This window comes from Streptomyces sp. NPDC006643, assembly GCF_042870175.1.
Classification (GTDB): Bacteria; Actinomycetota; Actinomycetes; order Streptomycetales; family Streptomycetaceae; genus Streptomyces.
Genome location: NZ_JBIAHA010000013.1, coordinates 173,015 through 230,685 on the forward strand (window position 1 = coordinate 173,015; position 57,671 = coordinate 230,685).

The 57,671-nt window shown below is 68.7% G+C and carries 34 protein-coding genes and 1 pseudogene (2 of these 35 running past the window's edge); 18 read left to right on the plus strand and 17 right to left on the minus strand.

From position 1 onward, the window contains the following. Nucleotides 1–4,829, plus strand: partial view of a polymorphic toxin-type HINT domain-containing protein gene (locus tag ACFYNU_RS19320; RefSeq protein ID WP_356590733.1) — the 3' portion only. The gene continues 2,161 nt to the left of window position 1, outside the view; the window shows 4,829 of its 6,990 coding nt (coding positions 2,162–6,990); its start codon lies off the left edge, out of view; it ends in the stop codon at nt 4,827–4,829. A 552-nt stretch (nt 4,830–5,381) separates the two neighbouring features. Here the strand turns inward: ACFYNU_RS19320 and ACFYNU_RS19325 are convergent. Continuing rightward, nucleotides 5,382–5,747 (minus strand): annotated as a pseudogene (locus ACFYNU_RS19325) (tyrosine-type recombinase/integrase); the annotation flags it as partial. Nucleotides 5,748–5,854: 107 nt separating this feature from the next. Here ACFYNU_RS19325 and ACFYNU_RS19330 point away from each other — a divergent pair. After that, nucleotides 5,855–6,352, plus strand: a complete 498-nt coding sequence (locus ACFYNU_RS19330; RefSeq protein WP_388766824.1) for a DUF2399 domain-containing protein — start codon at nt 5,855–5,857, stop codon at nt 6,350–6,352. Nucleotides 6,353–6,541: 189 nt separating this feature from the next. Beyond that, the gene (locus ACFYNU_RS19335) at nt 6,542–9,829 is read left to right on the plus strand and encodes an AAA domain-containing protein (RefSeq protein WP_356590735.1); all 3,288 of its coding nucleotides are present in this window, start codon (nt 6,542–6,544) and stop codon (nt 9,827–9,829) included. A 63-nt stretch (nt 9,830–9,892) separates the two neighbouring features. Here ACFYNU_RS19335 and ACFYNU_RS19340 read toward each other — a convergent pair whose 3' ends face one another. Further along, nucleotides 9,893–12,034 (minus strand): UvrD-helicase domain-containing protein, encoded by a 2,142-nt coding sequence (locus tag ACFYNU_RS19340; protein ID WP_356590737.1) that lies wholly within the window; start codon nt 12,032–12,034, stop codon nt 9,893–9,895. A 32-nt stretch (nt 12,035–12,066) separates the two neighbouring features. Then, a complete protein-coding gene (locus ACFYNU_RS19345) occupies nt 12,067–13,527 on the minus strand; it encodes a sigma-70 family RNA polymerase sigma factor (RefSeq protein WP_356590739.1) in 1,461 nt (486 codons plus the stop codon). A gap of 543 nt (nt 13,528–14,070) precedes the next feature. Here ACFYNU_RS19345 and ACFYNU_RS19350 point away from each other — a divergent pair. Genes ACFYNU_RS19350 through ACFYNU_RS19380 form a run of 7 tightly spaced genes read left to right on the plus strand, consistent with a single transcriptional unit; the run spans nt 14,071 to nt 19,071 of the window. Continuing rightward, nucleotides 14,071–14,310: a hypothetical protein gene (locus tag ACFYNU_RS19350; protein WP_356590741.1), complete on the plus strand. Its 240-nt coding sequence runs from the start codon at nt 14,071–14,073 to the stop codon at nt 14,308–14,310. 6 nt (nt 14,311–14,316) lie between these two features. Beyond that, nucleotides 14,317–14,709 carry a hypothetical protein gene (locus tag ACFYNU_RS19355; RefSeq protein ID WP_356590743.1) on the plus strand — a complete coding sequence of 131 codons (393 nt, stop codon included), beginning with the start codon at nt 14,317–14,319 and terminating at the stop codon, nt 14,707–14,709. Further along, on the plus strand, nt 14,706–15,356 hold the full coding sequence (locus ACFYNU_RS19360) for a hypothetical protein (protein WP_356590745.1): 651 nt from the start codon (nt 14,706–14,708) through the stop codon (nt 15,354–15,356). Before ACFYNU_RS19355 ends, ACFYNU_RS19360 begins: the two co-directional genes overlap by 4 nt. 54 nt (nt 15,357–15,410) lie before the next feature. Next, a complete protein-coding gene (locus ACFYNU_RS19365) occupies nt 15,411–15,812 on the plus strand; it encodes a hypothetical protein (protein ID WP_356590747.1) in 402 nt (133 codons plus the stop codon). A 40-nt stretch (nt 15,813–15,852) separates the two neighbouring features. Next, a complete protein-coding gene (locus ACFYNU_RS19370; RefSeq protein WP_356590749.1) occupies nt 15,853–17,022 on the plus strand; it encodes a DUF262 domain-containing protein in 1,170 nt (389 codons plus the stop codon). Continuing rightward, on the plus strand, nt 17,019–18,131 hold the full coding sequence (locus ACFYNU_RS19375; protein ID WP_356590751.1) for a DUF3696 domain-containing protein: 1,113 nt from the start codon (nt 17,019–17,021) through the stop codon (nt 18,129–18,131). The genes ACFYNU_RS19370 and ACFYNU_RS19375 overlap by 4 nt, the downstream gene beginning before the upstream one ends. Next, nucleotides 18,109–19,071: a hypothetical protein gene (locus ACFYNU_RS19380; RefSeq protein WP_356590753.1), complete on the plus strand. Its 963-nt coding sequence runs from the start codon at nt 18,109–18,111 to the stop codon at nt 19,069–19,071. Before ACFYNU_RS19375 ends, ACFYNU_RS19380 begins: the two co-directional genes overlap by 23 nt. An 81-nt stretch (nt 19,072–19,152) precedes the next feature. On the opposite strand, the gene ACFYNU_RS19385 is transcribed toward ACFYNU_RS19380, so the two are convergent. Continuing rightward, nucleotides 19,153–19,491 carry a hypothetical protein gene (locus ACFYNU_RS19385; protein ID WP_356590755.1) on the minus strand — a complete coding sequence of 113 codons (339 nt, stop codon included), beginning with the start codon at nt 19,489–19,491 and terminating at the stop codon, nt 19,153–19,155. Next, nucleotides 19,481–19,918: an ATP-binding protein gene (locus ACFYNU_RS19390; RefSeq protein ID WP_356590757.1), complete on the minus strand. Its 438-nt coding sequence runs from the start codon at nt 19,916–19,918 to the stop codon at nt 19,481–19,483. The genes ACFYNU_RS19385 and ACFYNU_RS19390 overlap by 11 nt, the downstream gene beginning before the upstream one ends. 338 nt (nt 19,919–20,256) lie before the next feature. Here ACFYNU_RS19390 and ACFYNU_RS19395 point away from each other — a divergent pair, with 338 nt between their 5' ends. Genes ACFYNU_RS19395 through ACFYNU_RS19410 form a run of 4 tightly spaced genes read left to right on the plus strand, consistent with a single transcriptional unit; the run spans nt 20,257 to nt 21,256 of the window. Continuing rightward, entirely contained in the window at nt 20,257–20,472 is a 216-nt protein-coding gene (locus tag ACFYNU_RS19395) for a helix-turn-helix domain-containing protein (RefSeq protein WP_356590963.1), read from the plus strand. After that, on the plus strand, nt 20,397–20,873 hold the full coding sequence (locus ACFYNU_RS19400; protein WP_356590759.1) for a DUF5753 domain-containing protein: 477 nt from the start codon (nt 20,397–20,399) through the stop codon (nt 20,871–20,873). Before ACFYNU_RS19395 ends, ACFYNU_RS19400 begins: the two co-directional genes overlap by 76 nt. Before the next feature lie 13 nt (nt 20,874–20,886). Then, nucleotides 20,887–21,057, plus strand: coding sequence for a hypothetical protein (locus ACFYNU_RS19405; protein WP_356590761.1), 171 nt, complete (start codon nt 20,887–20,889; stop codon nt 21,055–21,057). After that, nucleotides 21,041–21,256, plus strand: a complete 216-nt coding sequence (locus tag ACFYNU_RS19410) for a DUF397 domain-containing protein (RefSeq protein ID WP_356590763.1) — start codon at nt 21,041–21,043, stop codon at nt 21,254–21,256. Before ACFYNU_RS19405 ends, ACFYNU_RS19410 begins: the two co-directional genes overlap by 17 nt. Before the next feature lie 10 nt (nt 21,257–21,266). On the opposite strand, the gene ACFYNU_RS19415 is transcribed toward ACFYNU_RS19410, so the two are convergent. The 5 genes from ACFYNU_RS19415 to ACFYNU_RS19435 form a co-directional block, all read right to left on the minus strand. Further along, the gene (locus ACFYNU_RS19415) at nt 21,267–21,476 is read right to left on the minus strand and encodes a hypothetical protein (RefSeq protein ID WP_356590765.1); all 210 of its coding nucleotides are present in this window, start codon (nt 21,474–21,476) and stop codon (nt 21,267–21,269) included. Nucleotides 21,477–21,587: 111 nt separating this feature from the next. After that, nucleotides 21,588–22,910, minus strand: coding sequence for a hypothetical protein (locus ACFYNU_RS19420; RefSeq protein WP_356590767.1), 1,323 nt, complete (start codon nt 22,908–22,910; stop codon nt 21,588–21,590). 7 nt (nt 22,911–22,917) lie between these two features. After that, on the minus strand, nt 22,918–27,096 hold the full coding sequence (locus ACFYNU_RS19425) for an Eco57I restriction-modification methylase domain-containing protein (RefSeq protein ID WP_356590769.1): 4,179 nt from the start codon (nt 27,094–27,096) through the stop codon (nt 22,918–22,920). Beyond that, nucleotides 27,093–30,149: a helicase-related protein gene (locus tag ACFYNU_RS19430; RefSeq protein WP_356590771.1), complete on the minus strand. Its 3,057-nt coding sequence runs from the start codon at nt 30,147–30,149 to the stop codon at nt 27,093–27,095. Before ACFYNU_RS19430 ends, ACFYNU_RS19425 begins: the two co-directional genes overlap by 4 nt. Nucleotides 30,150–30,205: 56 nt before the next feature. Next, nucleotides 30,206–35,437 (minus strand): DEAD/DEAH box helicase, encoded by a 5,232-nt coding sequence (locus ACFYNU_RS19435; protein WP_356590773.1) that lies wholly within the window; start codon nt 35,435–35,437, stop codon nt 30,206–30,208. A 245-nt stretch (nt 35,438–35,682) separates the two neighbouring features. On the opposite strand from ACFYNU_RS19435, the gene ACFYNU_RS19440 reads away from it, so the two are divergent. Next, complete coding sequence (locus tag ACFYNU_RS19440) at nt 35,683–36,648, plus strand: serine/threonine-protein kinase (RefSeq protein ID WP_356590775.1); 966 nt, start codon at nt 35,683–35,685, stop codon at nt 36,646–36,648. A 6-nt stretch (nt 36,649–36,654) separates the two neighbouring features. Here the strand turns inward: ACFYNU_RS19440 and ACFYNU_RS19445 are convergent, their stop codons facing one another. The 4 genes from ACFYNU_RS19445 to ACFYNU_RS19460 are packed head-to-tail and all read right to left on the minus strand — an operon-like array spanning nt 36,655 to nt 46,043. Further along, nucleotides 36,655–39,612, minus strand: a complete 2,958-nt coding sequence (locus ACFYNU_RS19445; protein ID WP_356590777.1) for a pPIWI_RE module domain-containing protein — start codon at nt 39,610–39,612, stop codon at nt 36,655–36,657. Between the two features lie 35 nt (nt 39,613–39,647). Further along, complete coding sequence (locus tag ACFYNU_RS19450) at nt 39,648–43,268, minus strand: hypothetical protein (protein ID WP_356590779.1); 3,621 nt, start codon at nt 43,266–43,268, stop codon at nt 39,648–39,650. Then, nucleotides 43,261–44,418, minus strand: a complete 1,158-nt coding sequence (locus tag ACFYNU_RS19455) for a hypothetical protein (RefSeq protein ID WP_356590781.1) — start codon at nt 44,416–44,418, stop codon at nt 43,261–43,263. Before ACFYNU_RS19455 ends, ACFYNU_RS19450 begins: the two co-directional genes overlap by 8 nt. After that, nucleotides 44,415–46,043, minus strand: a complete 1,629-nt coding sequence (locus ACFYNU_RS19460) for a PD-(D/E)XK nuclease family protein (RefSeq protein WP_356590783.1) — start codon at nt 46,041–46,043, stop codon at nt 44,415–44,417. The genes ACFYNU_RS19455 and ACFYNU_RS19460 overlap by 4 nt, the downstream gene beginning before the upstream one ends. 192 nt (nt 46,044–46,235) lie before the next feature. Between ACFYNU_RS19460 and ACFYNU_RS19465 the strand changes: the two genes are divergently transcribed. Continuing rightward, nucleotides 46,236–47,693 (plus strand): serine/threonine-protein kinase, encoded by a 1,458-nt coding sequence (locus ACFYNU_RS19465; RefSeq protein ID WP_356590785.1) that lies wholly within the window; start codon nt 46,236–46,238, stop codon nt 47,691–47,693. A gap of 21 nt (nt 47,694–47,714) precedes the next feature. On the opposite strand, the gene ACFYNU_RS19470 is transcribed toward ACFYNU_RS19465, so the two are convergent. Next, nucleotides 47,715–49,721: an N-6 DNA methylase gene (locus ACFYNU_RS19470; protein WP_356590787.1), complete on the minus strand. Its 2,007-nt coding sequence runs from the start codon at nt 49,719–49,721 to the stop codon at nt 47,715–47,717. Between the two features lie 1,898 nt (nt 49,722–51,619). On the opposite strand from ACFYNU_RS19470, the gene ACFYNU_RS19475 reads away from it, so the two are divergent. Next, the gene (locus tag ACFYNU_RS19475; RefSeq protein ID WP_388766828.1) at nt 51,620–55,321 is read left to right on the plus strand and encodes a DNRLRE domain-containing protein; all 3,702 of its coding nucleotides are present in this window, start codon (nt 51,620–51,622) and stop codon (nt 55,319–55,321) included. Nucleotides 55,322–55,385: 64 nt separating this feature from the next. Here the strand turns inward: ACFYNU_RS19475 and ACFYNU_RS19480 are convergent, their stop codons facing one another. After that, on the minus strand, nt 55,386–56,015 hold the full coding sequence (locus tag ACFYNU_RS19480) for a hypothetical protein (RefSeq protein WP_356590791.1): 630 nt from the start codon (nt 56,013–56,015) through the stop codon (nt 55,386–55,388). Between the two features lie 312 nt (nt 56,016–56,327). On the opposite strand from ACFYNU_RS19480, the gene ACFYNU_RS19485 reads away from it, so the two are divergent. Then, nucleotides 56,328–57,584: a flavin-dependent oxidoreductase gene (locus ACFYNU_RS19485; RefSeq protein ID WP_356590793.1), complete on the plus strand. Its 1,257-nt coding sequence runs from the start codon at nt 56,328–56,330 to the stop codon at nt 57,582–57,584. A 34-nt stretch (nt 57,585–57,618) separates the two neighbouring features. Here ACFYNU_RS19485 and ACFYNU_RS19490 read toward each other — a convergent pair whose 3' ends face one another. Then, a protein-coding gene (locus tag ACFYNU_RS19490; RefSeq protein ID WP_356590795.1) for a hypothetical protein crosses the window boundary here: on the minus strand, nt 57,619–57,671 show its final stretch. Its footprint extends 712 nt past the window's final position; the window shows 53 of its 765 coding nt (coding positions 713–765); its start codon lies off the right edge, out of view; the stop codon is at nt 57,619–57,621.

Below are 57,671 nucleotides of genomic sequence, written 5' to 3' on the forward strand. Positions count from 1 at the left end.
GCTACCCGGTGTACTGGTCCCCGAACGGTGAGAAGACACCGATCCTCGACTGGTTCCAGAAGTACCCGGTCCAAGCCGTGTCCACCACCGACCCGCACGGCGGATCCGAGGCCGTCGAGCACACCTACACCTACACCGGTGGCGGGGCCTGGCACTATAACGACGACCCGATGATCAAGGAGAAGGAACGCACCTGGTCATCCTGGCGTGGCTACGGCCAGGTCACCCACGTCACCGGCCGCCCCGGCAAAACGCAGTCCAAGACCGCGACCGTGTACCTGCGCGGGATGAACGGCGACCGCGTCCTTGGATCCGACGGGAAGACCCCGCACGCGACCGACCGCAAGAGCGTCACGGTCACCGGTATCAAGGCGCCAGGGATCACCGACTCCGACCAGTACGCGGGGTTCACCCGAGAGTCGGTCACCTACAACGGGGCCCAGGAGGTGAGCGGCAAGATCAGCGATCCTTGGTCGAAGAAGACCGCCACCCAGCACAAGTCGTACGCCGACACTGAGGCGTACTTCGTCCGCGTCGCCGCGACCCACGACCGGACCAACATCACCACCACCGGCACCCCGCGCGACCGGATCCGTACCGCCACGACGACCTACGACGACTACGGCATGCCCGAAACCGTCGATGACAAGGGCGACAACGCCGTCACCGGCGACGAGAAGTGCACACGCACCTGGTACGCCCGCAACGACACCGTCGGAATCAACAACCTCGTCGCCCGCACGCGCACCGTCGCCCAGCCCTGCGCCACCACCGACACGGCACTCGACCTGCCCGTCGACTCCACCCGCCCCGGCGACGTCGTCTCCGACACCGCCATCGCCTACGACACCACCACCTGGACGCAGGAGCATAAACCCACCAAGGGTGAGCGCCGCTGGACCGGCAGGGCCACGTCGTACGGCGCAGACAACCAGCCGGCCTGGCAGAAGATCACGACGGTCACCTACGACGCGCTCGGCCGCCAGCTCACGGTCAAGGACACCAACGACACCACGACCTCCACCAACGCCTACACCCCGGCGGAGACCGGCCCGCTCACTGCCACCACGGTCACCAACGCCAAATCCCACCGCACCATCAGCCTGCTCGACTACGCGACCGCCGCCCCCCTGAAGGTCACCGACCCCAACAACAAGGTCAGCGAGTCCACGTACGACGCGCTCGGGCGCATCAAACAGGCATGGCTCCCCAACAGCCCCAGATCCGGCGGCAAAAGCCCCAACTACGTCTACGACTACGGCATCACGGCCACCGACCCGCCCTGGGTGTCCACCGGCACCTTGCAAGGCGACGCAGCCGGCTACAACACCACCTACGAGATCTACGACTCCCAGCTGCGCCCGCGGCAGACTCAGTCGCCCTCGCCGCTCGGCGGCCGGGTGATCGGCCTGACGATGTACGACGACCGCGGTCTCGCGGTGTCCTCCCAATCAGACATCTGGGACGACGAGACCGCGCCGACCTCCGTTATCGCCCAGACCGAAGGCGGTCAGGCACCCGTACAGAACGACACCACCTACGACGGGGCGGGCCGCGCGGTCAAAGCGGTCACGATGCACTTCGGCCGCGTGCGGTGGACCACCGAAACCGCCCACACCGGTGACACCGTCACCAACACCGCGCCCATCGGCGGCCAAGCCACCGCTGTCGTCACCGACGCCCTCGGCCAGACCACTCAGCGCCGCGAATACGCGGGCACCCAGCCGACCGGCGCCGATTTCACCACGACGGACTTCACCTACACCGGCGCCGGCAGGCAGCACACGGTCACCGGTCCCGACCGGGCCAAGTGGATTCACACCTATGACCTGTTCGGCCGTAAGGCCAGCTCTACCGATCCTGACTCGGGCACCGTCAGAACTCAATACGACGAACTCGACCGGGCCATCTCCACCACCAACGCTCTCAGCAAGACGGTGCTCTCCGAATACGACGCCCTTGGACGCCAGACCGGGCTCTGGGACAACACCAAGACAGATGCCACGAAGCTCGCCGCCTGGACCTTCGACACCCTCGCCAAGGGGCAGGTCGACACCTCCGTACGCTACGAAGGCGGCCTGAACGGCAAGTCGTACACCACCAAGGTCACCGCCTACGACCCCGTGTACAACGTCACCGGCACCCAGTTGACACTGCCCGCCACAGACCCGCTGGTCACGGCGGGAGTGCCCGCCACCCTCAACTTCTCCACCGTCTACAACGTCGACGGGACCGTCCGCAGCAACACCCATCCGGCCGCAGGCGGCTTGCCCGCCGAGGCAGTGTCCAACAAGTACAACGACCTGGGCCTCCAGACCAGCGCGAGTGGCACCGGCGCCTACCTCAAGGACGCGACCTACTCCGAACTGGGCGATCTGCGCCAACTCACGCCCTACACCAGCCAGAACCTCGCCTTCACATTCGGGTACGAACCCGGCACACGCCGTCTGAAGAGTTCCATCGTCAGCGACACAGCACACCCCGGCCGCTTGCAGGACCTCAACTTCACGCAGGACGACGCCGGAAACATCACTTCGATCTTCGACGCCGCCACCCAGGGCACCAGCGGCACGACGAAGACCGACAACCAGTGCTTCACCTACGACGGCCACCGCCGCCTCATCGAAGCCTGGACCCCCAGAACACCCGACTGCGCCACCACCGGCCGCACCACAGCCAACCTCGACGGTGAAGCCCCTTACTGGTCCAGCTACACCTACACCACGGGCGGCCAGCGCAAAACCGAGACCAAACACACCACCACCGGCAACAACACCACGACGTACGCCTACGGCACCCCGACCGGCCAACCGCACCCCCTCGCCAGCACCACCGGGGTGAAGACCGGCACCTACACGTACGACAAGTCCGGCAGCACCACCAGCCGCCCCGGCGTCCAGGCCCAGCAGACCCTCACCTGGAACACAGAAGGCAAACTCGCAACCACCACCGAACCCGCCGCCGGAACCAAACCCGCCACCGGCACCAGCTACCTCTACGACGCCGACGGCGAACTCCTCATCAGCCGCAACACCACTGGCGACGGCGACACCGTCCTCTACCTAGGCGGCGGCAGTGAAGTCCGGCTCACCACCAAAGGCACTGCCAAAACCCTGACCGGCACCCGCTACTACACCGCCGCCGGGAAGACAATCGCCCTTCGTACTGCGACCCTCGGGACGACCGGCAGCAAACTCGCCTTCCTCGCCGGCGACCACCACGGCACCTCCAGCCTCGCCATCGACGCCGCCACCCTCGCGGTCACCAAGCGCTACACCACACCCTTCGGGGCCCCCCGCGGCAGCGCCGCCACCACCTGGCCCGATGACAAAGGCTTCCTCGGCAAACCCGCCGACAGCGCCACCGGCCTCACACACATCGGCGCCCGCGAATACGATCCCGGCGTCGGTCAGTTCATCAGCATCGACCCCGTCCTTGCCGTGGACCAGCACCAGTCCATGAACGGCTACGCGTACGCCAACCAGAACCCGGCCACGTACGCCGACCCCACGGGCCTGTGGATCGACAACGGGAACGGCCAGTCGGAGATCCGCGACGACGGCCACGGGGACCACAACACCCTCATCCCCGCCACCGGTAAGCACGGAGAGGATCAGTGGCCTGTCCCCGGCGGCAGCGGTGGCGGTGGCAAGGGCGGCGGAGGCGGTACCGCCTCCGCACCCAGCAGCGGTGGCGGTGGCAAGGGCGGCGGAAGTGACTGTGGCTTCTGGTCCAAGTGCGGATGGGTCAACGCGTTCGATGACGCAGGGAACTGGATCGGCGACAACAAGGGCATGATCGCCTCCGTTGTGACTGAAGTAGTAGTGGGCGGAGCGTGCTTCGGGGCTGCGGCGGGCGCAGGACTGGCCACGGGAGGCGTCGGATTCGGCGCCGCCGCTGGCTGCGGCGCCGTTGCGGGAGCAGCAGGCAGCGCCATAGGAAACGCGTTCGACGACAACGCGGATCACAGCGTGTCCGGGCAGCTCTCAGCCCAGGCCGATGGAGCTATATGGGGTGCAGCAGGCGCCGGCGCCTTCTACGGAGTAGGTCAGGCAGCCAAGTTCCTTGGCAAATGCCACAGTTTCCTCCCCGGCACCGGAGTTCTACTGGCTGACGGCACACGCCGAGCCATTGAGGAAATTGATGTCGGGGACACGGTTGTCACCACCGACACGAAGACGGGGAAGACCACAAAGAAAAAGGTCGTCGCCACCATCACCACGGAGGACGACGAGGACTTCACCGAGATCACCATTTCTCTAGACGATGATTACTCAAGCATCGTGGCAACCGATACCCACCCCTTCTGGGTGCCCGAACTCAGAAAGTGGGTGAAAGCCGGAGACCTCTACCCGGGTCAGCGGCTGCGCACTAGCGCCGGGACGCACGTCCAGATCACCGCGACAACTCACTACACCAAGCAACAGCGTACCCACGACCTCACGATCCAGGACATCCACGCGTACTATGTACTGGCGGGCGAGACTCCGGTCCTCGTTCACAATGCAACGCCAGGCCAGAAGTGCGATCTGACGCTGGGTGCTGGTCCGAATGCCCGAGAGGGAGTAGGCCTGGAGAACGGCGACATTGAAGCAGATGGCGTTCGAGATTTGATCAATGAATCCGGAAATAAGTACGGCTGTCACACTTGCGATGCCAGGACCCCCGGTACCAAGGACGGGGACTGGATTCCAGATCACCAGCCGCCGTCCAGTCTCGTCCCTCCCGGATCTCCTCAGACTGCGTATCCTCACTGTCTGCCCTGTGCTAGGCGGCAGGGTGGAGTCGCCTCGCAACTTTCACAAGGAAAGAGTAAGAAGGAATGGTAGCTAATAGCCCCGTGGTTGCATTCCTGGCAAAAATCGAGCACGGATGCCTGATCTTGCGGGATGCAGGAAGTGACGATGATGTCAGCGACTGGGACCCGACGTCGAGCAGTTGGTATCAAGACGGCAGCTCGCTCATCTTCGGCGTTCAGGCCAGTGTCGATGGGCCTGTCGAATGCGAGGTGTGGAAGTCGACCCCACCCGTGGCGCTCACTGCGAACCTCTTTGAGGTGTCACTCCCATGTCCGTCTGGGTGGCTCGTATTGCACGACCCGAACGAATATGCCCGAATGCAATTCACGGGATTCCGTGGCTCTGTGGCCTGTTCGGCAATGGTCGATGATCCGCAATTTCCGTCAAAGGTTCAAATCTTGCTGAGGGCGGAAGGCGAGTAGCTCCTCGACGCTCACAGGGACGGGCGGCAACGCCGGCTCAGTCTGCGGCGGGGTGTGGCGTGCCGCCTCGTACGGGGTGTCGATGATCTGGTTGATCCGCCGAGTGGAAGCGGTCGAGATACGGGCCTCCCGAGTCCCTGCTCAGAACGGGCGGCGGTCTTTACCCCGCGTTCGGTGGAAACCCCTTCCGTCGGACTACGGCGGTGCAGAATGGCGGTTCGTCGCCGACGGCGCTGACCGTCTCGGTGCTCGCCGGACCGTCGGTCGCGGTGCCGAGCGTATCGATGGCCTGGCGTTGGAGTCGGAGGCGTACGTGGGCGTAGACAGTAGCGGTGACGCCGATGTAGGCGTGGGCGAGCAGTTCCTTGATGACGAGTTCGACGCCCTGTTCCAGGAGCAGGGGCGCGGTTGTGTGGAGGAGGTCGTGAAAGCGGATACGGCGGAGTCGGGCTTGGTCGAGGAGTCGGCGGAAGCGGCGGGTCATGTTAGCGGGGTCGAGTGGTCTGCCGGTCGCGGTGGTGAAATGATGACGCAACCCCGTGCCCTTCGTAATCGACCCGAGCGAACTCGTAGCACTGTGGTGCGCAGTCCCGTGTCGCCCGTGTCTGTGCCGCGGCTGGTCAGGCCGCGAGCCTGACCCTCGCCCAACTGCGGGCCCCGGGCGGGTTTTCCCTAGCCTCCGATCCGGCACCCGTCGTTCACGCCGTGGAGAACCCCAGCATCCTGGCTCTGGCCGTACGTCGCTTCGGTCCCGACTGTCCGCCGCTTGTGTGTACATCCGGCTGGCCCAACAGTGCGGCCATCCACCTCCTCCGCCTTCTCGCGAATCAGGGCGCAATCCTCCGTTATCACGGCGACTTCGATGGCGAAGGCATCCGCAGCGCCGCCTATCTTCTTGACAAGGCGCCGGCCCGCCCCTGGCGCATGACGGCGGTGGACTACCGCGCCGCGGCAGCCGGCACATCGCACGGGCCCGAGCCCGGCCGACTCACCGAGGCTCCCTGGGACCCCGAGCTGTCCCGTGCCATGTCCGAACACGGCACCGCCGTAGTCGAGGAGCTGGTGGCTGACGTCCTGTTGGCAGACCTGGTCGAAGCGACTGAGTGGGGGAGCTCCTCCGACCAGTCGTGACGCTCGAAGGACGTCTACGGGGAAGCTTGACCGGGCGGGTGACCGAGTGCGCGCCCGACCTGCCGGTCGGCCTTCTGAGCCCTTGCGTTCTCGGGTTCATTCCTCTCCGTTACACAGTCCTGCTGTATGTCACCGCGTCGACGTAGATAGATTTGTCGCCCGGCACGCAGGGTCGACAAACAGGGGGACGTGCAGGTGGGCTGGCGCGAGGAGATTGTCACGGCGCTTGGCGAGTGGATCAAGCTGGAAGGTGGTGCCGGCAAGCAGCCTCGCTGGCAGCGCGTCGGGCGGGCGTCCCGTACCGGGAACGCCGGCCAGTACGTCGTGGACCTTAGGGGTTCCGACATCGGGCCCGATCAGCTCGACAGCCTGCGACTGGCCGGACCCGAGCCCGACGGGATCGAGACGGACGGTTTCGTGGTCTCCGACCTGGTCCAGGACGGTTCCCTGCTGACCTTGCACGTGGCCGAGTTCGCGGACGTGGCCGACCCGCACCTGTGGATGCTGAAGCAGCCGCCCACCTTCCTTGTCGAGGCCCTGCGTGACGGCATTTCCGGCCTCGGGGAGCACCCTCTGGCGGCCGCCCTGGCGGCCGGCCGTATTGGCGGGGTGCCGGCGCACGAACCGGACCCGCCGGGATTCCACCCGGGGCAGAGTGACGCGTACCGGGCTTGTCTCGGTGAGGGTGTGCACCTGGTGTGGGGGCCTCCGGGCACCGGGAAGACGACCGTTCTGAAGCGCGCCATCGGCGACCTCCTGGCCAGGGGCGATCGGGTGTTGCTGGTGTCGGCCACGAATGTCGCCGTCGACAACGCGCTGCTGGGGGTGGTGCGGGCGAAGCGGCACGGCCCCGGGGACATCGTCCGGGTGGGGCCACCGCATCTGAGGGAGGTGGCGGAGGACGCTTCCGTATCGCTGCCCCTGATGGTCAAGGCACGCCTGGCGGATACGGCTCGCCGGCGTCGCGTCGTCGAAGCCGAACTCGTCGCGATCAAACACCGAGCCGTGCAACTCGCCTCAATGGATGGCGGTTTGACTGGATTTGACTCAGCTGCCTACTTCGCGGCGCTGAAGCTGCTCCGTACCCCCGGCGGGGATCTCGCGTCGGCGCGGTCACGGGAAGAGGCAGCTCGCCGGAGTCTGGCTGTCGCAAGGACGGCGCTGCAGGACGCCACGGCCGCGGCCCGGAGGGCTGTGGCGCTTGACAAGGCCGCCGAGTCGTCGCGGGAGCGGTGGCATCAGGTTGACCGTCTGTCCGAGCAGGTGGACCAGACGCGGAGAGCAGTTGAGCACCGCGAGGCCGCTGCGCTCCTGGCACAGGGCGCCTGCGATTCCCTGCGTCAGGAGTTGGCGGGTCTCGGGAGCCTGGGCGCGGTGAAGAAGTGGCGTCTGCGGGCGAAGCAGGGCGAGTTGGAGACGCTGCTGACCGACGCAGACAAGGCCGCCGCGCATGCGGCGCGGTCCGCGGCCGAGGCCCGCGCCACCGCCGATACCCACACCGCGGCCCTCGGTGTCCAGATCAACGCCCTGATCGCCGGCATCGCGCTCAGCCGGGAACAGACCGCTCACCTGGCGGTGGACGTCAACGTGCGGCGGGTGGAGCAGCAGCGGGCCGAGCAGCATTCTCATCTGTGTGAAGCGGACACGACGCGGGCAGAGAGGGCTGTGGAGTGCGCGGAGCGGGCTCACGATCTCACCGAGCATTGCGAACAGCGCGGCTGGCCCGCTCGGTTCGACCAGGCCCGTCGGCTACGCCCGACCGTGGCGGCCGACGCGTCCCGGAAGTCCGCGTTGGAGAAGGAGCACCAGCGAGTCCAAGAGGAGTACGAGCGTCTGGCGCGCGACGCCCAGAGTGAAATCGTCAAGGGTTCCAAGCTGGTTGCCACGACTCTGGCTCGATTCCGCACCAACCGGGCGGTCTTCGAGGGACCGTACGACATCGTCCTCGTGGACGAGGCGGGCGCGGCCACCCTGCCCGAAGTCCTGCTCGCCACAGGCAAGGCGGATCGGGCCGCGGTCCTTCTCGGGGACTTCATGCAGCTGGGCGCGGTCATCCCGGCGGAGTTGAAAAATCACGACCGCGCGGACATCACCCGCTGGCTGCTTCCCGACGTCTTCCAGCACTGCGGGATCACGGAGCCGTTGGAAGCCGGGGCCCATCCGGCTTGCGTCACGCTCACCCAGCAACACCGTTTCGGTCCTGCCGTGATGCGACTGGCCAACAGTCTCGCGTACGGCGGAGTGCTCGGCGGCAGCCGGACGCCGGTTCGCCCGGCGGACGACCCGGAGATCGTGCTGATCGACACGGACGGTCTGCACGAACTCGCCAGGGCCCATCTGACGGGAAGCCGCAGCGGCTGGTGGCCGGCGGGCTCGTTGATCGCGCGGGCCCTGGCCGAACTGCACAGCGAGCTGGGTGAGAAGACCGGCATCGTCACGCCCTACCGCGTTCAGGCCGAGGCCACTCTGGAGGCGCTGAGAGACGTTGAGGGCCCAGACGGGGGAGCCTTGGCGGAGGTCGGCACCACGCACAAGTTCCAGGGCCGGGAGTTCGACATCGTCGTCTTCGACACCGTGGAGGGCGGGGCGGGCTCCCGCGAGCTGTGGATGGCCGGCGCCCACCTCCGGCCCGCGGCGAGCAGTTGGCCCCGCGACGGTGTCCGCCTCTTCAATGTGGCTGTCACCCGAGTCAAGACGCGTCTGTATGTCATCGCCAGTGGCGAACGGGTCAAGAGCGCGAAGCCGGGAACCGCCCTGGCACAGCTCGCGGAGCTCATAGGTACGCAGCACGGCGTACGGGTCGTCCAGGCCAAGACCTTGATCACCCCGCCGACGGCACCGCCCACGTTCCGTGGGCCGTTCGGCACCGCGCTCGCCGACGTGCTGAGCCGGCATGTCGAGGTGACGGAGATCGACGACGAACGTGACTTCTACCGCACGTTCACCGAGGAGATCCGCCATGCACAGCGTTCGTTGTGGCTGTGGGCACCGTGGGTGGCGAAACGGGTCGGCTCCCTGCTGCCCGAGCTCCGTGCGGCAGCCGACCGAGGAGTACGGATCAATGTCTTCATCCGCGACGACACGGACCAACTCCAGAAGAAGCCGGCCAACCAGAAACTCATCGCCGACCTGCGAGCCGTCGCGCATGTGGTCGTACCGATGAATGTCATGCACCAGAAGATCGCCGTCATCGACGAGCGGACGGTCATGCTCGGCAGCCTCAATGTGCTTTCCCAGAGCTGGACCCGCGAGGTCATGCTGACAATGCGAGGCGCGTACTTCGCCCGGAAACTGTTGGCGCACGAACACGCGACGGTCTTCGCGGCTCCGCCCCGCTGCGGGCGCTGCGGCGGCGACGAGATCGAGATCCGCCGATGGAAGAGCGGATGGGTCTGGCGCTGTTACGCCTTCGCCTGCAAGACCACACCCAAGGGTGGTACGAACGCTTGGACCCAGAGTATCCGCGTGGGCCGCTGAGAGTGGGTCTGTCTTCCCGCTGTCGGGCCGGGTGTCGTTGTGCGGGAGCCGGTCGGGCAGGTGTCACGGTATCGAGGAGATGAAGTGGCTGGCTCGTCCGCTGTACGAGACATACAGGTCCTCGCGAGCGCGGGTGCACGCCACGAAGAGGAGACAGCGTTCGGTCAGCATGTCGGTCTGGTGCTGCAGATGGTCGATATCCTCGGCGGTGACGGCGGGGGCGAAGGGGAAGGTGCTGTGCGTCACCCCAACCACCGCGACGCAGCGGAATTCGAGTCCCTTCATGGCGTGCATGGTGGCAAGCCGTATGCCCTCGGAGTGAGAGCTGGGGGCGTTCTTAAGAAGGACTGCGGCCAGGCCGACGTGTTGCAGTCGGCTCTTGATCTTGTCGAGCGAGGCGTGGAAGCGCGCGGCGACCGCGATCTCGGACGGAGCCACTCCGCTCTTCACCCAGTCGCCGATCTTCCCCACCAGAGCCGTGAGCTCGGCGTCCTCTTGGTGGAATCGCCGGAGATCCGGTCGACGCCCGTGCAGGAGCGAGCGGTATCCGGCGAGTGAATCCGTGTCGTCGCCCGACAGCCCTGGGACGGCTTCCGCCTCCAGTACGCGAGCCGACCACCGGAGGATCTCCTCCGTGCTGCGGTAGTTGATGCGCAGTCGGCTGGAGCGGCCGCTCACCACGATGCCCAGTGAGCCCAGGGACACCCGGGAGTCGTAGATCCGCTGATGGGGATCGCCGGTGATGAAGAGGTCGTCCGGACCGGGCACGGCGGCTCCCCTCAGTACGCGCCATTGGACGGGGTGGAGATCCTGGGCCTCGTCGATCACGACATGCTGGTGACTCGCGGCGCCGGGGTCGAGCCGGAGGAGGCGCGCCGCTTCCGCGCACACCTGGAGGTAGGTCCGCCTGCCGTCCTCGTGGAGCCGGCGTTCGAACTCCTTGATCGCGTCCCATACGACGGATCGCTTGGCCGAACCGAGTGCGGTGCCGCGGCCTCGGCGTGACGCGGCCAGATACTGGTCGAGCGTGTTGATCGATTGAGCGAGGACCACGTGCCGGTACTCCTGCGAGAGGAACTGTTCGTTCCAATCCAGCCCGAGCTTTGTGACGACGGCCTGCCAGCGTGCGCGCTCCTCCGTGTCGTCGGCGAGTCTCGGTGCCTCGCCCGTGAGCCGTTGGACGGTCTGCCGCGCGTACGCGTCCACCGTTGTCACGTCCACCCGGCTCAGCAGTTCCTTGTCGTCCAGCAGTAGAGCCAGATTCTCCCGCAGGGAGCGGGCCAGCGCGGTGGTGTAGGTGGTGAGCAGCACCCTGCCGACGGAGCCCGGACGGTTTAGCAGATGCTTCACTCGATGGAGGGCGACCACGGTCTTTCCCGTACCGGGCCCGCCGGTCACCTGGGATGGCCCGCCGAAGGACGTACGGTAGGCGACTCTGCGCTGGGCGGGATGCAGGTAGACGCGCCACGCGGCGAACGGCTTGGACAGGATGTCCTGCAGTTCGGCCGCGCCCGTGACCAGCGTGATCCGGCTGGCCGTGTGCGAGATGGCAGTGGCGATGTCCTGCGGGTCGTACGGTCCCGGGTCTGCGGGACGCCGCAGGGCCACGACTTCCCGCCACACGGTTTCCTCGTCGAAACCCTCCGCGAGGAACTGGAGCACTTCGAACTGGTCCTCGGGGAAGAGCGACGCGAACGCTTCCAACTGTGGTTTGTCGATGACCGTACGAACAGCGGTGAGCGTGGTCGTGTCGATTCCCAGGTGTCCGAGGGCGCCGTCCGAGAAGCGATCGAAGAGACGCGTGGACGCGGTGGCAGCCGCCTCCTCCAGCACCGGGGTCAACTGCTCTATCGCGACCACGTTGCGAATCTCCAGGCCTCGGGTCGCCGTGTTCACCGTGAAGAGCCGCTTCGCCGCCCAGGAGTACGCCTTGTCGTGCGGGACGACGTTGACGAGGAGAAAGGTGTCACCTCCGTCGTCGGGGGCGAGCACGACGCCACGCCAGAAGTCGTTAATGCGGATCGTGCGCATTCGGGGGTCCCGCGCGTTCTCCACCGATTCGAGGTGAAGTCCTTTGTCGGCGTGGAGTTCCGCGGCCGAGAGCTGCTGGAATTTCGCCATCGCTTTGCGGACCCCGGCTCTCACCGGCTTCTCCAACTGCTCGTACCTGTCCCAGAAGGTGTTGGCGAAGGCGAGTTGCGGCACCGGCGGTCCCTTTCACGGCGTTCCGAAAGCGTTCAGCCTACGGGAGGAGCGAGCATGGCCTCACGCAGTCGTCTGGACGCGGCGTACTCCGGAAGTCGGCCCTCCGCGATGGCGGAGACGATCAGGGCACCGTCGGCACCGTCGGCACCGATCGCGCTCTGGAGGCCCCGGCGGCCGAGCCGTGTGCGAAGTCTGCCGGTGGCGAGGGCGAGATCACCGGGTGGAAGTTCGCTCCCGCCGTCCTCGGGATGAGCGGGTGAAGGGGGCGCTTCGGCCAACTCCGGTCGTCCTGCCGGTTGGTCCGCGAGCGACTTCCGCTGCCGCGCCAGCTCCCCTCGCAGTCGGCGCCTCGCCTTCGTCTCGACCTGCCGAATGCGCTCGCGCGTGACTCCGTAGGAGACACCGATCTCCTCCAGTGTCTGCTTCTCGCCGTCCACCAAACCGGCCCTGCGGCGCATGATGTCGGCCGACTTGGCGTCGAGGGTGCTGAGCAGCCGCTGTTCGATGTCCGCCCGTGACCACTGGCGGAGCAGCACCTCCTCAGGCCCCGATACCGGTCGGTCGTACGAGAGGGCGTCACCCAGGTTCGCTCCCTCGAAGAGCTGGCGGTCGAGTGAGTCGGTGACTCGACTGACCCGCAGAATTTCCTCCGCCCGTGTCACCGTCAGGCCGGCGGCCGCCGCCAGATCGCCCGCCGTGACCCTCCCGCCCTGCGACCGCAGCCTCGCTGTCGCGCCGGCGACCTTGCGCATCTCTTCGTGGAAGTAGACAGGAACGCGGATGGCGCTGCCGAAGTCGGCCAAGGCGCGCGACAGTGCCTGTCGTACCCAGGCGTACGCGTAGCTCGAGAATCTGAGGCGGCGACTGATGTCGAACTTGCAGACCGCGTGTATCAGTCCCAGCACTTCATGTTGGAACAGGTCGTGGTACTCAAGGCCCTGATCCGCGTACTTCTTGCACAATTCATGCACCAGGCGGGTGTTGTGCTCGACCAGAGCCTCGTACGCGCGCCGCCGCACGCAACCCGGTTCCAGCGCTGCCAGCTCCGCTTCCGCGACAGATTCTCCCGCCCTGTCGGGCCCGCCCCGCATCAGTACGGCCAGGCCGGTCGCCTCGTCATCGGAGAGCAGCCGCGTTTCACCGGGGCGTGCGGAGTGCCGCCGTTCGGCGAGCAGCCGCTGGGCGGCCGCCACCGCGAGGGACAACTCCGCCGCCGTGTGCGGTCGGCGCTCCGTCTCCGGCGAGGCTGTGGCCGATACGGTCTCCGGATCGAGGTCCGTTCCGGAGTCTTCCGGCGCCGAGACACCTTCGCCGTACGCGTCGTCGTCAGACGTCGGGTCGGGTACAGGCCCGGTGGCCAGCCGCCCGGAGAGCCGGTCCCGCTCCTCGTCGGTCAGCCCGCAGAGCCGGGCCACTCCCGCCACCACCCGGACGAGGGCCGGACCCACCGCCCGTACCGCCGGGCGAGATCCGCCGCTGTTTCGACGCGCCATCCGACGACGGACACCGCGTCCGGCGCCGGAGAGGTGGGCGGTACGGGATCGACCTCGTCTGGTATCGGAGCGGCGACAGCGGGTCGAGGGACCTGCCTCGGCGGCACCACAGGCCCTACAGGCACAGACGGCACCACTGCGACCACACGCCTTGCGGGCGCTGGCGGCACCACCGGTGCCGCCACGCGTAACCCGAGCCCACGCAGGGCCTGTTCAACAGAACGAGCCCGCCGTCCGGCACCGGTCTGCCGGCATCCGCGGGGATCTGGACCGCAGCTTCCAGAAGGACCGGCTGCACGTACGTACCGGCCCTGTCATGGCTCCGCGCTTCATCCTCCTGCACGACCTCGCCCATCTGCTGATCCGTCAGCTCTCGTTCGACTCGGGCTACACCACCGCCAGGCTGCGTGAGCGCGTGTACGCACGGGAGGATCAGGCGCAGCCGGACTTCTCGTCTACACGGCGGCGGGTGACGCGGCGGGGACGCTGGGCGGTCTGGTCCAGCAGCGGGAGCCGCCGCTCCTCGCGGAGACTCTCCTGCGCATGGTCGAGGCCCCCGCCTGGTGTTCCGCCGACCCCCTCTTCGCCGAGCACGCGGGTCAGGGTTACGGCAACCTCAACCGGGGTGCGTGCCACGCCTGCGCGCTGCTGCCCGAAACGAGCTGTGAGACCGGCAACACACTGCTGGACAGGGTGCTGGTGATCGGCGGGGACGGGGTGCCCGGCTACTTCCAGGACGTGGTCACGGAAGCCCGCGCGGCGGCGGCAGGCCTGGAGGAGTAAACACTTATGGCGCTCGACCATCTGACCCTGGCCCCGGACCAGCGGTCCCTTCTCGCCGGGATGCCGTTCGACGGCCACCACCTGGTCAACGGCCCGCCCGGCTCCGGGAAGAGTGCCCTCGCCGTGCAGCGCGCGGTGATGCTCGCACTCACCGGTGAGCCGGTCGCCCTCCTCACCCGCTCGAACCTGCTGCGCCAGTCCCTCGAACCGGAGGCCGTGGCCCTCGGTCCGGACGAGGGCCTGACGGTGTCGACGGTCCACCGCTGGCTGCACACCTGGCACCGCTCGGTCGCCGGTGACCCCGCCCCCCCCCAGACCGAGGACGGCTGGTTCGACTGGCCCGCGGTCCTCCAACAGGCCACCCTCGGACCACAGACGGGGCGGGCCTCCTCCTCGTGATCGACGAAGGCCAGGACCTGCCGGGCGACTTCTACCGGCTGTGTCGTCTGCTCGGTGCCCGCATTGCCGTCTTCGCCGACGAGTGCCAGCGCATCACAGACACGCAGTCCACTCTCGCCGAGAACGCCTCGCGCCTGACGGCTCCCCGCCGTTATGACCTGGGGGGCAACCACCGCAACTCCCGCCCGGTAGCGGCTCTGGCGGCCCACTTCCATGTCGGGACGGCACCGCCACCGCTGCCCGAACGGGACGGTCCGGCATCCTCGTTGCACCGGTGCGGCCGGGCGGCCGAGGTCGCCGACCACATCGTGGAGCACACCCGTCATCACCCCGAGCACCGGACCGGCGTCGTTCTCCGTTACACAGCGCACCAGTTGGACCTGCTCGCGCGACTGGAGCGCCGGCTCCCCACCGGACGCGTCAGGACGTACGTCGGAAAGGCGGCGGCAGGCCGTTACCGCACACTCGATCTCGTACGCCCCGGAGTCGCCCTGCTCACTCGCGCGAGCGCCAAGGGCCTGGACTTCGACACGATCTTCGTACCCGACACCCGCCAGGAGCTGTACCTCGGTTACGCGGGCGAGGGCGAGCTGCCGCTGTTGAAGGCGGTCGACCCAGACGTCCTCACGCGTGTTGACTCCCCATGAATTCACTGTTACGCTTTTCACTGTCACAAATTGGCTAGTGAAAGTGGGTAGAGAGTGAGTCGTACGATCCGTATCGACGACGAGGTTTTCGCGGCTCTTCAGGGATACGCGGAACCGCTCGTCGACACACCCAACAGCATCCTTCGGAAGGTGTTGGGAGTAGGCGGCCCGGCGGCCACAGTCGAGGACGACCAGGGCGAGGAGGGGTTCCCGCAGTCCGGTCTGGCCCCCCAGCTGGCGGCCGGCAAGCTGCACGTCGGTCAACGGCTCGTCTGGAAGCGCCGCAACCTTCAGCGGGAGCACGTGGCCGAGGTGCTGGCCAACGGCAACCTGAGAGTCGAGGGTTGGCGGGTCTTCGGTACACCCTCGCGCGCGGCCACCGTGCTGGCGGGCAACCAGCAGAACGGACTTCACGTGTGGTGCACCGAGGACGGGACCAGGCTCGAAGATCTCTGACCGGGTCCGGCTCGTCGGGCACCCCGATACGATCGGGCGCATGACGACCCCGGAGGGCCAAGAGCCGCCCAAGATTACGGAGGAGTACTTCCTCGACACCCCCACCGGTGTGGAATCGGAGGCGGGGACCGATGACGAGCTCCCTGACATCGCCCGTCCCTGGAACCCCGAGCAGATCAGGGTCAACACCCGGCAGTTCTCGCTGCGCAACGCCCTGGACATGATCGACGACGACTCTCTGGAGCTCGCGCCCGACTTCCAGCGCGGGCGGGTCTGGAAGCTGGTGCAGAAGTCCCGTCTGATCGAGTCGGTCCTCCTTCAGATTCCGCTGCCCGCCTTCTACTTCGCCGAGGACACGGACGGGTACATGCGGGTGGTCGACGGCCTTCAGCGTCTGTCGACCATCCATGACTTCGTCAGAGGAGGAGCGGAGTCCGGCTTCGCCCTGAAGGGGGTCGAATACCTGCAGACCGCGGTGGAGGGAAAACGGTTCGAAGACCTTCCCGCGCCGTGGAAGCGCCGGATCAACAACGCCCAGATCGTCGCGCACGTCATCGACCCCACCACGCCGCCCGATGTCATGTACGACATCTTCAAGCGCATCAACACCGGTGGCACCCCCCTCAACGCGCAGGAGATCCGGCACTGCATGAGCCGGGACCGCAGCCGCGAGATCCTCAAGACGATGACGGCCACCGAGGCTTTCAACAGGGCGACGAACGGCATGGGCGGGCATATCCGCATGAACGACCGGGAGATGGCCCTGCGCTTCGCCGGCTTTTGGCTGCTCGGTGCGCAGGCGTACGCGAGGTACGCGGCCATGGACCCGTTCCTGCAGCGCACCACGTCCCTGCTGGACACGCCTGACGAGGTGCCCGTCGAGAAGGTCGACGAGCTGGTGGCAGCCTTCGAGAAGGCCATGGAGAACGCCTGGCTGCTCTTTGACGACCAGGCTTTCCGTAAGTGGCCGTGGGGAAGCACGGGCAAGAACCCTATCAATCGGGCCCTGTTCGAGGCGTGGTCCATCACTCTCGCCGACTACGACCGGGACGACCTCGCCGCACGCAGTGGAGCCATCGTGGCGGCGGCGCGCGAGAACATGAGCCATGACCGGGGCTTCATGGAGGCGATCACCTCGTCCACGGGTGACGCCGGCCGTGTCCGCTACCGGTTCGAGGCCGTCAGGCGTTTCACCGAGGCCGGCAAATGATCACTTCGCTGGGCATTCGCCACTTCAAGCGCTTTGCCGAGGCGTCGTTCGAATTCAGACGGCTCACCGTCCTGACCGGCCTCAACGGCACCGGCAAGAGCACCACCATCCAGGCCCTGTTGCTCGCCCGGCAACTGGCAGACGGAAGCAGCAGCCCGGTGGCGCGTCTGAACGGCCCGTACGGGCTCGCGCTGGGCGAGGCGCAGGAGGTCCAGCACCCCGACGCGCCCGACTCCCGCATCGAGGTCCGGCTCGAAAGTGACGAGCTGAACGTCCCGAGCATCCTGACCTTCGAAGTGCCGGACGAACAGGCGCTGTACCTGGAACCGGTGGGGCGCCGTGGAGTTTCCCTTCCGGAGATGAGCGGGAGGGGGAGCGCTTTCACGTATCTGTGCGCGGAGAGACTCGGGCCACGGGACCAACTGGGCGTATCCGCCGAGCACCCTGACGCGATCGGCGTGGGCACACAGGGCGAGTACACCGCACAGGTTCTCGCCCTCCACACGAGCCGGACGGTACGCGAGGAGCTGCGGCACCCCGACACCGAGGCCACGCACGGGGTCACCATCCTCCGTACCCAGGTGGAGACGTGGGCTTCCGACATCATCCGGCCCATCAAGATCACGGCGCAGTCACCCCCCGGCATCACGGCGAGCACGATCCGCTTCCAGGAGCCGGGCCTCCTCGGCGAGGCGATCCGCCCCACCAACATGGGGTTCGGCTTCTCCTACGCCCTGCCGATCATCGTGGCCGGCCTGCTGACCCGCCCCGGAGACCTCCTGATCGTGGAGAATCCCGAAGCGCATCTGCATCCCGGGGGCCAGTCGAAACTCGGGCGGTTCCTGGCGCGGGTCGCCGGCGCCGGCACACAGGTGATCGTGGAGACGCACAGCGATCACGTACTGAACGGCGCCCGACTCGCCGTCGCGGAGGAAGGGGTGCTGGACCCCGGCGACGCGATCATCCAGTACTTCGGCGAATCGGACATCGGCGTGACCCCGATCGGGTTCACCGAGCGGGGCGAGCTGACCGAGTGGCCGCAGGGCTTCTTCGACCAGATGCGGAGCGACTTGGGGAGGCTGGCGCGTGCCAGACGCGGGGGGAGATGAGCCGTACCGGTTCGTCGTCGACGAATCGTCCTTCGAGCTGGGTGAGTTGACGGGGGACCAGCTCGCTGAGTTACTCCACCCGTTCAACACCACGCTGGCGGACCTGCTCGAACAGAGCCACAAGGTCGCCGTGTCGCCCTTCTGGAGCGAAACGCAGTGCGGACCGGACGGCCGCGAACTGCACGACGTTCTCTATGCCAGCCGCGATCCGCGCGGGTACGACGAGCGGCTGCTGATGGGTTCACTCATGGACCGTTGCCCGTCCTGGGACACCGGGCTCCCCGGCCTCACGGACCGGGTGGCTGTCGGCGAAGACCCGATCGAGCCGGCCTGGTCGTTGGGGTACGCGCTGTTGCAGGGCACGCGAGGACACCATGTCGGATGCCTGGTACTTCCCTCGGCGGTGCGGCGCGGCTGGCGTTCGGCGTCCGGAACGGGCGCGGAGTCCGAGGTCTTCTTCTTCGCGGAGACCGGCACAGTTCCCGATTTCTGGCGAGGGCTGTTCGCCCGCGAGAACGTGCCGCAGTCCGAATTCTTCAGCCGGACGCACGCGGCCTTTCCGGAGCTTGTCTTCGCCGATTCGCTCACCTTCCGCAAGTTCGACGGGGGGTATCGGGATCTCCGCGAGTGGGTGGTCCGGGCGCTGACCGTGATACACGACCACTTCGCGGCGGCCTGGACGGAACACGAGGGCAACGGTCACCTGGTACAGCAGGTGCTCGGCAGCCACGGGCTCGACCTCTCGCCCGAAAGCACCAACACCCGCGCCAACAAGAGCGTCATGAGGCAACGCGAGGTCTCCCACGACGGAGAGGGCTACCTGTGCGAGTGGCACGCCAAACAGCACCCGGCGCGGAATCGAGTCCATTTCAGCCTGCCTGACCCCCGGCTGGGCGACCGCATTCTGGTGGGCATCTTCGTGGACCATCTGGACACGTGACGGCGGCGGCGGTGGTGGGCGGCCGCGGGGACGGCCCGCCCCGCGCACGGGTGTCGGTGCGAGCCCGTGCCGACACCCGTGCTACGCACGCCCGTTGTCGGCCCTTCCCGCCGGTCGCCGGATCCACCTCGCGAGCAGGCGACCCGTCGCGCGAACGGAGCCGCGCGCGGGCGGCCCGTCCCGGGTGACCTCGGCTGGCGGTGGTCCGGTGGGCCGGGGTTCGGGAGGGGCGACTGTTACGAGAGCGGTGGCCGGCAGACGTACGGGGAACCCGGTCCGGAAGGCGAGTACCACCGCCAGGCCACCGGTCGCGTACCGCTCCACGCGGCTGCCGGTGACCTCGCGCCGGACGCCGTCCAGCGCGACGTGATCGCCGGGCACCACGCGGAACGCCCACTGCAACCGCTCGTCAGCAGCCATGATCCGGAGTGCTGTCGGGGAGCGAGATCATCGCCCAGACCATTCTTCCCGGCCCCTGACGCGCGCTCACGCCCCAGCTCTCCGCGAGGGCCGCGACGAGGACGAGCCCCCGCCCGTCGGTGGAGTCCGGGGCCGGTTCGCGGGGCACGGGCGGGTTCTCCGAGGCGTCGTGCACCTCGATCCGCGGCCCGTCCGGCCCCGGGACGTAGTGAGTCTCGATCTCCCGGCCGCGGGAGACCCGGGCGTGCCGGACGGCGTTGGTGGGCAGTTCGGAGAGGACGAGGGTCGCGGATTCCTCCAAGTCGGACAATCCCCACCGCCCGAGGGCCTTGCGCAGTTCGAGCCGGGCCAACCCGACGCAGCTCGGGTGCTGGCTCCAGCGCAGGACGACGGGGCGGAACTGGTTGGTGTCCGGGAGATTCGGCATCAGGCCGCTCCCGGGAGGTGACACGTGTCCGGATTGACGCCAAAAGCGCCCCGGAGAAAGGGAGATGGGGAATTCGACGGTGCCGGGAAGGGCGGGGCGATAAACTCCGCCATTGTCGGAGGGGCTCCTGTTGCGCTTCGGCCACGCCCCCGGACGTTGCAGCGTCGCGGGGGTCTTGCGTGCGGCGGTCTTTTCGGTGTGGAATCACCTTCGCCGAGGACCGGGTGACCGTACATATCCGGGCTGTCACCAAATGCCCTGTGTGGACAGGGAGTTAAACGAAATCGGGTTCGACCGAAGTGGAGCTCAACAGCGAATCAGGCAAGGTCACACCGCGTGTGAAGCTGGGCAAGCGGCTGCGCAGACTGCGGGAGCGGAGGGGGCTGTCGTTGCGTCAACTCTCCGAACAGGTGGGCGGCTATTCGCACAGCTATCTCGGTCGGGTGGAGTTGGGGAGCAGCTTCCGTCGGAGGCGCTGGTGGACGCGCTGGACGAGTTCTTCGACTCGGATGGGGTGCTGGGTGAGCTGCTGGAGTTGGCGCACGAGTCGGTGATCTCCGACTACAGTCGGACGTTCGTGAGTAGGGAGTCGCAGGCGGAACGGATTCAGGTTTTCACGAGCAGCCATATCCCGGGACTTCTGCAGACCGAGGACTACGCCCGCGAGTTGTTCCGGAAGGCACTTCCTGGTGAATCCGAAGGGAAGTTGAGCGAGCGTGTGGCTGCCAGGATCCGGAGGCAGCGCATCTTTGAGCGTGCAGTCGCGCTCCCCTATTGGGCAATCATGGATGAGGCGGCTCTGAAGCGACCGCTGCGGGACTCGCAGTACATGGTTGAACAATTGGGGCATATCGCCCAGTTTGCTATGTGCCCGTGTATCGAGATCCAGGTGATCCCTTTCGTGATGGGCGGCCACCCCATGCTCGGCGGAAGCTTGACCTTGATGACCCCTTAAAGAGGGCGGGACGATGGCCTTGGTCGAGAGCTTCGACTCGGGAGAGGCAGTAGAGTCCACGCGGAGGGTGGTTGAGCTCACCGAGCGCTTTGACCTGGCCCGTTCGTTGGCTCTGACGGGCGACGACTCGCTGGACCTGGTGCGTAAATACCTGAAAGGTTACGAAGATGAATGTGATTCCTGATGCTTCTGCTCTGACCGCTTGGCGCAAGTCGAGTTACAGCGAGAACGGAGGCGGCGGGTGTGTTGAGGTGTCCGACGGGTACGCCTCCGGTGTACCCGTCCGTGACGGCAAGATCCCGCACGGCCCCGCCGTGATTTTCCCCGTTGCCGGTTGGTCATCGTTTGTCTCAGCGGTCAAGGGTGGCCAGCCGCTCTCCTGAGCTCGACAGTTCAGGTCTTGGTGTTTGTCAGGTGCGGGCCGATGTAACCCACGTAAACCAGGCCCGTGCCCGGCCCGTCGTCGTAGAAGTGCAGGCGAGGCGAGACGGTGTTGCCGCCGCCGATACGGATGTGGGCTTCCATGTACACCCCACCCGCCGGGTCCACCGTGAGCGGTACGGGGAAGGTGCGTTCCTTGCGCCAGGCACCGCGGTTCCCCACAGAGTCGGACTCCTTCATCTTCACTTTGCCGGCCGAGAAGGGGTACGCCTCGTTGGGCGGTCGGGAGCACCAGGAGCGGAAGTCTCCGCTCGCTGTGCCGGACGCCGAAGCCTAGGCGTAGTCCTGGAGGGCGAGAAGCGCGTCCCACGCGGTCTCGACCCAGTTGCCCACGGACTGGTCGTCAAGGTCGCGCGTGTGCCTTTCGTTGCCGGTAAACACAAGGTGCGGAAACCCCGAGAATCGCCCCAGCAGTTCGGTGAAGGACACCGGGCGGTTGCTGGTGTCCTCGCCGGGCGCATGGGCCAACTCGTACTGGCCCATCTTCTCCAGGCTGACCTGGAGGGCCCTCACCTGACGGCGGAGACGACGCAGCTCGGTCTCCAATTGCTCGTTCTCGCCGCGTAGTTCGTCCTCGCGGCCTTCGGTCTGTTTCAGCTCGGTGCGCAGTCCGCTGATCTCGTCGGCGCGAATGGCCTCGGTCTGCTCGGCCTCCCCGAGCATGGCCGTCAGGGTCTCGTTGTCGGCCCGCAGCTTCTCGATCTCCGTCCCTTGGACTGTCGGCCTGGGGCGGGTTCGCTGGACGGGAAGAGTGTCGAGCGGAGCGGGCAAGGGCTGCCGCAGGGCGAGCCGTTGGGGGAGCGAGGCGAGCACTGACGCTGCCCTGGAAGGATTCGCCTCGATGGTGGACCGTGGCATCACCGGATGCCGCTGGGCGTCGGGCTTCCACGCGAGATCGATACCGGGCAGGTAGGTACGGATTCCACCGCCGAAGACCGGGTGGTACTCCAACTCCCTGTTGAACGCGGGCAGCGCCTCGGGAGTGAGGACGTAGAGGATTGCGAGCCCAGGGAGGTGGGCGAATGCCTTGTCGACGACCTCTTTTGTCCACTTGGCAGTGTCCCGACCGTGCGGCACGGTCGCCACGACGATTGGGAGACGGCGATCCGCATCGCAGAGCTCTTCTATGACTTCGGGGATGTCGGCCGGTTCTATAAAGTACGGCGTCGCGGTGACGTCCGCGAGACCGTCCTGGGCCGCCAGTGAGTCGAGGAGCAGCTTCGCGATCTTCGGAGTGTTGGCACGGGTGGGGAACTGATCGGGAGAGGCAGGGCGATGCTCGACGTCGAGCTGTATCCACGTCCGGCGTTCGTCCTCACAGTGATCGGACCGAACGACCAGGGTGGACTGCCAGGTGCCGCCGTTGCCGAGTCGCGTCTCGCGTAACCGCCAGCGCTTGTAGGCACCTTGTTGGCCAGATGTCTCGTCGTGGTCGAGCGTGACGCCGACGGCTATCTCGTTGCGCCCCTCGTCCAGCGCGGACGTGTTGTACCGCTTGCCGGTCAGCCAGTCGTAGAGCTGCCGTTCGGCGTTGGCGGAGGCGGCGACGTAGTCCTGCGAGGTCGAGACGACCATCCTGTAGCTACGGGGTTCCATGGCGGTCTCAGATCACGCTGGTCTTGGCGGGGTGGCGGGGTCCGTGGCCGGGGGGTGGATCGATGAGGGTCCGGTACGGGGTGCCGGACTTCTCGGCTTCGGCCATGCGGTCGTAGACGTCGAGGATGAGGTCCTTGGTGCGGTAGGTGCCGTGGGCGGCGAGGTCTTCGCGCTTGACGATGAGAAATGTCTCCATTATGTCTTCCAACTCGTCGCGGTCGAGGCCGTAGAGGCGGAAGAAGGCCGCGTCAATCTCGGCACGGAGAAGCGCACGGCGCTCCTCACTCCAGCGGAACGGCGCCTTCCCATAGCCGAGTTCGGCAGCGAATGGAGCCATGGAGTGATCGGTGACGGTCAGTTCAACAGCCCTCTTGGCGATCCAGGTGCCGATGTCCTCTTTGCCGTCAGGGCTCGGCTGGTTGTATGACTCTGGCGGGAGCACCGCCAACTGCTCGAACTGGAAAAAGTTCAAGTTGGAGCCGGCCATCTTCTGGCGCAGCACGTAGTCGAGCACGAGAGCCGACGTGTTGGCGTAGAGGGCGGTGGTATTGCCCGACGCCGTGGGAAGCATGAGGTTCGCCGAATCGCCCAGGCCGTGAGCTGGGAAGAGGAACGAGAGAACCGTTCGCCGATCAGTCGACCGGCAGATCTTCCGAAAACCGGTGAGCCATTGCCGATCCCAGTTCCGATCGGCAAGCTGGGATGCTACCCCCATCTCGAAGATGGTGTTGCCCAACCTGTCCCGCTTCTTTGTCGGCACATCGAACTCCGGCACCCAGTACCTCGGCATCGGCACGAAGTCCGGATCATCATGCTGCTCCGGTGTCAGGCGCGGCAGCGTCCCCATGTTCGCCTGTGCCTGCGTCTGGCCCTCGTACGTACCCAGCCGGTGATCGAAGTGGTGCAGCATCTTCGCCTCGTACAGGGGGAGATACCGCTGCTCCTCCCGCTCGAAGACGTTGCCCCGCAGTTCCCAGCCGTCGCCCTCCAACTGCTCGGCCGTGCGGAAGAGATGGGAGTCGTTCGACATGTGGAACATCGTCATGAACGACAGACCCCACGGATTGCCGTCCGGGTCGTCCTCCTTGATCAGCACCGGGACCCGCCGGTAGATGCCCAGGGTGATCTCTGCGTCCCGCCGGGAGCGGAACACCGGCAGCGTGCCGGTGTTCGGGTTGACCAGCAGGATCTCCTCCAGCGGCATCGCGAATCGGCGTGCGGCGAGGTCTTCCATGTACCGCGTACCGAAGGCGAACGATGCCTCGCGTACGCGCACAGCACGACCGCCGACCGTGAGCAGGCAGAACCGGACACGGTGGTCGACGTCCCGGCTCAGCAGAAACGCCTCGTTCTCGAAGTCCAGGAACGCCGCGAGCCGTGCCGTTCGCACCAAGTCCGAGAAGAACGGCGCCGTCGTCGCGTCCGTGGCGATGCCCGTCGGCAGCACCAGACCGAAGTGACCGAGCGGGGCGATCGCGTGCGAGGCGTTTTCGGCGAAGACGGCGTACGTGTTCACGTCGCCCGCGCCGGCCAGTGGGAAACGGGCCGAGTCCCGCAGCAGATGGCTCGTCCCTTCGGCGATGCGCTTCGCCGCCGCGAAGTCCGTCGCCAGCGCGCGTTCCTCGGGGTGTTCGCTGGTGGCAAGTGCCGTGATGAGGCGTTCGCGGGCCGCCTTGTTGGCGGCGGTGGCGATCTCCTCGCTCCGCGAGGCGAAGAACTCCTGCTCCTGGAGCTTGACCCGCTCCCACGGCGGGTTCCCCAGCACACACGAGAACCCACCCGCCCACCCCGTCCGCTCGTCCACCGAGCCCGCAGTGGTGCCCTCCGGCACCCGGAAGACCTCCGGGAACTCCAGGTGCCAGTGGAAGAAGTCGTACGCGTCCCGGAGATCCTTGATCTGTTCGTCCACGCCGTCGGCCACCCGCGCGGCGCCGTCGTTCAGGTCGAGCAGTGTCTTCGTGGTGATCGCGGGGACGGACTTCTCCGTCTTCGGCCAGACGAAGGCCGCGCACCACGCGTCGGCCAGCTTCCGCGCCTCGACGTACTCCGTCGAGGTGGTGAGTTCCTGGTAGCGGTCGCGCTGCTTGTGAACCGCCTCCAGGCTGTCCGAATCGGCGGCGGTGATGTCCGTGGCCTCACGGGTGAGGTCGGCGTTGGGGGCCCGCAGGGGGACCGTCTCGAACAGTTCGCCTTGCAGGGCGTCGTGCTTGAGGTTGTCCAGCCAGGCCAGCCGCTCCGCCTTGTTGCGCTTCTTGAGGCCGGAGACCCACTTCCTGTCGTCGCCCTCGATGGCCTTGAACGCGTCGTCCGGCAGCCCGCCCGCCAGCAGCTTCGGTGTCGTACCGAGCAGTCCGTTCCCGTGCCGGATGTGCGCGTCCAGGAAGGTGAGCGGCTTTCCGGGGTCCAGCGCCTCGATCCAGAGGGAGACCTTGGCCAGCTCCACCGCCAGGTGGTTCAGGTCCACCCCGTAGACGCATCGCCCGATCACTTCGCGCAGCGCGTGCCGTACCGCCTCGACCGGCGGTTCCGGGTCGTCCTCGCGTACGGCTGCCAGCCGCTTGGCGATGCGGCGGGCCGCCGCCACCAGGAAGTGGCCGGAGCCGCAGGCCGGGTCGCAGACGGTCAGGGACAGCAGCGCCGCCTCCTGCTCCTCGCGGGTGGTGCCGGACTTGACCGCGTCGGTGATCACCGGCTCCAGTGCCGAGTCCAACAGGGACTCGATCAGTGAGCTGGGGGTGTAGTACGAGCCGGTGGTCTTGCGTTCGTTGCCCGCGAGGGTGCGCAGCTCGAACGAGTCGTCGTCACCGCGCCGGGGGACCAGCTCCAGCAGCGACTCGTAGATACTTCCCAGCTCCTCGGCGCCCAGGTGGCGGTAGTCGACCGGGCGCGGGCGGCCGAGCTTCTTGTCCTCCACCACCGACAGGGACCTGATCGCCGAGAAAAGCGCCTGGTTGGACAGCTCCCAGCCGTCGAGGACCGCGTCTTCCCCGGTCGGCTCGAACAGGCCGCCGAGTGCGGGCAGTCCGAGCGCGGGCAGGCCGCCCTCCTTGCCCAGGCCGTCGAGAACCAGCCGCAGGGCCTGCCACTGGTCGCCGTGCGGGCCGCCGCGTCGGCGGTTCGCCAGACGCCGCAGCTTCGCCGAGGAGAAGTACCGCTCGTAGCGGTCCCGGGCGGCGGGATCCGCGTCGGCCGGGATCAGGACGTCGCGGTCCTCGGCGACGAAGAGGAACAGCAGCCGGTACGCGAGGCGGAGCAGGGCGCGGTGCAGCAGGTCGACGGTCACGCCCTGCTGGTGAAGGCGCTCGCGCAGGGCACGGTTGGCGGGGTCCTTGATGAAGCCGGTGCCGAGCGTGACGAGGGCCTTCTCCACGCCCTCGCGCAACTGGTCCAGAGCGCGAGTGCCGCTGGCGATGGCCTCCGTGCGCCACTTCTCCAGCCAGCAGTTGGCAGGGTTGGGAGCCGTGGCGGCGGACGCGTCCGGGGCGGTGGTGTCGGCCTCGGCGGACCGTACATCGAACCGGGACTGGTGCAACAGCCGCCACAGCAGCTGGAATTCGGAGAAATGGTCGCCGTCGAAGATGGCCTGGAGATCGAACTCGATGTAGGACGCGCCCACCAGGGAGCTGGAATCGCGCAGCAGCCGCAGCTGCCGGCCGTTGGTGAGGACACCCCACAGCGTTCCGGGATCGCTGCGGTTGAGGTACTCCTGCATCATCGACTGCGGGGCCGATCTGGTGACGCCTTCGGTCCGGGTGTCCAACGGGGTGTTCCAACCCAGCAGTTGGAGCGGCACGTGCTCCCAGTGGTGGCTGACCGGGAAGTGCTTCTCGCCGTCGGCGGACGGCAGCCCACCCGCCGGCACGACGGGCAGATGGCCGAACTTCAGCTCGTCGAGCAGGGGCAGCAGCCAGAAGCGGCGGGTGATGCCGGTGGCCTGGACGGAGTTGTTCTCGTACGCCCCCTCCTTCTCCAGGGCGTCCCGCAGTGCCGTCCAGTTGCCGCGCAGCGCCGACCAAGAGCGCTCGGCGGCGTCCCGGACCGTGTCGCGGGGGCCGAAGAGGCGGTAGTCCGCGGGTGCGGAGCCGACCAGTTCCTTGCCGTCGGCGATACGGGTCAGCATGTCGGCCGGCAGCAGGCCGCCGACCGTGACGACGGTCGGAGTGACGGCGGTTCTGGCGAGGCTCATCGGCTGGCTCCTTCGGTCGTCGGAGCGGGCGCTTCCGCGCTGTCGGAGGTGTCCGGCAGATAGACGTAGACGCCGAGCACGTCCGGGCGGTCCTGCGGCGTGACCTTCAGACCGCGCCGTGCCGCGCCCACCGAGCCGCGCACCCGGCGGTGGGATTCGAGGAGTCGGGTGGCGAGTTCGACGCCGCGGGCCTCCAGGACGTCGTCGATCAGGGGGAGGCCGGAGATGATCCGCCGAGCGTGCTCCACGGCGCGCTCCGGATCCGTGTTGCCGGCCGCGCGGGCGGAGAGCAGGTCCACTGCCTCCTCCTCGGGTAGCCATTCCGCAGCGCCGGTGCCGCCCCAGAAGGCCAGGACCCGGGCGTCCTCTGCGATCTGGTGCAGGATGTGGCCGGACCGGTTCGGCAGGCTGAGCCGGAAGCGGTAGCGGACCAGCAGGAGCGTCGTCCGCTTCGTCACCGTCTTTGTACGGACGACGCCGCAGCGGCGAGCGGGCCGCTCCCAGCCGGGCAGCTTCGGGTCGAGCGCCGCGTCGAGGACGAACTGTGCCAGCGCGGACACCGCCGGATCCGTCCGGGTCAGTGCCACCTCACCGCGAGGGGCGACGGGGGTGTCGTGGAACGGCAGAGGGTTCGGATGCTTGGGGCCCAGCACCGTACGGAACATGTCCCGAACCGCGAGAGGAAGGCCCTCGGCGCCGATGCTGAAGCCCGTCGGCTCCTGGGACAGCGGGCCCGCCTGGCCCCGCAGCGCGATCAGGGCTGCCCGGGTGAACTCCCGTGTCTCTTCGCCCGATCCGAGGGAGGCGCGTACCTCGGCGACCTCGCGGGCGACCTCCTCCTTCTTCACGGAGTGCTGCGCGTAGCGGGTACGGGACGTCTTCTCCCGCTCGGCGGCGCTCTGCCACTTCGCGTGCAGGTCGTCCCGCTGCTCGTTCAGGCCGGATCCGGCGCCGAAGTCGAGGGTGAGCTGATCGCCCTGGATTCCCTCGCCGCGCAGCAGGAGCCCTTCCAGCACTGCCTGCATGACGTTGTCGGACTCGTCGGGTACGGGGACGGAAACCCCGGTCGCCTTGCGGATCCGTGCGTGTTTGCGCAGCAGGACATCGAGCACGATGCCGTCGATGCCGTTGTCCGCGCCGTAGAGGGTGACCGCGCGCACCACGTCGGTGCGCTGACCGAAGCGGTCGACCCGGCCCTCCCGCTGCTCGTGGCGGGTGGGGTTCCACGCGAGGTCGTAGTGGACCACCGCGTCGAAGCTGTCCTGGAGATTGACACCTTCCGACAGGCAGTCGGTAGCGACCAGTACACGCTTCTGCGGTGGCGGGTTGCCGTCCGTGTCCTCGGCGCTCAGGGCGGCGATGCGGGCGATGCGCTGGTCGGGGGAGAGGGTGCCGGTGACCGCCTCGACCGCGTGGGTCCGGGGCCCGCGGTTCGGGTTGAGGGCGGCTTTCAGATGGTCGGCGACATACTGGGCGGTGGGGATGAACCGGCAGAAGACGATCGGCTGGTAGCCGTCCTTGAGCAGTCCCTTGACCGTCTTCGTGAGCTGTTCGAGCTTCGCGTCCTTCGGGCCCGTCAGCGCCTCGGCCTGCTTGGCCATGGCCAGCAGCCGGCGCCGCGCGGACTTCTCCCGACCGTCCGTGTCCGCGTCACCGAGATCGTTGTCATGGCCGTCGGCACCGGGGGACCCGTCGTCCTCGGCGGCGGGGGCGTTGAGGAGCGCGCCGGGTACGGCGTCCGCCGACTCCATCGTCTCGTCGCCCGCCGCGTCCATCACGGCCGCCCGGCCGATGGCGTCGGCCTCCTCCTCGGTGACCGCGTCCAGGTTGGCCGCGCGGGTGCGCAGGGTCTGCGCTGCGGCGAGCGGCGAGGAGGCGAGGGAGCGGAGCAGGGCCAGCGCCGACCACCAGCGGATGCGCTGCTGGAGGCCCCCGGAGGAGTCGCGTACCGTCTCGCGGGCGTACGAGATGACCCGCTCCACCAGCTTCCGGTAGTCCTCGTGGAGGGTGTACGCGACCTCCAGCGTCTCACGGTCGCTGGGGAAGATCGCGTCGTCCTGGAAGTCGTCCCTGATGTCGGCCCTGCGCCGCTGGATGAAATACCGGGCCAGCTCCTTGCGGCCCGCGTCCCGGTCCAGGCTGATGGACTCCAGCTTCCGGTCCAGCAGACCGAGAAGGTTACGGAACGGTTCTTCCTTGCCACTGTGCGGCGTGGCCGTCACCAGCAGCAGGTGCCGGGCCGGGTCGTCGGCCAGGCGGCGCAGCAGCTCGTAACGGAGCTGGCGCTGCCGCTTGCCGCCGGATCCACTCTCGGAGACACAGGTGTGCGCCTCGTCCACGATCACCAGGTCGGGGGCATTCTTGACGAAGTCGTCCCGATGGCGGGGCGACTTGATGAAGTCGGTGGACACGACGTAGTTGCGGTCCGGGTGGAAGACGGAGCCGCCGTACATCTGGGACCGGGTGAGGCGCCCGATCGTGGAGGCCAGCACCAGTTCCGCGTCGATGCCGAACTTGCCGCGGAGCTCGGCCCGCCACTGCTCGGCAAGTGCCGGACCACACAGCACCACCAGCCCCCGCGCCTCGCCCTGGGCCAGCAACTCGGCGGCGATCAGGCCCGATTCGACGGTCTTGCCGATGCCGACGTCGTCGGCGATCAGCAGCCGTACGGTCTCCTGACGCAGGGCCATCAGCAGCGGCACCAACTGGTACGGCCGGGGATCGACGGAGATGCCAGCCAGCGAGCGGAACGGTCCCGCGGAGGAGCGGAAACCGATCCGCAGCGCGCTGCGCAGCAGCCGGGCCGCCGCCTGATCGCCGATATCTTCGGGGCTCGGCGGGGCGAACCGCGCGTGCCGGACGGACTCCAGGGCGGGCAGGACACCGGCCACGTCGTCGGCGGTGCCGCCGAGCGGCCGCAGGACCAGCAGCTCGGGCCGGGACTCGGGCTGCACCACCCACTCCCGGCCCCGGGCGTGGACCAGGGCACCCACCGCGAAGCGCTGGGTCTCGGCCTCGCCGGCGGCGTCGGCGGCGGGGACGTGCGTCGTCATCAAGGACCTTCCATCACACACAGGGGGTTGGCGCGCTGCTCATTGTGCCGGGCGGGTCAGGAATCGCTGCCGGTGCCGAAGACGCTCGGGTGGCGGGCCACGACCTCGGCCCAGTCGTCGTCGTATCGGAAGCGGATCACGTCCCAGCCGACGTCGTAGAGGCGTTCCTCGGCCTCCTCGTCACGGATCGCGCGGTGCGCGTCGTCGTGGTGGGGGCCGTCGACGAAGACGGCCACTGGGCCGCTCTTGAGGCGGTAGACGAAGTCGGGCTGGGCATGGGCACTGGTGACCAGGGTCTGCCGGGCGTCGGGGAGGTGGTGGCCGCGTGCCTGGAGGAAGCCGACGAGGCCCTTCTCCAGCTCCGAGTCGGCGTTCTCCGTCAGCTTCGCCGCGTGCTCGTCGCGGGTGGCGTCCGGGGGCTCGGAGACGGCACCGGCGGAGGCGAAACGCAGGAGCAGGTCACGCACCTGGGTCCGGTCGATCAGATGGTGCACGCGCTGGTTGCCGAAGGACAACAGGCAGTCGTAGCAGCCTAGTTCGCAGTGGTCCGGGCCGGCGGAGTCGTCCTTGCCGTCCGGCGTGAAGTGAGCGATCTCCAGTGCCTTGGCGGCGGCCTCGCGCAGCGCGCCCGGCTCGGCTTGGAGCCGCCGCAGCACACCGGCACCGCCCTCCGCGCTCTCGTAGAACAGGATGCGGTCGCGCGGGCCGTCGTCCGGGGGCAGTTGCTCGCTGTCCAGCTCGGAGTCCTCCAGCTGGAAGGTGGCCTCGATGCCGCGTTCCAGCGCGTACTGCAAGGTCACGGCCACCTGTTCGGGGACGCTCTCGGCGAGCTTGAGGACCAGGATGTTGCGGCTGTCCTGGACGTACGGGATGACCCGCTGCTTGCGCGTGACATCCTCCGCCTTCTCCAGGCCGTCCTGCTCCTCGCTGGTCTTACGGCCAGGCTTGTCGTTGCCCTTCTTCGAGTCGAGCCACTTGCCCTCGACGGTGTCGAGCCAGAAGCCGTACTCGTGTTTGCGCACGCTGCGGCGGTAGCCGAGGTTGGTCAGGCGGACGGTGGCACTGTCGCCGTACGCCAGGGTGGCCAGGTCACCCGCACTGTCGGAGACCCGGGCGGTGAGCTGCCGCAGTCGCTCGGCGTCACCGGCGAAGGCGTAGGACACCTCCACCGCGTAGCCGGCCCGCTGCCGTTCCTCCTCGTCGGAGGAGATCCGGTCGCGGCGCCGGGTGAAAACGGTGTGAAGCTGGAGCAGGCCGAGCCGCTTGGGGCCGAGTTCCTGACCGCAGACCAGGCAGACGTCCCGGCGGTCCTCGGGCAGATGGAGGTAGCCGCAGTGCCCGCAGTGGGACGCCTCGTCGGTGGTGAGGTCGCCGGCGGAGTCGGTGGGGAGCTGGATGCGGTCCACCTGGAAGCGGCTGCCCTCGTGATAGATCAGGGCCCCGGGACCGAACTCGCGGACGGCGATGAAGCGGGAGCGCTGGAGGAAGTCACCGTCACGCCCGCCGCGTGAGGTCCGGCCGGTGCCCGGGATGAACGCGGCCAGCGGCAGCCGGGGGAAGGAGTAGCCGGGGAGGAACCCCTCGGAGGCGAAGTAGCGGTAGGGGGTGAAGTCGGAGAGCACCGAGCCGGTGCCGCGCTCCTCGTTCTTCAGCAGTTTGAGCTGGGTCTCCGCCTGGGCGCGGCGCCGCTTCGCCTGCTCCGACGCGTCCCGGTTGAGGGTGTGGTCGAGGATGCGCTTGTGCTGGACCGCCCTCTCCTGGAGGGCCTTCTCGTAGAGCCGGCGCCAACGGTCCAGCGCCCGGTCGAACGCCTTGGGGGCGTCCTCGACCTGCCGCTCCAGCCAGTGGGCGTCCCACCAGGCGGTCTCCTCGAAGTCCGCCACCGCGTGGGCGAGTACGGCGGTCGCGCGGCGCAGGGCACGGCGCTTCGCGCCCGCGTCCTCGGTCTGCTGGGTGACCGTCGGCAGAAGCCGCAGCGACGGCTCTTCGCCGTCCGCGTCGAGGAGTTCGGTGATGCCCCGGCCCAGATGTAGCTCCGTCTCGGACAGCCAGAGGGCGTGGACGTGGGAGCGGATCAGGTCCTCGTTGGCGAGGTCGAGGCGGGGAGCGGCGACGGAGCCGGACACCATGTCGGCCGAGCGCTTGAAGTAGTACTGGTCGTGACTGTTGCCGGTGGCGCAGTACGTGGTGACCAGGGCGGGCTGTCCGGAGCGGCCCGCGCGGCCGCTGCGCTGGGCGTAGTTGGCGGGGGTGGGCGGCACGTTGCGCAGGCCGACTGCGTTCAGGCTGGCGATGTCGACGCCGAGTTCCATGGTGGGCGAGCAGTACAGCAGCGGCAGCGGGACCCCCTTACGGAAATCGTCCTCGCGCTCCCGGCGCAGCGGGGCGGGGACTTGCGCGGTGTGCTCACGGGCGAGCATGCCGGTGAAGGTGGTCGCGATGTCGGTGTACAGCTTCTTGAAGAACGGGTTGGCGCGCGGCCCGGAGCCGTTGCCGAACGTACGGCGGAGTTGGTCGGGCGGGCCCATCTCGTCGTCACGCGCGGTCCAGACGAAGGTGGTGGAGTTGATCCGGTAGCCCGGTTGGCCCCCTCCATCCCGGGCGTTGACGGCCTCCGTGAGCAGACCGGCGTCGCTGAGGGCGGCCAGCATGTCGCGAATGATCTGCTGGCACTCATCGGTACCGATCTCCTTCCCCCAGTCCGGGAACTGGCCCGCCTGCCGCAGATGGCGGCCGAAAGCGCCGCGCGGGGTCAGCGTCAGTTCGCCGCGCGCACGGCCGGGGCGCCCCGCGCGGGCGAATGCGGTACCGGTGGGCGGTGGGGTGCGCTCGCCCTCAGCCAGTCCCCACGGGTCCACCAGGAGCTGCGAGAGCTTACGGATCTCGTCGAAGCCTGTGGTGGTGAAGTACGGCACGTCGATGGCCCGGACCCGGCGCAGCTCGTCCAGCAGGATGCGGCACAGTTCGGCCCGCTTCCCGGGCGCGGCGGTGCGCAGCGGGCCCGCCGCCCCCTCCCACAGGTCGTCGCGTTCGCACAGTTCGGCCAGATCGGCGTAGTCGATCCGGAGCAGACCGGTCTGTTCGAGGTTGGGCATGGTGATGCGCCAGCCGCGCTCCAGGTCCAGGTAGAGGCGGTACGCGACGACCTCGCTCAGCGCGTGCCGGGTGCGGGCGGCCTGATTGGTAAGTTCGCGGGGGTTGGCGGAGTACGCGGCGGGCGCGAGGCCGAGGTGGTGGACAACCCGCCCGGCCACCAATTCGTGGCTGAGCCCCGCCGGTGCCTCGGCCGCCGCGCGGTGGAGGGCGCCCCGCAACTGGGTCACCTGGACGAAGTCGTTGAAGTGTCCGGCCTGGAGGCTGGCGTCCTGCCGGTTGTCGACGAAGGTGAGGAGTTTGCGGGCGTCCTCGTCCAACTCGTACTCGGGCATGGCCTTCAGGCTGCGCACAACACTCGCGCTGATCATGGAGGTGGCCGAGGAGCGGCCCTCCCGCTCCAGGGAGAGCAGCTTGGGGAAGTCGTTGCCGCGCACCGACTCGTAGCTGACCCCGCAGTCGTAGCCGAGGCAGAACATGAACGGCATCGGCAGGAACGCCGCGTACAGGCCCTGTCCGCGCTCGACCGCTGTGCCGTCGGGGGTGACCCAGACGGGCTGTGGAGCACGCTTGGATCGGCTGGGGACGAGCGTCGGCGCACCGGACTTGGCGTCGGTGGCCACCCAGCTCTCCGGGAAGCGCTGGTCGTCGAGTGCCTTGCCTGGCTGTTCGGGCCAGGGGAAGGACGCGCTGATGTAGAGGTAGCCGTTGTCCTCGTCGCCCTCGCGGCGGTCCCGGAAGAGGGTGGTGCCGTCGGCGCGCGTCTCCCTGGCCACAGCCAGATACTCCTGGCCGCACTCCCGGCAGAAGAACAGGGGGAGCAGGATCTTGTCCTTCTGGCCGGGCACTCGCTGCTGGTAGCTGCGCCCGATGTGACGGGTGTCCTCGTCCTCCAGTGACACGTACACCGAGTCGCCCTTGGAGAGGAACTGGTGCAGCCGGAACGCGAAGAGTGCCCGGCCGGTTGCATGGTCCTTGGCCTGGGAACCGGCCCGCAGGGTGTTCCTGATGGCGGCCAGGGCGGCTTCGTACGACTCGCCCGTGCGCCGGGCCAACTTCTCGGCGGCGAGCTGCACGGTGGTGGGCCGGGCCCGTACGAGCTTTCCGTCGTCGGGGTCACCGCTCAGCGTGCGCAGGCCGAAGGTGGACTCGATCCATGCGGCGAGCGGGTCGGCGGCGAGAGTGGTGTGGTCGGTGGACGGGGCGTCGGCGCGTACCCGTTCGGCCAGTTCCTTGTCCGACGCCGTGTCGGGACGGGTGGCCCGTACGAGGGTCTCGCCCACCACCCGCTCCGGGGACACGGTGGCGTCGAAGAGGGTGGTGGCCACCTCGGCGACCGTGCCGCGCTGGTCGGCCAGGGATCCGCCGGACGCCATCGTGGCGGAGGTGCCGACGCACTGGAGATCGGGGGCCTCGCAGGCGTCACGTACACGGCGGACCAGCAGAGCCACGTCCGCGCCCTGCCGGCCGCGGTAGGTGTGCAGCTCGTCGAGGACCAAGAACTTGAGGCCACGGGCCTCCCGGATCAGCCCCTTGCGCTCACGGGGGCGGGTCAGCATCAGTTCCAGCATCACGTAGTTGGTGAGCAGGATGTCGGGCGGGTTCTCCATGATCCTCGCCCGCTCGGCCTCGTCGTCCTGACCGGTGTAACGAGCGAAGCTGACCGGCTCGTTGCCCTCGCCGTAGCCGTGGGTCAGGAACTTCCTCAGCTCCAGTTCCTGGCTGTTGGCCAGCGCGTTCATCGGATAGACGATGATCGCCTGCACACCCGTCGCGCCCTCCTCACGGCTTCGCAACACCCGGTCGACGACGGGCACGATGTAGCCCAGGCTCTTGCCGGACCCGGTGCCGGTCGTCAGGACGTACGACTCGCCGGACCGTGCCGCCTCGATCGCGTCGCGTTGGTGCTGGTGGAAGGTGACCGGGCGTCCTTCGAAGGAATCCTCGGTCTTCCCCGTACGGAAGATCCGGTCGCATTCAGGATGCAGGAGCCCGCCCGGGCGGGAGAGTTCGGTTACGGAACCGCCCGAGGCGAAGCTGGGGTTGAGTGACAGCCAGGGATCCGGCCACTGCGCGCCGGCCTTCAGGGAGTCGTCGACATTCGCCTTGATCTTCTCGTTCTTGATCAGGACGGAACCAGAGGTGAAGTCCTGGTAGTCGGTGATCAGTTGGCGGTGCACCTTGAAGACGTCCACAGAACCCTCGCTCGCTCCCCGTCGACCCACGTGTTCGTCACGCTACTTGCCACGGTGGGTGGGCCGGCCCCGAACGAGGCGGCTGACCCATGACATCAGATGTTGTGAACTCAGTCAACGCAGCAGGTGTTTGAGTGCTGTGAGTCAACTTGGTTCCGTTCCGTCGTCTGCGATGGCACACTCGGTGATCACGCGCGGACGATCGGCCGGACGTCCCGGTCACCGTCGGAAGGTATCTCGCAGGCATGGACGTCGGGACGGTCATCGCCAAGCGTTACCGGGTCAAGAGCCCCCTGGGCCATGGCGGCATGGGGCAGGTCTGGATGGCGCACGACGAACATCTCCGACGCGATGTCGCGGTGAAGACCATGACCCCGTCCTCCCCGCTCACCGTGGAACAGGCCGCGGCGGACGCGGCGCGTTTCGAGCGGGAGGCGAGGGCCGTCGCCCGCCTCGACCACGGCGGGCTCGCCGCCGTCTACGACATGGGTGTCGAGGCGGGCACCCACTACCTCGTCATGCAGTACGTGCAGGGCACAGATCTCGGCGATCACATCGCCGAGCGGGGGCGGCTGGGTGTCGAGGAGGCGGCGGCCGTCGGCGTGCAGATCTGCGCGGTCCTCGCCACGGCCCACGCGCGGGGCATCGTGCACCGCGATCTCAAGCCCGGCAACATCCGCATCCGTACGGACGGTGTGGTCAAGGTGCTGGACTTCGGGGTGGCGGCGGTCCTCGACCCCGGGATCACCCGGCTCACCACCACCGGCGAACGGCTCGGCACCTGGCAGTACATGGCTCCCGAGCAGGTCCGGGGCGCGGCGGTGGACCGGCGTACCGATCTGTACGCGCTCGGCTGTCTGCTGCACGAAATGGTCACCGGGGAAACGCTGTTCAGTGACGAATCGCCGCTGCTCGTGCCCAGCCTGCACCACGACGCGGCACCGACTCCGCTGCGCGACCTCGTGCCGGACGTTCCGGCGGAGTTCGAGAGTCTGGTGCTGGAGCTCCTCGCCAAGGAGCCGGACGACCGGCCCGCGCACGCGGGGGAGATCTACCGGCGACTGGCCGCCTGGCTACCGGCCGCCGGGAGCCCCGAGTCCGCGCTCGTGCCGTGGATCGAAGCGGACCCGCGACGGCCCTTCCGGCACCCGCTGGCCCCCGACGCGCGCCCCGTCCGGCAGTGGGCCAACGAGAGGGACGGGGCGTGGTAGGGGCGCTCAGCCTTCCGACGGATGGGCGTCGGCCGGTGCCGCGGACTCGAAGAGGGAGAGCTGGAGCCGCTCGTCCTCCGGGCCGGGATCCTTCGCCAGACCCGCGGCCTCCGCCGCGTCCGGTTCCGCCTCGGCCTCGCCCCGGGTCGGCAGGACGTACTCCTGCGCCAGACCCGCCAGATGGAGCGGCAGCGGCAGACTCAATGCGTCCGGCAGGTCCGGGGCCTGGCGGAGCTGGTGCACCGCGAGAGCCAGCGCCTCGGGATCGTCACCGTCTTCGCGGTGGCAGCCCAGCACCGCGATCTCCACCAGCCCCGGATTCCAGGCGGCCTTGTCCGTGTCGACCGTCAGCCTCCCCTTGGTGTTCAAGCGCGGCGCGAGCTTGTCGGCGGTGACGGCCGCCGACTTGAACGTCTGCGCCTTGGCCGTGGTCGACCAGAACGTACGAGCCTGGTCCGAGGGGACGGACGGGTCCTTCCACAGATGGGCCGCCAGCCCGTTCGCCCCGTCCGGGTTCACCGCCCACCACTGGGCCGTCTCCCGGCCCCGGGACGTACGAACCCGCACGAGCCGCAGATCCGGCTCCAGCCGCCGGGCCGGGGCGTGGCCGCCCCGGAACTTGTCGGCCACCACCTTGCCGTCCTGGAGCCAGGTCCAGTGCGAGCGCATGTTCTGTGCGTGTGCCAGCAGAACGGTGGGCCCGCCCCGTACCGAACGCCGCACCCTCTCCAACCACTCCTCGGCTGCCTTGCGCTGCTCCGCCATGTCCGCGCGCCACGAGGGGCGGACAGCCGGCGCGTCGCCGTCACGCGGGGCCGGCACCGTCCCTCTAGGCACCTCCGCCCGCCGGGTCAGACCGAGCAGCATGAGCGGATACGGCACCCACTGTCGGGTCTCCTCGTGCCAGCCCTCGACCCGGGCACAGCCGTTCCCGGCCGGCTCCGGCGTGATGAGGACCGCGACCGGCACATGCCCGGCCCAACGGGTGCGGCTGCGCGCGTTCTTGCGTACCATCCACACCGCGAGGTACCGCAGTCCGTCGGGCAGCCGGTCATTCAACCGGTGCTCGGGATGGACCCGTACACCGAGCTGGCGCAGACCGTCGTCCCAGGCCTTGACCGCCCTGAAGTCCGCGTTCTTCTCGCTGTTGTACCCCTTCACCTTCTTCGGGACCGCGACGAACTGCGTCAGTACGCCCGCATCCGAGCAGCCAAGCCGCAGGGCGAACTTCGGGTCGTGGTCGGGGGAGGAGAAGTCCTTCGCCCGGTCCAGTTCGACCAGGGCCAGACTCGGCGCCGGCGCTTGCCCCTCCGTGGTGCCGACGTTGGCGGTGACGAAGTCGGCGGTCCGCGCCCGGCGGTCCGCGAGCGCCGCCGTCACGGCCTCGCGCGAGGGACGCCGGTCAACCGGCAGCATGAGGTCGGCGCCGAGCGAGCCGGTGAGCTTCACACAGCGCAGCCGTACGGTCAATTCGGGCATGCGCCACTCCAGCACCACCGGGCCCTGCTCGAACCCGAGAGGGGAGTCCGGAGCCCCGCCGTCGCCGCCCAGCCCGAGGTGGGAGACCAGCCCGAGGACGGCCTTCTTCCGCATTGCGGGCGTCTGCCAGAGCAACCGGGCCTCCAGCACGGGCGGTTCACCGGCCGCCGTAACCGCGTCGCCCCCGGTCAGATGGTCGGCGAGCTGACGTACGGCGGCGGCCGTTCCTTCCCTGCGTGCCGTGGCCCGGTCCTGTTCCGCCGCCGCCTTCCTGTCCGCCCCGGTCGGATCCTGGCGAGGATTTGCAGGCGTCGGGGCCGCGAGCCCGGTGTGAACCAACTCGGGGGCGGGGCACAGTTCTCCGGGCAGTGCCTGCTCCGCCCACTCGGTGATCTGCGAACGCTGATGGGGCATCAGACCCGCCCCGACCTCGTGTGAGCCCATAGCCGTGCTGTACACGACGGCGGCCCGCATCTCGTCGTTCATCCACTCGGACGGCTTGGTGAGGAGCGCCTCGGCATCGGGGAAGGGCTCCGTGAGAGAGATGCTCCGCAGCATCCCGGCAGGTCCTCCGCCCACCCAGTCGTGGCCGCCCTTGCTCCAGCCCAGTCTGGCCACGGCGAAGCGGTCGCTGGCCGGGGCGCCCGGCAACCACGGCACCCGCGGGCGCAGCAGGACCGTCGTCCGACGGCCGTACGGCAGATACAGCCGTCCCGTCCTGGCCCCGGTCCTGGTGGCGTACCGCCGCACATGGGTGTGCAGATGGAACCGGGGCAACGGGTCGAACGGCACCGTCTGGAGAGTGATGTTGAGAACGACGGAGAACCACTCGGTCCCCCGGGGCGACTCGTGCGCCAGCGCCTGCGACACCAGCTCAGCCCCCTGGTCCATGGGGCCGCGCGGCATGGCACGGAAACGCAGTCGGCCCGCCCCGAAGTCGTACGGATCGAGATCGAGGATCCGCCGGGCCAGCCAGTCCGTCGTCAGCTGGAACTGCCGGGAGTCCGGTGCGGCCGTACCCCCCTTGGTGGGCTCCGGACAGCGCAGCAACTCGACCTCGACGTCCTCCCGCCACTCCGGCATGGACTCGAAGAGCCGCGCGCGCGTCTCGGTGAGCAGGGAGCGGTGCTCCGGTTCGGGACGCAGATCACGTAGCCAGGCACTGAGAAGACCCTGAAAGGCGGCCCTAGGCAGCGGGTTCGGCAGGCCCGAAGGGGCGTACAGCCAGTAGTCCGGGCCCGCCCCGCCGTATCGGGACGGCCGCGGCCGGACCAGCAGGTCGGGCGCGAGAGTCTGGAGGACCTGATCCATCCGGAAGGTGGGGACGGTCTCCAGCGGCTTGTCACGCCCCTCGTTGCACAGCGCGAGCAACGTGCCACGCCACTCCTCGGGGAAGGGCAGCGCCCGGTAGCGCCCGACAGCCGAGGCGTCGGGGCCGGTCGGGAGCCAGGAGGCGGTGCGGATCTTCTCGTAACGGTGGACCATGGTGTGCTCCTCGCGGACGTCGGAGTCGTACGGGATCAGGACGTGTGGTGGGTGATGTCCCGCAACGCGGTGTACAGCGGGCCGTACAGCAGACGTGCGACGGCCGGGCCGGCGGGGTCCGGGGTGACGGGAGAGGGGGCGGCGCCGAAGTAGGGGGCGAGGACATCCCGCATCCCGGTCAGCAGGCCGTCCTCGGCTGGCAGTTGCCTTCGGTCCACGCCGGGCGCGAGGGCCCGAGCCGTTCGCGGCGCGAAGCGGGCGTCGACGAAGACGACCCGGGCGGGCACCCCGCCGCGCACCAGACGCCCGATGACCTGCCAGATGGTCACGAGCTGGTCCCAGGTGAACGACCGCCGCTCCCGCTCGGACAGTTGCGAGTAGATGTAGCGACGGGACAGCAGCCGACGCCACTCCCCGCGGGCCACATGACGGAAGGTGAGACCGGCCGTGTCCAGATCCTGGGCCTTGTCCACGAGCGCGCCGAACGTGCCCTGTTCCAGGCCGGGTTCGTCACGTACGAAGCGTGCGGCCCAGTCGTTGACCGCGAACACGGCGAGGGACAGGTCGTCGGGGCGGGGATGCGGGCGCGCGAGGAACAGGGCCGTCCCGAAGGCAGCGTTGCGCTGGGCGTTGAGGATGTTGTGCCCGCGCTCCACCGCCATCAGGGGGGCCACCAGAATCTCCGCGGACGGGTCTTCGGCAAAGGAGGCGAGATCCCCCCGGCGCACCGCGGTGACGGGTCCCGGTGCGGTACCGGGTGCGGGCCCCGTCACCGATCCGGGACCACGGACGGCGTGTTCCAGGTCCGCGTCATCGGCCGCGAGCACTCGGACGCGGCCGTGCCAGCGATCGATGCCGTTCAGCACCTCCGCCGCCGTGTTCGCCTCCCGGTAGCTGCCGACCAGCAGGATCGCCCGCCTGCGGCGAGTGTCCGCCACCTTCGCGAGCTCCTGTTCCAGCGGGCTGGGGGAGCCCCCACGGCCCGGTGAGCCGAGCCGGTTCACCAGCGCGGCCGCGGCTGCCGGGCGGGCTTTGGGTTCAGTGCCCGACAGGCTCATGGGACGGCCCTCGTCGTCGTAGAGGAAGTGCGTCGAGAAGACGGACTGGCTCACCGCCTCCAGCGACCGGTCGGACGGCTTGAGGACCGCGCCCACGGGGGCGAGCACATGCGCGCGGGTGGACGTACCCGCCCAGCTCGTCCCGGACATCAGCACCACATGGGGGCCGCGTCTGCCGCGGCCCGGATCGGCCCCCAGCTCGTGCAGGTTGAGCAGCAGTTCCCTGCCGACACCAGCGCAGCGAAAGAAGCGCAGGGTGCCGCTGTGCCGGCCGTCGTCGTCGCGTTCCCTGTCGTCGGGCAGGTACTGGAAGCCCAGGACGTTGCCCATCGGGGCCTCGGGGACGAGTGGCGCGTAGTCGAGCGGAGGGCGGCGGGAGAGTTCGTTGCCCGTCGAGTCGAGGTGCAGGGCCGCCTCGACCTGTGGCCACAGGAAGACCAGCCGGTCCAGCCGCTGGTTCAGCGCGCTCAGGAGCAGCGTGAACTCAAGGCGGCGCGCGGTGAGATCGAACCACTTCGCGTCCCCGCTCCGGTCGGCCGCCGGAGTCCCATCGAGCAGCGGGTGCAGCACGTCCCGTACCCGGCCCCTGGTCTCCGGTGCGGACAGCGTGGTCAGTAGATCGTGCGCGAGCCGGACGAGGTCGTCCGTCTCATCGAGATAGCGCCCATGGCCGCCGAGCGGATCGTCTCGGAAAGCGTCGAAGAGAGCCGTCAGTTCAGCCCGCCGCGCGTCGGTCTCGGGGCCGGCCGATTCGGGTTCGGGAGCGTCGTCCTCGTACGCCTCGTACAGCTCGGCCTCGTCCAGCACACCGTCCGTGGGACCGGTCGCTCTGTCGGCCGAGAACCAGTCGCCGAGCAGCTTCTCCTGCAGCGTCCACGGACTGAAATACTCGATGTCGGCCCACTCACGCAGTTCTGCGTCCGAGATCAGCATCTTGTAGAGCCGGTCCGTCGCCGAGTGCGCCACCGTCAACGAGGCGGACCAGCGCTCGATCTCCTGGTCGGTGAGCGGGAGCCGGCCCTGCTTGGCCAGTTCCGCGATCCGGTGCGTCTGCACCTGGTCGAGCCAGGAGTCGATGCCGGGGGAGACCAGGGTGGCGGACGGCGCGAAGATCTCGTCCAGCTTCATCTGCACCGAGTCCACCTCGTCCACGATGACGATGTCACTGCGCATACAGGCCAGTTCGAGATGGCGCAGCCGCTCGTCCCCCAGGTGACGCGGTACCGAGGACTGGACCAGGCTTGCCGGATTCGCCACCCAGACCAGGGCGTCCACCAGATCGCGCGCGGAGCGGTGCCGGGGGCAGGCGTGCCAGAGCGGGCAGCCGTGTGGTGCACCCTTCGGCTCGGCCGGGCGTTCCTCCGTCGACCCGGCCGGGCTCCCACCCGGCTGGTACGGCTCGGGCAGTGGTACGGGCCCCGCCTCTTCCACGCGGCTCTTCTTTTCCGGGTGCAGTGAGACGCAGGGCGCGTCCGCGTACCGCAGCGGTTCGGCCGTCTCCGTGCCGCGCAACGCGTCTACCACGCAGACGGTGCTCAGGTCGTCAAAGCCGGGGGCGTCGTGATCGAGCAAGTTCTCCAAGCCGCGGGCGGCGAGTCGGCGGTGCAGCCGCTGAACATGCGTCTGTCGGGTCGTCAGGCCCAGCACAGGCGAGGCCCGCTGTCCCTCGGTATCGAGGAGTTCACCGATGAGCGAGCTGAGCCGGAGCTGCTCGGCCACGTCACCGACGACCAGGGTGGTCCGCAGTCCCCGCCGGGCGCCCCACACCGCGATCAGGGTCATCAAGGTCGACTTGCCCGCGCCCACCATGCCGGCCAGGTGCAGCAGCCCGTCCAGTCGCAGGGTCTCGGAATCCGTGAAGGAGACCCCGTCGGCGTCTCGCGGAGCGAACCGCAGCTCCGCGAGACGCGCCTGCCAGTGGCCGGGGCTCGCCGCGTCGTTCTCCCGCTCGGTCTCGTCCATCCAGCGTGCGGTCACGGTGAGTTCGGCCCGGGTGAGGGTCAGGGGCGCCCCGGCGCCCGGCCGCCCCTCCTCGGGCCGGTGGCCCGGCACCGGTTCTGGGCGCGGACGTTCGGGAAGGGCGACGGAGGTGGCGCGACGCCAGGCGAGGAACGTGGCCCGCCCCGGCGGAGCGAGGGGGAGCGCCTTGCGGGCCAGCGGCGGCAACGAGGCCAGCGCATTGTCGTACTCCCTGAACCGGTCGGAGGCGACCGCCGGTACGAGCGGCACGGCGGGTGAGCCGTCCTCGGGCACCTCGTATGCGCGCAGCCGGGCCGGCAGAGCGCGGTAGGTGTCCAGCGCCTGCCGCCAGGTGCGCCGACGGCGAAGTGTCCACAGCAGATGGCGGCCCGCGGACAGCATCACCTCGTGTGCGGCATCGCGTACCAGCCCCCGGGCACGGACGAAGGGATAACCGCCGAAGAGGACGTACGCACCCTCGGCGGGCTCCTGCGGGGCGATCCTCTCCAGCATCCGCAGCGCCAGTTCCACCTGGCACAGCAGAGCCGGTTTCACCCCGGACAGTTCGGCGGGGACCTCGTCCCACCGTCCGTTGAGTTCCTTGCTGACCGGCTTGTGCCAGCCGTCGCGGTCACGCATCGTGCTCTCCTTCGCTTCCGTGCCCCCGCAGCCGGGTGAGGGCCCGCGTCTTGAGGGCGGTGTCGGTGAGCAGCGGCAGGTCGCGGGCGCTCGCGGGCCGGTTGCGTGCGTACGAGGCGAGGTAGCCGGGCCGGTCGGTCACCCGCCCCTGCGGCACCACCCAGAACGCCTCGTCGTACGCGGGGGTGCGGGGGACGGGACGAGCCGCCCGCCCCAGGAAGGCGGGGTGCGCCCAATCCTTCACATCGACCGCCCACACCCAGCCGTCGGGAAAAGTGACATGGAGGTCGTACGCGTCGAAGCCCGGCCACATCCGCACCCGCAGACCAAATGCGGTCAGCGCCTTTTCCAAATCGGCCTCCGCCTGGCCGGGTCCGGTGACGAACTGACGCAACGGGCGCTCCAGCTGGAGCAGTTCACCGGACTCGTCGCGGGAGATCCGGCGCTCGATCGGCGGCTCCCCCTGGCGGCGGCAGCGATCGCGCTCGCACCACCACGAACCGTCCCCGACCGGAGTGAGGAGGGTGCGGCAGCGCTCGCAGACCGCGTACTGGCCGCGCCGCAGGAAGCTGTCGGGCACCGGTCGGTAGATACGGCGTACCAACTCCTTGACAGGGTCGAGCACATGGTCGACGGAGACCAGAAAGGCCTCGGCAGACGTCAGCACGGGTCGCTCCACGAGCAGCCGCCGGAACGCCGTGTACGCGTCCTCCTCGCCGTGCTCCCGGCACAGCCGCAGGGCGGCGATGACCACCTCTCGGTCACGATGCCGCTCGGCGCTGTCCGTGCACCGCTCGGCCCACTCGTGGCACAGCTCAGTGGGCCGCGAGGACTCCGGGTCGAGCAGTAGATCCTCCGGGCCCACCACGTCGGCGGGCAGATCGACCGGCCAGTCGGCCACCGGCCGCTCCCGGCACCAGCTCAGCAGGTCCGGCAGGCTCAGCGGGGGTTCGGCTCCACGCTCCAGGCAGGCCAGGACGGTCCGGTCCAACGCTCGCTGGACCTCGGGCGAGTAGGGAAGTGTGAAGGAGTCGAGGCCAGTGGCCGCGTCGAGCGTGGTCAAGGCCGAAGCGACGGTGCGGATCAGCGGCACACCACGGTGCGTGAACCACATGGAGGACGGCGGCGGAAGATCGTCAGGGGCCGTCATACGGGCCGCCCGGCGTCGACCTGGGCCAGGCCAGCGTCGCAGTGCCGCAGCATCTCGCACCTGCCGCACTGATCACCCGGTGTCGGCTCGTACCTCTCGTCACCGGCCCAGCCGGACGCCAGCTCCTTGATCACTCGGCGGGCGGTCGCGAGCGTGTCGGGTTCGCCGGGGTCGACCTCCTCGCACCGGGATCCGTTCTCGTACAGGATCTCCAGCTCGATCAGGGAACGCCGGGGATCGCCGTCCGGGACGCCCGCCGCCATCATGAGCACCGCCAGCGCCAACTGCGGGTAGTTCTCCAGCAGTTCGCGCCCCTCCCAGAGGCTCTTGGCCGTGGTCTTTGTCTCGTGCCAGATCCAGCCGCCGGCCCTGGTGTAGAGGAGATCCGCGTCGGCGACGATGACCGCGTCGATCTCGGGCTCATAGACCGTGAGCCGCTTCTGCACCTCCACCTTCTCGTCGGCGCCGATGCCGTCCAGCGGGCAAGCGCGGATGTGCTGGGCGAGCATGGCGAGTGCGGCCGGCTGTTCGTCCTCACTCAGTCCCGCCAGCGCATCGGGGAGGGCCACGCCGCGACAACTCCCCTTCGCGTGGGCGCGGTTGAGCCAGTCATCGACCGCGCGACCGCGCCGGATCGGCATGCCCTCGCGCTCGGGGGACTTGAGGTGCAGGACCCGGGTCAGATGGAAGAGCGCGGGGCAACTGGCGTACGCGCGCAGGTCGGAGACGGAGACCGAGCGGCGCTTGCGCGGGCGACGCGGGGCGGGCGCGCCCAGCAGGCCCGGCGTCCGGGGCGGCTGCTCGCAGCCGCTGAGCGCCTCGCACTTCTCGCAGCTGGAGCCGGGCATGAGCCGGTCGTCGGAGACGATCCGGCCGAGAACCGGCTTGGCGTGGGCCTCGTAGCGCCGGGCGCATTCGTCCGCGTCCCAGTCGGCGAGGATGTCATGGGTGCCGTCGCCGCAACCCACGCCGACGACCCGGACCCGGTCGGGACGCAGAGTGGACCCGGCGACGGGGCGGTGGATGTCCCGGAAGGCGGCTCGGGACGGCGCGCCGGTCGCGGCGACCGAAGCGGCCTCGGCGATCTCGGCTATCGGCCGGTCCCGCTTCACGGAGTTGACGGAGAGCAGCCACAGTTCGCGCTCGGCACCGTCGGCGGAGGCGTAGCGACGTCCCCAGGCGGTTCGTTCGTAGCGGATCGCACCGTGCGGGCCGGGGGCCTCAAGCTTGGTCACGACCGTCCACTCCTCCTGTACGGAGAAGACCGGCGGCCGTCCCTGCCGCTGCCGCTCCGCCTGGGCCGACTGCCGGGCGGCGAGATAGTTTCGCACAGCACCGTCAGCCCAACGCATATGCGCGGGGTGGTATTTGCGGTTGCCTGCGAGGCCCCGCAGGGCGTTCTCCGGATTCACGCCCTCGTGCTCGATCGCATCCAGAGCCGCCATCACCGGTCCCAGAGCGAAGTCCTCGATGGGCTTGCGGCGTACCCGCTCGGGAACCTGCTCCAGATGTGGCCTGGCCCGCACCGCGTTGCCGCGCGGGCAGTCCCGCGTGTCCTCCCGGAGAAGCGGCAGAGAGGTGCGGATCAGACGAATATCGCCGTTTGTCCGGAGGGGAGGGGGCATGAGCGTCACGATGGACCCCTTGCGTGTCGAGAGGGAGTGACCTCGCCCAGAGAAGCGCATCTCTGTGAACTAAGTCAAGCGATGCAACGCGAAGCATCCATGAAACGCTATGGTGTGGGGGTGTGGCAGGTATTCGCGTGGAACGAGGGGTGCGCTGTGGAGCCCGGGGATGTCCTCGACGGTCGATTTCGTGTGGTCGGCCAGCATGATCAGGGTGGTCACGGCCGCATCTGGAAGGCGATCGACCTGACCACCGGTGCGCAGGTTGCCGTCAAGATGGTCCGGCTGGACCGCTTGGCCGAGAGCCACCTCAACCCGGCCGAACGGGCCCGCCTGCGGGGCGAGATGCTCAAGCGGTTCGAGCGCGAGGGAGCGATCCTCGCCGATCTGGACCACCCGGCGATCCCTCGGCTGCTGCACCGTGGCTACCACGGGGAAGTGCCCTACCTCGTCATGGAGTACGTGGACGGGGTCAACCTGCGCGACTTTCTCGACCGGCACCGTCCCCTGCCCCTCGATGCCGCGTGCGCCATCGCCGTACAGATCGGTCAGGCGCTCGCGCACGCCCATGTCCGAGGTGTCGTCCACCGGGATCTCAAGCCCAACAACCTTGTGATGACCGCCGAAGGGACCGTGAAACTGGTTGATTTCGGCATCGCCCATCTCACCGATCCGGACGCTACCCGTTACACCCCTCTCGGCGACGCGACGCCCGGCAGCGTCGGCTACATGGCACCGGAACAACTGGAGAATCGGCGGGACATAACCGCGAAGGCGGACTACTACGCGTTGGGCTGTGTGCTCTTCGAACTGGTCACCGGGGAGCAGCCGTTCACGGACAAGCCCGGCCGGAACCGGGCCACCCAGCACATCCACGACCTGCCGCCCCGCATCCGGGACATCAACGCCGGGCTGCCACAGAAGCTCGACGATCTCGTGTGGGATCTGCTGGCGAAGTCGGCCACCGACCGGCCCGTCGGTACGGACGACATCCTCCCGACTCTGGGGGAACTGCTGCCGGGGGAGGGCGATCCCGCTCCCGAGCCGGAACTCGTTCCCGATCCCACGCTGCGCTACCGGATGCCCGGCGGGATGAACGCCGAGGGGTACGTCCGGCCCGTTTCCCGCCCGTCGAGACGGCCGGTCCGACGCCGGGGAGCGTGGTCGGGCCGCACGGAGTTCGCCGCCCTCCTGCTCCGCGCCCGCGCCGAACTTGAGGGAGACGGCCCGGGTCCCGAGAGTCTGAAGCTCGACAACGCACTCCACCGGGCAGTCAGTGACTGGGGATTGCGCGAGGCGACGGTTTCGGACGCACAGTTGGCCTGCGCCGATCGCGCGCGTCTGGAGGGGCGGATCGACCGGGCCAGGCCGCTGTACGAGCGTGTCGCTGTCGCCCTCGCCGGACATGAGGACCCCGACTTCCTCGCCTTGGCTCTGGAGGCGCGGGTGGGGATCGCCGAGTGTGCGGTGGCGGACGGGGAGATGGACGGAGCGGTGACAGGGTGGGTGGAGGCCGTCGGGGAAGTCCTCCGCCTCCCCTCTGCGCCCAGCCGCCTGGTGGCGCGCTGCCGTGAAGTCGCCCTGGAACTGGACGAGACAGGTTTCGGTGAGATTGTCGCTCCGGTGGCCGCGAGACTGCCCCGGGACTGACGCGGGGAGGTACGCGCCGACTCACTTCCAGTTGAGGCGTCCTGTGGACATGAGATCACCGAGTGAACGCGCCAGTTCGGCACCGGTGGATCCGAGACCTCGCATCTCCCGTTCGAACGACGCCACCTTCCGGTAGATCTCCCCGTACGCCTGTTGGTCTTTGAGGGGCATCCGGGGCACGTGGAGCCGGCGCACGTCGACCCGGGAGGAGGTGGTGGCGTGGGTTCCCGCCTGACGGGCGTTGCCCGGTGCCCGTAGACACCCGGCAAGGAACCACGGATCGAGGACGGTGGGATCTGTCCGGAGGGCGTACAGATTCGAGCCGAGTACCGAGGGGGCCCCGGAGTCCACCATGACGTTGAAGGCCCTCGTCACGCCGACCAGGATCACGTCCTCGCCGGCGGTCACCGTCAGCGTCCCTCCTACTTCTCCGCGCGCCACCTCGGAGCCGGCCAGCCAGTATCCGGCGCTGCCCGCTGAGAGCAGACCAGGCACAGTCAGTACAGGCACGGCGCCCTTCGGCGGAGCGCCTCGCTGAAGGAGATCCTCGGGCAGTGCCTGGCCGGCGAGGACGGTGAGGGCCCCGGCACGCTCCAGTTCGGCCACCGTCGTGAGGCTGACCTGGGGGTCGGCGTTGTCCGTGTCCTTGGACGAGAGCGCGGAAAGTACCCCGGCGGTGTCACGGAGCTCGCGGAGGTGGGTGTCGAACTGTGTCCATGAGCGGCGCAGTTCCATCCCATCGACCCCACCTGCGAAAGGAATGTGCCGAGCTGGAGTGAGATCGACCTGCTCGTCGAGCAGGTCGATCACGGGGATGGACATGCTCTCGTACGTGTGCTCTCCGCGGAGGGCGGCCGGCACGCCTTCTAGGAGCCGGGGCCAGTTGATGCCGGTCTTCCCCAGGGAGGCGGCATCCAGCCCGTGCGCCGTGTCCACCAGGAGGAGGTCGGCACGAGATGTGGCCGTCGACTCGGCGGACCTCAGGACCCACAGGTGGAGACCGACGCCGTGCGGCGGTGCGGCACCCGGAGGCAGAGCGATGACAGCCTGGAGGGCTCCGGAGCGCAGCAGCCCCGCTCGAATGCGTCGTCCGGCACGTCGTGCGGCGACGGCGGGAGGCAGAAGGAGAACCGCGACCCCGTCGGGAGCCAGGGACGCGACAGCGTGCTGGACCCATGCGAGTTCGGACTCGGTACGGGGCGGATGGCCGAAGGCCCAACGCCCATCGGTGGCGAGTTCCGCGTGTCCCCAGTCGCGTTCGTTGGACGGCGGATTGCAAAGCACCACATCGGCGCGGACATCCGAGTGAGCGTCGGCGAGCAAGGTGTCCGATGACGTGACGGAGGCCGTGAAGCCGGCCATGGCGAGGCGAGCCGAGGTCAGCGCGGCGAGGACGGGATCGTTGTCCTGGCCGAAGATTCCCGTTCCCGGTCTGTTCTTACGCAGAACGGCCCCGCTGAGTAGCAGTGCGCCTGTTCCACAGGCGGGGTCGAGAAGAGTGCGCACCTCACCCGCGCGCACCGTCGACGCAATCGCGGTCATGAGTTGAGCGAGAGGTTCCGGTGTCGTGGTGATCTGGCGTACGTGGGTCCGGAGCCACCGATCGACCAAAAAACCGAAGGTCCGTGAGGCCCCTTCCACCGACGCCACCTCTGTCACGCGGGCGAGGAAACGGGCCTCGCGCGCTCCGAGGGACTTTTGATCGGAGTCGCTCTCCTCGGCGCCGCTCAGCTGGATGCCGACGGCCGCGATCAGTCGGCCGGTGGCATCGCGTTCGCCGAGCGATTCAAGCTCGGGCCCCAGGCGCTCCAGGGAACCCACCGCATTCTTGATCTTGTTTTCCGCATGTAGCCACGTCTCGACATCGGGGAGCGAGAACAGCGGACTGGTGTCCGTGCCTCCGATCGGAGCTGGGAACGTCTCGTAGCGCCGTCGCCAGTTGCTGACAGCGGCCCGGCCTACTCCGGCGAGTCGCGCGATCTCCGCGAGGCTTACCGCGACAGGTGATGTGCCGGTGGACTTGGGCATCGGATGCTCCGGAGTACGTGGGGGTACCTGCCCGCTGTTCGTGCCGACGTGCTTGCCGCACTACGTTGGGTCACTGTTCTGTGTAACTTGACTCAGTTTACAAATGCCGGTCCGAGATGTCTCCCCCGGAGGGCCGGCCTCTTACTCCTGGTCGGCGGCTTTGATCGGTGAACCGGTCGCGAAGTGACAAAGTGTCGCCGGGAACGCCGACTGTGGACATGGTCTGCGCGAACAGCCGCACACAGGAGGGGGTGGCTTGTGGCGCGCGCCGGGCTGCCATGAGTAACTGCCCGCCCGGTCCGAGCCTCGCTCCCGGCGCACAGTGAGACGGTGATCCCGCACGGCGCGAGCGCGAGAGGGGGCGACGCGGCAATGGCGCCAGTCCGCGCAACCGCGCTTTCTGGCTGCGCCTCGGGCTTTGCAGGGCCGCTCCCCCATGGTGGGCGCCCTCAGCGCGCAGGGTGCCGCCGATCATCTGGAGCGACTACAGGAGGCCGTCGCCGCGTGAGACCCGGCGCGCACGGCCGAGCCTCAGTGGCGGGACCATGATGGGTGAAGGGTGGGACCCCTAAGGGCGAGTCTCGTTTCACCGATCTGGACGGGGAGACACACCCTGCGACCTGCACGCCTGATTCACCACGGGCGCCGGGTGCATCCACTTCCGGTCGGTCTTGCAAAACGTGTTGAAGCAACGCCAGAACCAGGTGCGTTTTTTGCGTCGGCGCAGCTCGATGCTCGTGCCGCCGCATCGGCCACACTTCGGTGGGCGTGCGCACAGCTCGGCGTGTTCCTGTTCCAGGGGCTTGCGGGCGAAGGTAACCGCTATGCATCGTCAGCATCACTTCACGAGTCCAGGTCTGGGACAGCGAGTTGATGCTGCCGATCATCACTGTCTGCTAGACCGGTCGACGGGGAACCGATGGTGAAGGCCCCTGCACGCCCTTGTCGTCTGGGGCAAGTCGCGGGCGGATCCGGACGCCGCATGGGTGACAGCGGTCGAGGACTTCACCGCAAGCGGTACATACACCAGTTCTCGCAGGCCGGTGAGGCGGTCGAGGCGACCTTGAGGGCCTACGGCGAGGTGCTGGGTCGCCGGGGCGACGCGGCGAGTAGCTTCGTGCCCTTGGCCACCTGCCCAACGGCGGGCATCCGGACCGTACGTTCCGGGCGGGTCAGCGGGGTGCGCTGTTCGGTGTACGGCTAACAGGTGGTAGTAGGTTCGGCCCCTGCCGCTCTTCGTCGCGGGGGCGGACCGGGTCGACCGGCAGAGCGAGCGTCTGGCGGTCGGCTTGAAGGAGTTGGTGGGGGGAGCGGTGGACCTCGTACTCCAATAGGTCCTTGGCGTGGTGAGGTGCATGCCGTCGACCTCACCGGCCACGCGCCAGCGGGCAGCGGTCGTTCTCGGCCTCGAAGGGCTGACCAAAGGCTTCTCAAGTAAACAAGACAAGAGCGAATGTCAGTACCCGACTTGACGGGACGTGGGCGGGAGGGTGGCTCGGTGTGGGTTTTTTGGCGCGCTAGGCTGCTGGGGAACCGGCGGGGCGTGGTCGTCGGCCCGGTCCGTCTCCGTCGACGGTCCGTCAACTGGGCCGAGCCGCCCGGGTGTTCATCACCAGATCTTCATCTTCGCCGGTGAACCTCCACCGAACGCCCACGGTGTTCAGGGCAACTATGTCGATCATCACGCGGAACATCACATTCCGCGCTCATGGCGATTGTCTGGACCTGGGTAGAGCTTCCTCCGTGATCTTGCCGAGCGGCAGGATCGGAAGGGATGCCTCACCGTGTCCAGACATACCGCCGGATCATCCGGCCGACGGCGCCGAAGAGGGCGCATAGCCCTGGCGTCCGCCCTGTTGCTGGCGGCCGAGGCCGCCTTGATATCAGGTCAGACAGCCATGGCGGCGCCGGACGAACGGGCCGCGCCCGCCGCGACGGCCGCCGCCGACTCCCCCTCCGCGCAGGAGATCCGGGAGTCGGACCTGGCCTGGGCCGCCCAGCGCGCCAAGGGCTCGATCGCCTGGGCCATCACTCAGGCGAAGAAGACCGGCAAGAAGACCGTCGTCACCGACGAGACGACCGAGACGACGTACACCGTCGCCAATCCGGACGGCACGCTCACCACCGAACTCACCGCCGGTCCCGAGCGGGTCTGGAAGAACGGCGCCTGGCGGAAGACCGACGCCACCCTCGTGGAAGCCGCCGACGGGACCGTCACCTCCAAGGCGCACCCGAGCGGTCTGCGTCTGGGCGGCAAGGGCGGGACCCTGCCGAAGTCGCTGCGTGCGGCGCAGGACGACACCGCCCGTGATCTGGTCACTCTCGGCAGCGGCGAGGACGAGGTCACGTTGCAGTGGAAGGGCGGCCTTCCGAAGCCCGAACTGGACGGCACCCGCGCCCGTTACAAGAACGCCGTGCCGGGTGCCGATGTGATCGTCGAGGCCACCCGTACCGGCTTCGAGCAGTTCGTGGAGATCAACGAGCGGCCCGCCGGCGCCTACTCCTACACGCTCCCGGTCAAGGCCGAGGGCCTGAAGGCGAAGGCGAACAAGGACGGTTCGGTCACCTTCAGCGACGCCAGGACCAATGCCGTACGGGCCACGATGCCCGCCCCGGTCATGTGGGACGCGGCTGTCGACAAGGTCTCCGGCGAGCACACCAACCGGGTCCGCGTCGACATGGAGGTCATCGACAAGGGCGCCGGCCGGGTCGATCTCGTCGTCACCCCGGACGCCGGCTATCTGGCCGACCCGGACACCGAGTTCCCGGTCACCGTCGACCCCTCGACCTCCGCGCTGGCGAACACCTTCGACACCTATGTGCAGCAGGGCGAGACCGTCGACTGGTCGAGCGACGTCGAACTCGACATGGGCAACCCGGGCACCAAGAACCCGGACGGCACGCCGCGCACGGCGCGTTCCTTCATCACCTGGAACACCACGCCGATCCAGGACGCGCTGATCATCGACACCAACCTGGCGCTGTGGAACTTCCACTCCGGCAACACCGACTGTCTCGACCAGGAGTGGACCGTCTGGGACACCGGCGCCCCCTCCACCGCCTCCCGCTGGTCCGCCCAGCCCGCCTGGAACCAGCAGTACCACTCCTCCACCGAGACCAGGGGCAACACCGACTGCGCCGCCACCCAGCCCGACGGCTGGATCAACGCGGACGTCGACACCCTCGTCCAGGCCTGGGCCTCCGCCAAGGCCACCCGCGGCCACATGGGCCTGCGTGCCGCCACCGACGACGTCAAGGCGTGGAAGCGCGTCAACTCCGCCAACAACACGGCCAACCAGCCCAAGCTCAGCGTCACCTACAACTACCGCCCCTCCGACGGCAGTGACCGGCAGGCAGGCGCGCCGTTCAAGTCGTACGCCGGGGTGTGGGCGGTCAACACCACCACCCCGACCCTGCGCGACACCTTCACCGACGCCGACGGCGACACCGTCAGCGGCACCTTCCAGGTGTACGACGCCGCCACCGACACCCCCATCACCACCCCGGCCGGCGAAGGGCTGCTCGTCTCCGGCTTCGTCGCCTCCGGCAAACCCGCCTCCGTCACCGTCCCGGCGGGACAGCTCAAGGACGGCAAGACCTACAAGTTCCGCACCAACTCCTACGACGGCAGTCACTACAACCTCAACTGGTCACCCTGGACACAGCTCGTCGTCGACACCACCGCACCGGGTGAGCCGCAGACCATCACGTCCGAGACGTATCCGGAGGACTGGGGCGGCCCGTCCGGCGTACCGGGCACCTTCGACGTCACCACGGGTGCCCCGGACGCCAACCAGGTGCAGTACCGCCTCGACCCGTACGAGGACGACGCGGCCGACCACGGCTGGCAGTCGGTGCCCACCACCACCGGAACGGCGAGGGCCGCGGCTCCGGACGCCGCGTACACCGTGACCCCGGCGGCGGACGGCAACCACGCGGTGCAGACCCGCACGGTCGACCGGGCGGGCAACGTGGGGCCGATCAAGGACTACGGCTTCACCTCCGGGACCCGGGACTACAACCGCAAGCAGAAGATCGACATCGCGATCCCGCGACTGGATCCGAACGCCGCGCCGCCGGCGCAGACCGACACACCGCAGGCACCGCCGAAGCCCGGCACCGATCCCACCGGCTGGAAGGGCTGGGAGCCCCGCGTCTTCAGCGAGGGCGGCACGGAGGTCACCGTCACCCCCAAGATGGAAAGGTCCCTGGAGGGCACCCGTAAGGCGGCGCAGGCGCTGCGCACCAGGGCGCCGTCCTACCCCGACCCGATCATCAAGGGCTCGTGGTGCCAGCCGTCGCTGTTCGGCGACGCGCAGAAGTCGCTGATCACCCGTAACGAGGCGTGCCTCTTCTACGACGTGGGCTACCGGGTGACGTACATCTACCAGGGGCTCCCGGTCGCCACGTACCGCGCCGACTTCGAGTTCGCCTTCCAGGTCAAGACCGACCCGAAGACGGGCGACATCAAGACCTGGATCCAGATCAACCCGGTCTACAACGACTTCCCGCCGGACGACCGGGCCGTGCTGCTCGGCGACGGCGGTGAGGACGCCTTCATCGACTCCATGTGCTTCAGCGACGGTTGCGAAGGCGGATCGGGAGCGAAGAACTTCGACTTCTACAACGACCTGAGCTGGCAGGGCGGCGGTGAGTACGCCCCGACGGACGGGCACATGGCCACCGGCACCGCGGACCACAAGTGGAACGGCAGCGTCGAGGACGCCGCGGGGACACGCGACCTCGATCTGTCGAAGGAGCTCCCGGTCTGGTTCGTGGGCCACTTCGTCACCGAGTCGGGCCCGCCGGACGGCAAGGGCGACAAGGAGCAGGACACCGGGCCATGGCGGTCCCCCGCCATCGACGTACGGTGCGACAAGGTCGCGGCGAACGGCGCGGACGCCGGGTGTGTACTGCCGCAGTACTTCCCCGAGTACAAGTTCAACACCGCCAAGTACCCGTCGGCCGCCGCGCACGCCTGGCTGATCCAGAACAAGTCGAAGGTCACGGGAGGCGGCAAGACCCGCTCCGACGCGCTCCAGTACCTTCCGAGGAAGGAGCGCAACGAGTGGCTGTACGAGCGTAAGGACAACCGGGACAAGGTGATGTGCCCCAAGTCGCGCTCCAAGCGGACCGACGGCTGGGTCCCGAACAAGCCGTTCCTCAAGCACCCGTGGACGGCTCTGCACCCGGAGATCACCGAAGGGGCCGCCGAGTCGGTGTCCTGCGACGAGTTCCCGTTCTCCTCCAGCTACCAGTCCCCGGGTGTCCCGGCGGCGAAGGACGGACAGAACCCGGCCGGCGCGAACGGCGGCGGCGAGTGCATCCAGACCGTCGCGGCCAAGACCGACGACGGCAGCGAACACCTTCTGGACGACACCCGTTACGACGCGCCGACCTTCAACGAGAAGTGCGGGCGGTCGTCCATGTCGCTGAAGGTCAACTCCGGTTCGATGAGCCTGGACAACTTCTACGAAGGGTTCCTGAAGAAGTTCCGGATCATCGACAAGGACAGCTACACCCTCGACCCGGGCAACGCCTGGTTCAAGGGCTGCGACACCACCAAGGCTGACCTCGTCTGCACGATGGCCAAGCCCTAGGCACATGACGCCGGTCGGCACCGGGCTCTCCGGCCCGGTGCCGACCGGCCGCGTTCAGCCCCGGTCAGTGCAGCGGCGCCCAGTGCTCGGCGGCGTCCGTCAGCCACGAACTCTCCGGGTCGTCCCAGATCAGGCAGCCGTGGACGATGCCCGGCACGTCGGCGGACCCCGTCGAATCGGCGGGCCCCTCTGTCAAGGCGCGGTGAACGGCCGTCAGATAGGCGGCGATCGACGGATACCGCGGCTCGTCGATCCCCTCGGGAAGCTCCCAGGAGCCCACACCGTCAGGGCCCGCGTAGTGACCGGACTCGGGCCCGGCCTCGTCCCGGGTGAGCCAGGGCACGACCGGTGCGCCCCACCCGCCGCTGCCGCCGAGCAGCGCCGCGGACATGGCCTGCTCCGGGGTGAGTACGACTCCGCCGGGCAGAAAGGCCCCCGAGCCGATCTCCTCCTGCTCGTCGCCCTCGATCTCCTGGTGCTCCACCCCGCCGCAGAGCCGCCACAGCGCCGCCAACTCGGCGGGCAGCCCGTACCCGAGACGCTGCCTCAGCTGCTCGTCCACCGCGGTGATGTCCGCCTCCGGCGCGGGCGGCAGCAGGGAGGCGTACGACGTGGGGGCATGGTCCGCCAACCATCCGGTGAGAGCCCCCCATGCCTCGGCAAGGGCGGCGTCCTCATGTCTCTGTATCGGCATCCGCCCACCGTAACAACGGCGCCCGGCCCGCGATGGTCGTCATCGCCTCGTCCGGCACGCCGTGCGCGGAGAGTGTGGCCGAGGTGATCCTCAACGGGCTTTCGCCGCCCGGCTGAGGCGGTTGTCCCGTGCCCGTCCGTCGGTGCAACTCGGCTGACACGGCAGGGAGTTGTCGGCCAAAGTTCGCGGCGGACGGTGTCCGAAAGACAACGGCCACGGTCCTCGACACGGGCCCCGTCCTAGCATCGTGGCCATGCTCACCACCCCCCAGCCCCGGGCAGCGCGGCGTCGGCAAGAGGCAGGTCCACACTCGTGAACGTCACCGTCGTGGGCGGGGGCATCGCCGGGTTGACCTGTGCCCTGAGCCTGCACGCCGCCGGGTTCCGGCCGCGGGTGTGCGAGTCGGCGCGGACGATCGAGGCGGTCGGGGTGGGGATCAACCTGCTGCCGCACGCCGTCCGGGAACTCAGCGAACTCGGACTGGCCGACGAACTGGCCGCCGTCGCGCTGCCGCCGCAGCGGCTGAGGTACTACGACCGGGCGGGCGAACCGGTGTGGGAGGAGCCGCTGGGACTCGCGGCCGGTTACCACTGGCCGCAGTACTCCGTCCACCGGGGTCTGCTGCACATGCTGCTGCTGACGGCGGTCCGCGAGCGTCTGGGGCCGGACTCGGTCCGTACCGGCCTGCGTTTCCGGCGCTTCGAGCAGACGGCGGACGGTGTCCGGGCCCACTTCCTGGACCGGACGACCGGCCGGGAGGCGACCGAGGACGCCGACCTGCTGATCGGTTCCGACGGCATCGACTCCGTGGTCCGCGCCCAACTCCACCCGGAGGAGGGCCCGTCCCGTGGGAACGGCGTCCATATGTGGCGCGGAGTCGCGCCGTATCGGCACATACTCGACGGCCGTTCGATCGTGGTCGCGGGCGGCACCCCCGGTGCGAAATTCGTCGCCTATCCGATCCAGGACCCGGTGACCGAGGGCGGCGAAGCCCTGATGAACTGGGTGCTGGAGGTACGGCATGAACGGCCCGGCGCGCCGCTGGACCGCTCGAACCGTCGCATCACGCCGGCGGAGGCCCTCGCGGGCCTGGCCGACTGGAGCCTGCCGTGGATCGACCTGGCGAAGCTGGTCGAGCACTCCTCGGCGATCTTCGAGTACCCCATGCTCGACCGCGACCCGCTGCCCTCCTGGGGCCTCGGACGGGTCACCCTGCTCGGCGACGCCGCGCACCCGATGTTCCCGATGGGCATGAACGGCGGATCGCAGTCCGTCATCGACACCCGTGTGCTGGCCTGGTGCCTGGCCGGGGAGCCCGATCCGGTGGCCGCGCTCCGCCGTTACGAGGAGCTGCGCCGGCCCGCGGTCAACGCGATCGTGCTCAGCAACCGGGAGTTGGGGCCCGAGGAGATCATCGCGCGAGCCGCCGAGCGCGGCGGAGCGCTGCCCGCCGACGAGGCCATGAGGATCGCGAACGGTTACCGGACGCTGGCCCGGGCCACGGTGGAGCAGGTCAACACCCATGAGTCGTGGTCGGTCTCCCGCGACACGGCGGGCCCGGCGCTCTGAGACCGTGACCGCCGCCGGCGCGGGACAGCGCCCGCTAGGCCGCCAGCAGATCCGACAGCCGCTCGCGGACGCCGTCCCTGCCGTCCT

Coding starts and splice junctions, on each gene's coding strand:
- ACFYNU_RS19455 (WP_356590781.1), bottom strand. CDS start 44,418: ATGACGGCCCCTGACGATCTTCCGCCGCCGTCCTCCATGTGGTTCACG.
- ACFYNU_RS19370 (WP_356590749.1), top strand. CDS start 15,853: ATGACGACCCCGGAGGGCCAAGAGCCGCCCAAGATTACGGAGGAGTAC.
- ACFYNU_RS19445 (WP_356590777.1), bottom strand. CDS start 39,612: ATGGTCCACCGTTACGAGAAGATCCGCACCGCCTCCTGGCTCCCGACC.
- ACFYNU_RS19355 (WP_356590743.1), top strand. CDS start 14,317: ATGGCGCTCGACCATCTGACCCTGGCCCCGGACCAGCGGTCCCTTCTC.
- ACFYNU_RS19385 (WP_356590755.1), bottom strand. CDS start 19,491: ATGGCTGCTGACGAGCGGTTGCAGTGGGCGTTCCGCGTGGTGCCCGGC.
- ACFYNU_RS19450 (WP_356590779.1), bottom strand. CDS start 43,268: ATGCGTGACCGCGACGGCTGGCACAAGCCGGTCAGCAAGGAACTCAAC.
- ACFYNU_RS19350 (WP_356590741.1), top strand. CDS start 14,071: ATGGTCGAGGCCCCCGCCTGGTGTTCCGCCGACCCCCTCTTCGCCGAG.
- ACFYNU_RS19425 (WP_356590769.1), bottom strand. CDS start 27,096: ATGAGCCTCGCCAGAACCGCCGTCACTCCGACCGTCGTCACGGTCGGC.
- ACFYNU_RS19475 (WP_388766828.1), top strand. CDS start 51,620: ATGGCGGCGCCGGACGAACGGGCCGCGCCCGCCGCGACGGCCGCCGCC.
- ACFYNU_RS19345 (WP_356590739.1), bottom strand. CDS start 13,527: ATGGCGCGTCGAAACAGCGGCGGATCTCGCCCGGCGGTACGGGCGGTG.
- ACFYNU_RS19405 (WP_356590761.1), top strand. CDS start 20,887: ATGGCCTTGGTCGAGAGCTTCGACTCGGGAGAGGCAGTAGAGTCCACG.
- ACFYNU_RS19390 (WP_356590757.1), bottom strand. CDS start 19,918: ATGCCGAATCTCCCGGACACCAACCAGTTCCGCCCCGTCGTCCTGCGC.
- ACFYNU_RS19480 (WP_356590791.1), bottom strand. CDS start 56,015: ATGCCGATACAGAGACATGAGGACGCCGCCCTTGCCGAGGCATGGGGG.
- ACFYNU_RS19460 (WP_356590783.1), bottom strand. CDS start 46,043: ATGCCCCCTCCCCTCCGGACAAACGGCGATATTCGTCTGATCCGCACC.
- ACFYNU_RS19440 (WP_356590775.1), top strand. CDS start 35,683: ATGGACGTCGGGACGGTCATCGCCAAGCGTTACCGGGTCAAGAGCCCC.
- ACFYNU_RS19420 (WP_356590767.1), bottom strand. CDS start 22,910: ATGGAACCCCGTAGCTACAGGATGGTCGTCTCGACCTCGCAGGACTAC.
- ACFYNU_RS19470 (WP_356590787.1), bottom strand. CDS start 49,721: ATGCCCAAGTCCACCGGCACATCACCTGTCGCGGTAAGCCTCGCGGAG.
- ACFYNU_RS19430 (WP_356590771.1), bottom strand. CDS start 30,149: ATGACGACGCACGTCCCCGCCGCCGACGCCGCCGGCGAGGCCGAGACC.
- ACFYNU_RS19375 (WP_356590751.1), top strand. CDS start 17,019: ATGATCACTTCGCTGGGCATTCGCCACTTCAAGCGCTTTGCCGAGGCG.
- ACFYNU_RS19410 (WP_356590763.1), top strand. CDS start 21,041: ATGAATGTGATTCCTGATGCTTCTGCTCTGACCGCTTGGCGCAAGTCG.